50 protein-coding genes (2 of these 50 running past the window's edge) are annotated in these 56945 nt (G+C 64.3%); 33 read left to right on the top strand and 17 right to left on the bottom strand.

The window, feature by feature from the left end; translation table 11 throughout:
• From hscA to ACTYOL_RS22735, 14 genes are all read left to right on the top strand, one after another.
• Positions 1-1325: the 3' portion of a Fe-S protein assembly chaperone HscA gene (gene hscA, locus ACTYOL_RS22800; RefSeq protein WP_200603851.1), read on the top strand. The gene continues 538 nt to the left of window position 1, outside the view; only the last 1325 of its 1863 coding nucleotides appear in the window; the start codon falls outside the window, past its left edge; its stop codon occupies positions 1323-1325.
• Positions 1326-1328: 3 nt separating this feature from the next.
• A complete protein-coding gene (fdx, locus tag ACTYOL_RS22795) occupies positions 1329-1670 on the top strand; it encodes an ISC system 2Fe-2S type ferredoxin (RefSeq protein ID WP_063546067.1) in 342 nt (113 codons plus the stop codon).
• A 10-nt stretch (positions 1671-1680) separates the two neighbouring features.
• Positions 1681-1881 carry a Fe-S cluster assembly protein IscX gene (gene iscX / locus ACTYOL_RS22790; protein ID WP_027920277.1) on the top strand — a complete coding sequence of 67 codons (201 nt, stop codon included), beginning with the start codon at positions 1681-1683 and terminating at the stop codon, positions 1879-1881.
• A gap of 87 nt (positions 1882-1968) precedes the next feature.
• Positions 1969-2394, top strand: coding sequence for a nucleoside-diphosphate kinase (gene ndk, locus ACTYOL_RS22785; RefSeq protein ID WP_011532343.1), 426 nt, complete (start codon positions 1969-1971; stop codon positions 2392-2394).
• Between the two features lie 28 nt (positions 2395-2422).
• Positions 2423-3571, top strand: a complete 1149-nt coding sequence (gene rlmN, locus ACTYOL_RS22780) for a 23S rRNA (adenine(2503)-C(2))-methyltransferase RlmN (protein WP_054892553.1) — start codon at positions 2423-2425, stop codon at positions 3569-3571.
• 12 nt (positions 3572-3583) lie between these two features.
• Positions 3584-4345, top strand: a complete 762-nt coding sequence (gene pilW / locus ACTYOL_RS22775) for a type IV pilus biogenesis/stability protein PilW (protein WP_197892311.1) — start codon at positions 3584-3586, stop codon at positions 4343-4345.
• The gene (locus ACTYOL_RS22770; protein ID WP_197892309.1) at positions 4342-5349 is read left to right on the top strand and encodes a RodZ domain-containing protein; all 1008 of its coding nucleotides are present in this window, start codon (positions 4342-4344) and stop codon (positions 5347-5349) included. The genes pilW and ACTYOL_RS22770 overlap by 4 nt, the downstream gene beginning before the upstream one ends.
• A gap of 3 nt (positions 5350-5352) precedes the next feature.
• Positions 5353-6462, top strand: coding sequence for a flavodoxin-dependent (E)-4-hydroxy-3-methylbut-2-enyl-diphosphate synthase (ispG, locus tag ACTYOL_RS22765; RefSeq protein WP_054892556.1), 1110 nt, complete (start codon positions 5353-5355; stop codon positions 6460-6462).
• A 24-nt stretch (positions 6463-6486) separates the two neighbouring features.
• Positions 6487-7773, top strand: coding sequence for a histidine--tRNA ligase (hisS, locus tag ACTYOL_RS22760; RefSeq protein ID WP_054892557.1), 1287 nt, complete (start codon positions 6487-6489; stop codon positions 7771-7773).
• 39 nt (positions 7774-7812) lie between these two features.
• Positions 7813-8454 (top strand): tetratricopeptide repeat protein, encoded by a 642-nt coding sequence (locus tag ACTYOL_RS22755; protein WP_153773236.1) that lies wholly within the window; start codon positions 7813-7815, stop codon positions 8452-8454.
• Position 8455: 1 nt separating this feature from the next.
• Positions 8456-9598, top strand: a complete 1143-nt coding sequence (gene bamB, locus ACTYOL_RS22750; protein ID WP_054892575.1) for an outer membrane protein assembly factor BamB — start codon at positions 8456-8458, stop codon at positions 9596-9598.
• A 117-nt stretch (positions 9599-9715) separates the two neighbouring features.
• Entirely contained in the window at positions 9716-11179 is a 1464-nt protein-coding gene (der, locus tag ACTYOL_RS22745) for a ribosome biogenesis GTPase Der (RefSeq protein WP_054892576.1), read from the top strand.
• 194 nt (positions 11180-11373) lie between these two features.
• Positions 11374-12522 (top strand): pyridoxal phosphate-dependent aminotransferase, encoded by a 1149-nt coding sequence (locus ACTYOL_RS22740; protein ID WP_151925204.1) that lies wholly within the window; start codon positions 11374-11376, stop codon positions 12520-12522.
• Entirely contained in the window at positions 12510-13301 is a 792-nt protein-coding gene (locus ACTYOL_RS22735) for an amidohydrolase (RefSeq protein ID WP_444757092.1), read from the top strand. The genes ACTYOL_RS22740 and ACTYOL_RS22735 overlap by 13 nt, the downstream gene beginning before the upstream one ends.
• Positions 13302-13407: 106 nt before the next feature.
• On the opposite strand, the gene ACTYOL_RS22730 is transcribed toward ACTYOL_RS22735, so the two are convergent.
• Together ACTYOL_RS22730 and ACTYOL_RS22725 are read right to left on the bottom strand one after the other, a co-directional pair.
• Entirely contained in the window at positions 13408-15963 is a 2556-nt protein-coding gene (locus ACTYOL_RS22730; protein ID WP_444757091.1) for a PepSY domain-containing protein, read from the bottom strand.
• 238 nt (positions 15964-16201) lie between these two features.
• Complete coding sequence (locus ACTYOL_RS22725; protein ID WP_444757090.1) at positions 16202-18490, bottom strand: TonB-dependent receptor; 2289 nt, start codon at positions 18488-18490, stop codon at positions 16202-16204.
• Between the two features lie 246 nt (positions 18491-18736).
• On the opposite strand from ACTYOL_RS22725, the gene ACTYOL_RS22720 reads away from it, so the two are divergent.
• Positions 18737-19417, top strand: a complete 681-nt coding sequence (locus ACTYOL_RS22720; RefSeq protein ID WP_065864131.1) for a Fe2+-dependent dioxygenase — start codon at positions 18737-18739, stop codon at positions 19415-19417.
• A 2-nt stretch (positions 19418-19419) separates the two neighbouring features.
• Positions 19420-20169 (top strand): tetratricopeptide repeat protein, encoded by a 750-nt coding sequence (locus tag ACTYOL_RS22715; protein WP_444757089.1) that lies wholly within the window; start codon positions 19420-19422, stop codon positions 20167-20169.
• Positions 20170-20326: 157 nt separating this feature from the next.
• On the opposite strand, the gene ACTYOL_RS22710 is transcribed toward ACTYOL_RS22715, so the two are convergent.
• Positions 20327-21490, bottom strand: coding sequence for a type III PLP-dependent enzyme (locus tag ACTYOL_RS22710; protein ID WP_402766337.1), 1164 nt, complete (start codon positions 21488-21490; stop codon positions 20327-20329).
• A gap of 606 nt (positions 21491-22096) precedes the next feature.
• Between ACTYOL_RS22710 and ACTYOL_RS22705 the strand changes: the two genes are divergently transcribed.
• The 3 genes from ACTYOL_RS22705 (at position 22097) to ACTYOL_RS22695 (ending at position 26103) form a co-directional block, all read left to right on the top strand.
• Entirely contained in the window at positions 22097-22585 is a 489-nt protein-coding gene (locus ACTYOL_RS22705) for an RNA polymerase sigma factor (protein ID WP_151925200.1), read from the top strand.
• Between the two features lie 17 nt (positions 22586-22602).
• Entirely contained in the window at positions 22603-23565 is a 963-nt protein-coding gene (locus tag ACTYOL_RS22700; RefSeq protein WP_444757088.1) for a FecR family protein, read from the top strand.
• Between the two features lie 108 nt (positions 23566-23673).
• A complete protein-coding gene (locus ACTYOL_RS22695; protein ID WP_153773231.1) occupies positions 23674-26103 on the top strand; it encodes a TonB-dependent siderophore receptor in 2430 nt (809 codons plus the stop codon).
• Positions 26104-26269: 166 nt separating this feature from the next.
• On the opposite strand, the gene ACTYOL_RS22690 is transcribed toward ACTYOL_RS22695, so the two are convergent.
• The 4 genes from ACTYOL_RS22690 to ACTYOL_RS22675 are packed head-to-tail and all read right to left on the bottom strand — an operon-like array spanning position 26270 to position 29712.
• Positions 26270-27427 carry an osmoprotectant ABC transporter ATP-binding protein OsmV gene (locus ACTYOL_RS22690; RefSeq protein ID WP_112899114.1) on the bottom strand — a complete coding sequence of 386 codons (1158 nt, stop codon included), beginning with the start codon at positions 27425-27427 and terminating at the stop codon, positions 26270-26272.
• Positions 27424-28077, bottom strand: coding sequence for an ABC transporter permease (locus tag ACTYOL_RS22685; RefSeq protein ID WP_054892569.1), 654 nt, complete (start codon positions 28075-28077; stop codon positions 27424-27426). Before ACTYOL_RS22685 ends, ACTYOL_RS22690 begins: the two co-directional genes overlap by 4 nt.
• Positions 28074-28985 carry a glycine betaine ABC transporter substrate-binding protein gene (locus tag ACTYOL_RS22680; protein WP_444757087.1) on the bottom strand — a complete coding sequence of 304 codons (912 nt, stop codon included), beginning with the start codon at positions 28983-28985 and terminating at the stop codon, positions 28074-28076. Before ACTYOL_RS22680 ends, ACTYOL_RS22685 begins: the two co-directional genes overlap by 4 nt.
• Before the next feature lie 13 nt (positions 28986-28998).
• Positions 28999-29712 carry an ABC transporter permease gene (locus ACTYOL_RS22675; RefSeq protein WP_153773229.1) on the bottom strand — a complete coding sequence of 238 codons (714 nt, stop codon included), beginning with the start codon at positions 29710-29712 and terminating at the stop codon, positions 28999-29001.
• Positions 29713-30222: 510 nt separating this feature from the next.
• Here ACTYOL_RS22675 and ACTYOL_RS22670 point away from each other — a divergent pair.
• Both ACTYOL_RS22670 and ACTYOL_RS22665 read left to right on the top strand, forming a co-directional pair.
• Positions 30223-31806 carry a peptide chain release factor 3 gene (locus ACTYOL_RS22670; RefSeq protein ID WP_054892572.1) on the top strand — a complete coding sequence of 528 codons (1584 nt, stop codon included), beginning with the start codon at positions 30223-30225 and terminating at the stop codon, positions 31804-31806.
• 208 nt (positions 31807-32014) lie between these two features.
• Positions 32015-34408, top strand: coding sequence for a TonB-dependent siderophore receptor (locus tag ACTYOL_RS22665; protein ID WP_444757086.1), 2394 nt, complete (start codon positions 32015-32017; stop codon positions 34406-34408).
• A gap of 51 nt (positions 34409-34459) precedes the next feature.
• Here ACTYOL_RS22665 and ACTYOL_RS22660 read toward each other — a convergent pair whose 3' ends face one another.
• Both ACTYOL_RS22660 and ACTYOL_RS22655 read right to left on the bottom strand, forming a co-directional pair.
• Positions 34460-34909 carry a hypothetical protein gene (locus tag ACTYOL_RS22660; RefSeq protein ID WP_197892290.1) on the bottom strand — a complete coding sequence of 150 codons (450 nt, stop codon included), beginning with the start codon at positions 34907-34909 and terminating at the stop codon, positions 34460-34462.
• A 110-nt stretch (positions 34910-35019) separates the two neighbouring features.
• Positions 35020-35913 carry a helix-turn-helix domain-containing protein gene (locus tag ACTYOL_RS22655; protein ID WP_063546053.1) on the bottom strand — a complete coding sequence of 298 codons (894 nt, stop codon included), beginning with the start codon at positions 35911-35913 and terminating at the stop codon, positions 35020-35022.
• Between the two features lie 196 nt (positions 35914-36109).
• Here ACTYOL_RS22655 and ACTYOL_RS22650 point away from each other — a divergent pair, with 196 nt between their 5' ends.
• The 4 genes from ACTYOL_RS22650 to ACTYOL_RS22635 all read left to right on the top strand — a co-directional run bounded on the left by ACTYOL_RS22650 (position 36110) and on the right by ACTYOL_RS22635 (position 39929).
• A complete protein-coding gene (locus ACTYOL_RS22650; RefSeq protein ID WP_444757085.1) occupies positions 36110-37015 on the top strand; it encodes a DMT family transporter in 906 nt (301 codons plus the stop codon).
• A gap of 84 nt (positions 37016-37099) precedes the next feature.
• Entirely contained in the window at positions 37100-38611 is a 1512-nt protein-coding gene (locus tag ACTYOL_RS22645; RefSeq protein WP_444757084.1) for a glucosyltransferase domain-containing protein, read from the top strand.
• The gene (locus tag ACTYOL_RS22640; protein ID WP_325167291.1) at positions 38608-38994 is read left to right on the top strand and encodes a GtrA family protein; all 387 of its coding nucleotides are present in this window, start codon (positions 38608-38610) and stop codon (positions 38992-38994) included. The genes ACTYOL_RS22645 and ACTYOL_RS22640 overlap by 4 nt, the downstream gene beginning before the upstream one ends.
• Positions 38991-39929, top strand: coding sequence for a glycosyltransferase family 2 protein (locus tag ACTYOL_RS22635; RefSeq protein WP_063546050.1), 939 nt, complete (start codon positions 38991-38993; stop codon positions 39927-39929). The genes ACTYOL_RS22640 and ACTYOL_RS22635 overlap by 4 nt, the downstream gene beginning before the upstream one ends.
• Positions 39930-40063: 134 nt before the next feature.
• Here the strand turns inward: ACTYOL_RS22635 and ACTYOL_RS22630 are convergent, their stop codons facing one another.
• Together ACTYOL_RS22630 and ACTYOL_RS22625 are read right to left on the bottom strand one after the other, a co-directional pair.
• Positions 40064-41038: a 2-hydroxyacid dehydrogenase gene (locus tag ACTYOL_RS22630; protein WP_054894896.1), complete on the bottom strand. Its 975-nt coding sequence runs from the start codon at positions 41036-41038 to the stop codon at positions 40064-40066.
• 114 nt (positions 41039-41152) lie between these two features.
• Positions 41153-42100 (bottom strand): LysR family transcriptional regulator, encoded by a 948-nt coding sequence (locus ACTYOL_RS22625; protein WP_054894897.1) that lies wholly within the window; start codon positions 42098-42100, stop codon positions 41153-41155.
• 180 nt (positions 42101-42280) lie between these two features.
• Between ACTYOL_RS22625 and ACTYOL_RS22620 the strand changes: the two genes are divergently transcribed.
• The 4 genes from ACTYOL_RS22620 to ACTYOL_RS22605 are packed head-to-tail and all read left to right on the top strand — an operon-like array spanning position 42281 to position 47012.
• Positions 42281-43795 (top strand): efflux transporter outer membrane subunit, encoded by a 1515-nt coding sequence (locus tag ACTYOL_RS22620; RefSeq protein ID WP_444757083.1) that lies wholly within the window; start codon positions 42281-42283, stop codon positions 43793-43795.
• Positions 43795-45951 (top strand): FUSC family protein, encoded by a 2157-nt coding sequence (locus ACTYOL_RS22615; RefSeq protein WP_444758173.1) that lies wholly within the window; start codon positions 43795-43797, stop codon positions 45949-45951. Before ACTYOL_RS22620 ends, ACTYOL_RS22615 begins: the two co-directional genes overlap by 1 nt.
• Entirely contained in the window at positions 45941-46141 is a 201-nt protein-coding gene (locus tag ACTYOL_RS22610) for a DUF1656 domain-containing protein (protein WP_054894899.1), read from the top strand. The genes ACTYOL_RS22615 and ACTYOL_RS22610 overlap by 11 nt, the downstream gene beginning before the upstream one ends.
• 10 nt (positions 46142-46151) lie before the next feature.
• Positions 46152-47012, top strand: a complete 861-nt coding sequence (locus tag ACTYOL_RS22605; RefSeq protein ID WP_444757082.1) for an efflux RND transporter periplasmic adaptor subunit — start codon at positions 46152-46154, stop codon at positions 47010-47012.
• Between the two features lie 3 nt (positions 47013-47015).
• On the opposite strand, the gene ACTYOL_RS22600 is transcribed toward ACTYOL_RS22605, so the two are convergent.
• Complete coding sequence (locus ACTYOL_RS22600; protein WP_444757081.1) at positions 47016-47462, bottom strand: universal stress protein; 447 nt, start codon at positions 47460-47462, stop codon at positions 47016-47018.
• Positions 47463-47736: 274 nt separating this feature from the next.
• Between ACTYOL_RS22600 and ACTYOL_RS22595 the strand changes: the two genes are divergently transcribed.
• The 4 genes from ACTYOL_RS22595 to ACTYOL_RS22580 all read left to right on the top strand — a co-directional run bounded on the left by ACTYOL_RS22595 (position 47737) and on the right by ACTYOL_RS22580 (position 52836).
• Positions 47737-48642: a LysR family transcriptional regulator gene (locus ACTYOL_RS22595; protein WP_153773213.1), complete on the top strand. Its 906-nt coding sequence runs from the start codon at positions 47737-47739 to the stop codon at positions 48640-48642.
• Positions 48643-48764: 122 nt separating this feature from the next.
• Complete coding sequence (locus tag ACTYOL_RS22590; RefSeq protein ID WP_444757080.1) at positions 48765-50306, top strand: MFS transporter; 1542 nt, start codon at positions 48765-48767, stop codon at positions 50304-50306.
• A 23-nt stretch (positions 50307-50329) separates the two neighbouring features.
• Complete coding sequence (locus tag ACTYOL_RS22585; RefSeq protein ID WP_063546044.1) at positions 50330-51391, top strand: HlyD family secretion protein; 1062 nt, start codon at positions 50330-50332, stop codon at positions 51389-51391.
• The gene (locus ACTYOL_RS22580) at positions 51388-52836 is read left to right on the top strand and encodes an efflux transporter outer membrane subunit (protein WP_444757079.1); all 1449 of its coding nucleotides are present in this window, start codon (positions 51388-51390) and stop codon (positions 52834-52836) included. Before ACTYOL_RS22585 ends, ACTYOL_RS22580 begins: the two co-directional genes overlap by 4 nt.
• 104 nt (positions 52837-52940) lie before the next feature.
• Here ACTYOL_RS22580 and ACTYOL_RS22575 read toward each other — a convergent pair whose 3' ends face one another.
• From ACTYOL_RS22575 to ACTYOL_RS22555, 5 genes are all read right to left on the bottom strand, one after another.
• Positions 52941-53753 (bottom strand): SDR family oxidoreductase, encoded by an 813-nt coding sequence (locus ACTYOL_RS22575; protein WP_444757078.1) that lies wholly within the window; start codon positions 53751-53753, stop codon positions 52941-52943.
• Positions 53754-53892: 139 nt separating this feature from the next.
• The gene (locus ACTYOL_RS22570) at positions 53893-54357 is read right to left on the bottom strand and encodes a hypothetical protein (RefSeq protein ID WP_063546041.1); all 465 of its coding nucleotides are present in this window, start codon (positions 54355-54357) and stop codon (positions 53893-53895) included.
• 132 nt (positions 54358-54489) lie between these two features.
• The gene (locus ACTYOL_RS22565) at positions 54490-55944 is read right to left on the bottom strand and encodes a mannose-1-phosphate guanylyltransferase/mannose-6-phosphate isomerase (RefSeq protein ID WP_054894908.1); all 1455 of its coding nucleotides are present in this window, start codon (positions 55942-55944) and stop codon (positions 54490-54492) included.
• Between the two features lie 35 nt (positions 55945-55979).
• Entirely contained in the window at positions 55980-56627 is a 648-nt protein-coding gene (locus tag ACTYOL_RS22560) for an alginate O-acetyltransferase AlgF (RefSeq protein ID WP_054894909.1), read from the bottom strand.
• 17 nt (positions 56628-56644) lie between these two features.
• On the bottom strand, positions 56645-56945 hold the 3' portion of the coding sequence (locus ACTYOL_RS22555; RefSeq protein ID WP_444757077.1) for an alginate O-acetyltransferase. 857 nt of this gene lie beyond the right edge of the window; only the last 301 of its 1158 coding nucleotides appear in the window; the start codon falls outside the window, past its right edge — the gene reads right to left on this strand; it ends in the stop codon at positions 56645-56647.

Below are 56945 nucleotides of genomic sequence, written 5' to 3'. Positions count from 1 at the left end.
TGCGCCTGCTCAACGAGCCGACCGCTGCCGCCGTGGCCTATGGCCTGGACCAGAACGCCGAAGGCGTGGTGGCGATCTTCGACCTGGGGGGCGGCACTTTCGATATTTCGATCCTGCGCCTGACCGCGGGCGTCTTCGAAGTGCTGGCCACGGGGGGCGACACTGCTCTGGGCGGCGATGACTTCGACCACGCCATTGCCGGCTGGATCATCGAGCAGGCCGGTCTGTCCGCCGATCTCGACCCGGCGACCCAGCGTCAACTGCTGCAGACGGCCTGTACCGCCAAAGAGGCCTTGACCGACGCCGATACCGTCAGCGTCGCCCATGGCGCCTGGCAGGGCGAGCTCAGCCGTGCCACCTTCGAAGCCATGATCGAACCTCTGATCGCCCGCAGCCTCAAGGCCTGCCGCCGCGCCGTGCGCGACAGCGGTGTCGAGCTGGAAGAGGTCGGCGCGGTGGTGATGGTCGGTGGCTCGACGCGCGTGCCGCGTGTGCGTGAAGCCGTCGGCACGCTGTTCGGCCGCGCTCCGCTGACCTCGATCGATCCGGACCAGGTCGTCGCCATTGGTGCCGCGATCCAGGCCGACACCCTGGCCGGTAATCGCCGCGAGGGTGGCGAATTGTTACTTCTGGACGTCATCCCGCTGTCGTTGGGTCTTGAGACCATGGGCGGGTTGATGGAGAAGGTGATTCCACGCAACACCACGATTCCCGTGGCTCGCGCCCAGGAGTTCACCACCTACAAGGATGGCCAGTCGGCCATGATGATTCACGTCCTGCAGGGCGAGCGCGAGCTGATCAGCGACTGTCGTTCGCTGGCCCGCTTCGAGCTGCGCGGCATCCCGGCGATGGTGGCCGGTGCAGCGAAGATCCGCGTGACCTTCCAGGTCGATGCCGACGGTCTGCTCAGCGTCGCGGCCCGCGAACTGGGCTCGGGCGTGGAGTCGAGCATCCAGGTCAAGCCGTCGTACGGCCTGACCGACGGCGAGATCGCTCGTATGCTCAAGGACTCCTTCGAGCACGCAGGCTCCGACAAGCAGGCGCGCCAGTTGCGCGAGCACCAGGTCGATGCCGAGCGGTTGCTCGAAGCGGTGCAGGGCGCCCTGGATGCCGATGGCGAGCGTCTGCTCAGTGCTGACGAGCGCGAGGCCATCGCCTTCCAGATGCAAGAATTGCGTGATTTGCTTAGCGGCACCGATGGCGCTGCCATCGAGCAACAGACCAAGCGTCTGTCGCAGGTGACCGATGCCTTTGCCGCCCGTCGCCTTGATTCGACGGTCAAAGCCGCACTGGCCGGGCGCAACCTGAATGAGATCGAGGAGTAACCGATGCCCCAGGTGATTTTCCTGCCGCATGAGAAGTTCTGCCCGGATGGGCTGGTGGTCGAAGTGGAGCCAGGGACCAACATCCTGGAGTTGGCCCACGAGCACCATATCGAGATGGAAAGCGCCTGCGGTGGCGTGTGTGCCTGCACCACCTGCCACTGCATCGTGCGTGAAGGTTTCGACTCGCTGGAAGAAGCCGACGAGCTGGAAGAAGACATGCTGGACAAGGCCTGGGGCCTGGAAGCGCAGTCTCGCCTGGCGTGCCAGGTGATCGTGGGTGATGAAGACATCACCATCGAGATTCCGAAATACTCGCTCAACCACGCTGCCGAAGCGCCGCACTGAGGTTTTCAGCATGAGCCTGAAATGGATTGATGTACTTGAGATCGCCATCCAGCTTGCGGAAAGCAAGCCGGACGTCGATCCTAAATATGTGAATTTCGTCGATCTGCACCGTTGGGTGCTGGCTTTGCCAGAGTTCAGCGACGATCCGTCACGCGGCGGTGAGAAAGTGCTCGAGGCCATCCAGGCGGCCTGGATCGAAGAAGCCGACTGAGCGTCTCTGCAGGTTAGGCAATCCCCTGGAACCCGCGTATAATTCGCGGGTTTAATTTTTCGCAACACTCAAATTCTGGAGTTTTCCATGGCTGTTCAACGTACTTTCTCCATCATCAAGCCTGACGCAGTTGCCAAGAACGTCATCGGCAAGATCACCACTCGCTTCGAAGAAGCCGGCCTGAAAATCGTCGCTTCGAAAATCAAGCAGCTGTCGAAGGCCGAAGCCGAAGGCTTCTACGCCGAGCACAGCGCTCGTGGCTTCTTCGGTGATCTGGTTGCCTTCATGACTTCCGGCCCGGTCGTTGTCCAGGTGCTGGAAGGCGAGAACGCCATCGCTCTGAACCGTGAGCTGATGGGCGCCACCAACCCTAAAGAAGCCGCTCCAGGCACCATCCGTGCCGACTTCGCCGAGTCGATCGACGCCAACGCCGTTCACGGTTCGGACTCCGAAGCCGCTGCAGCTCGCGAAATCGCTTACTTCTTCGCTGCTACCGAGGTAACCACTCGCTAAGCGAAAGCTTACGAGTGAGGGTGAATCCATGACGACATCTACTGGCAAAATCAACCTGTTGGGGCTGACCCTGCCGGAAATGGAACAGTTCTTCGACTCGATCGGGGAGAAGCGCTTCCGTGCCGGTCAGGTGATGAAATGGATTCACCATTTTGGCGTGTCCGACTTTGCGGACATGACCAACGTTGGCAAGGTCTTGCGCGAAAAGCTCGAGGCCGTTGCCGAGATTCGCCCCCCGGAAGTGGTCAGCGAGGACATTTCCGCCGACGGTACCCGTAAATGGGTAGTCCGCGTTGCCTCCGGCAGCTGCGTCGAGACCGTCTACATTCCCACCGACGACCGCGGTACCCTCTGCGTTTCTTCGCAAGCCGGCTGTGCCCTGGACTGCAGTTTCTGCTCCACCGGCAAGCAAGGCTTCAACAGCAACCTCACCGCCGCCGAAGTGATTGGCCAGGTGTGGCTTGCCAACAAATCCTTCGGGACCGTCCCGGCCAAGATCGACCGCGCTATCACTAACGTGGTCATGATGGGCATGGGCGAGCCCTTGCTGAACTTCGACAATGTCATCGCCGCGATGAAGATCATGATGGACGATCTGGGCTATGGCATTTCCAAGCGTCGCGTCACCCTGTCCACCTCGGGTGTCGTGCCGATGATCAACGAGCTGGCCAAGCACATCGACGTGTCGCTGGCGTTGTCGCTGCATGCGCCCAACGACGCGCTGCGCAACCAGTTGGTCCCGATCAACAAGAAGTACCCGCTCAAGATGCTGCTCGAGTCCTGCATGGGCTATATGTCCACGCTCGGTGGCAAGCGGGTGCTCACCATCGAGTACACCTTGCTCAAGGACGTCAACGATCAGCCTGAGCATGCCGCGCAGATGATCGAATTGCTGCGTGACGTGCCGTGCAAGATCAACCTGATTCCGTTCAACCCGTTCCCGCACTCCGGTTACGAGCGCCCCAGCAACAATGCGATCCGTCGCTTCCAGGATCTGCTGCACCACGGCGGCTTCAACGTCACCACCCGCACCACCCGCGGCGAAGATATCGACGCGGCCTGTGGCCAGTTGGTGGGGCAGGTAATGGACCGCACCCGCCGCAGCGAACGCTACATCGCCGTGCGCCAGATCAACGCCGATGGCAGCGAGCTGCAAGACAGCGCTGCGCGCCACTGACGGACTCCGCCGATGACCCTGCGCGCCGCGCTGTCGATCCTGTCGCTTTTGCTGCTGGCCGGCTGCGTGTCCGGCGGTGCAGGTGATCCGCTTTCCAGCCGACAGGGCAGGGCGGAGGCAGGGCGTGCCTACGTGCAGTTGGGCCTGGGGTATTTGCAACAAGGCATGACTGAGCAAGCCAAGGCCCCGCTGGCAAGGGCGCTTGCGTTGAACAGCCGTGATGCCGATGCACACGCCGCCCTGGCCCTGGTCTTTCAGGCCCAGGGCGAGCCCGATCTGGCGGATGGCCATTTCCGCGAAGCCTTGTCGCAACACCCGGATGACACGCGGATTCGCAACAACTACGGCAGTTTCCTATATGCTCAAGGGCATTTTCGCCAGGCAGAGCAGATGTTTCGCCAAGCCGCCGCCGATACCCTGTATCCTGAGCGCTCCCGGGTGTACGAGAACCTTGGCCTGACCGCACTCAAGCAGGGGCGCCGCGAGCAGGCGCACGAATACCTGGACAAGGCCCTGCGGCTCAATCAACGGCAACCACGAGCGCTGCTGGAAATGGCTGAGTTGTCCTACGAAAACAGGCATTATGTGCCGGCCCGGGACTACTACGAACGTTTCAGCCAGCAAGGCGATCATGACGCCCGCAGTCTGTTGTTGGGCAGCCGCCTCGCCCGAGTCTTCGAAGAGCACGGCACCGCGGCCGAGCTGGGCAAGAAATTACAACGACTTTATCCCGGTACGCCGGAATATCAGCAATACCTGTCGGAGCAACGATGAAAGCCGCGCACCCCGAAGCAGCAGCAGCGATTCAGCAGAATCCCGGTGATGTCTTGCGCCAGGCCCGCGAGAACCGGAACTGGTCGCAGGCCGAGGTCGCCCGTAAGCTGAATCTCACGGTCACTTCGCTGAACAACCTGGAAACCGGCGCCTTCGACAAGCTTCCCGGACACACGTTCGCGCGCGGCTATATCCGCGCCTACGCCAAGCTCATGGACATGGATCAGGCGCCGCTCGTCGAGGCTTTCGACCAGATCACCGGGACTCACGCCAAGGGCAGCGAAGTGCACGCCCTTGGTCGTATCGAGGAGCCGGTGCGCCTTTCGCACAACATCCTGCGTGTCGTCAGCCTGTTGCTGCTGGTAGCTGTGGTCGGTGGCGGCTTCTTCTGGTGGCAGGACCAGAGCAGCCTGCGTGGCAAGGACCTGGCCAAGATCGCCCTGGAGCATGTCGAGGTCGAAAGCGCCGACGGTACCACCCAGATCCACCCGCTTGACGAGCCGGAAGATCAGGCCGTGACTGCTGGCCAGCAGCCTGAAAGCGCGCCACTGCCGCTTGAGCAGGCTCCGACCGAACCCGCCGCCGAGGCGCCTGTGCAGAGCGACCCGGCCACCTCGGCATCAGCCGCCGCTCCAGCCGCTCCGGTTGCCCAGGCTCCTGCCCAGACCCACACGCCGGCCACCATGCCCGCACCGACCGCGCCTGCCACCCACGCCGCACCGACCGCTCCCGCTGCTGCCGAGCCTGCCGTGGTTGCTGCTGGCGATGGCAAGGTCGCCATTCAATTCACCGCCGATTGCTGGACCCAGGTCACCGATGGCAACGGCAAGGTGCTGTTCAGCGCGATCAAGCGCAAGGGTGACAGCCTGGAACTGACCGGCAAGCCGCCGTTTGCGGTCCGCCTGGGCTTTGCCCGCGGCGCTCAGGTCAGCTACAACGGTCAGGCCGTCGATGTCGCCCCGTTCACCAGTGGCGAGACCGCTCGCCTGAAGTTGGGACAGTAAGTCATGCACGGCGAATCTCCGATCAAACGTCGCGAATCCCGCAAAATCTGGGTCGGCAATGTGCCGGTGGGTGGTGATGCACCCATCGCGGTACAGAGCATGACCAACACCGACACCAATGATGTCGCCGCCACCGTTGGGCAGATCCAGCGCCTGGTCGACGCCGGTGTCGACATCGTCCGCGTCTCGGTGCCAGACATGGACGCGGCCGAAGCCTTCGGCAAGATCAAGCAACTGGTCAGCGTGCCATTGGTCGCCGACATCCATTTCGACTACAAGATTGCCCTGCGCGTCGCCGAGCTTGGTGTTGACTGCCTGCGCATCAACCCGGGCAACATCGGCCGTGAAGACCGCGTACGCGCGGTGGTCGATGCCGCTCGCGACCGCGGTATCCCGATTCGCATCGGCGTCAATGCCGGCTCGCTGGAAAAGGACCTGCAGAAAAAGTACGGCGAACCGACCCCGGCTGCGCTGGTCGAGTCGGCGCTGCGCCATGTCGAGCACCTTGACCGCCTCGACTTCCAGGACTTCAAGGTCAGCGTCAAGGCCTCCGACGTGTTCATGGCCGTCGAAGCCTACCGCCTGCTGGCCAGGCAGATCGTGCAGCCGCTGCACCTGGGCATCACCGAAGCCGGTGGTCTGCGCTCGGGGACGGTGAAATCCGCCGTCGGCCTCGGTATGCTGCTCGCCGAAGGCATTGGCGATACCATTCGCATCTCGCTTGCTGCCGATCCGGTCGAGGAAGTGAAGGTCGGCTACGACATCCTCAAGTCGCTGCACCTGCGCTCGCGTGGCATCAACTTCATCGCCTGCCCGAGCTGTTCGCGGCAGAATTTCGATGTGGTCAAGACCATGAACGAGCTTGAAGGGCGCCTGGAAGACCTGCTGGTGCCGCTGGACGTCGCGGTGATCGGCTGCGTGGTCAACGGCCCGGGCGAAGCCAAGGAATCCCACGTCGGCCTGACCGGTGGCACCCCCAACCTGGTGTACATCGATGGCAAGCCGGCGCAGAAGCTGACCAATGACAACCTGGTCGATGAGCTGGAAAAGCTCATCCGCCAGAAAGCGGCCGAGAAGGTCGAGGCCGACGCGGCGCTTATCGCCCGCGGCTGATAGACAGATTCGTAAGGACTTTTCGTGAGCAAATCGCTGCAAGCCATCCGTGGCATGAACGACATCCTGCCCGAGCAGTCGCCCCTGTGGCGCTACTTCGAAGGCACCGTGGCCGGCCTGCTGGACGGCTACGGCTACAGCCAGATCCGCACGCCGATCGTCGAGTTCACCGAGCTGTTCAAGCGCTCGATCGGTGAAGTCACCGATATCGTCGAAAAAGAGATGTACACCTTTCAGGACAACAAGGACTCGCTGACCTTGCGTCCCGAAGGCACTGCCGCCTGTGTGCGTGCTGTGCTCGAGCACGGCATCATCGGCAACGGCCAGGTCCAGAAACTCTGGTATGTCGGCCCGATGTTCCGCCACGAGCGCCCGCAACTGGGGCGCTATCGCCAGTTCCACCAGATCGGCGTAGAGGTATTCAACCTGGCCGGTCCGGACATCGACGCCGAACTGATCATGCTCACCTGGCGCCTCTGGGCGCGCCTGGGTATCCAGGACGCGGTCACGCTCGAGCTCAACAGCCTGGGCACCAGCGAAGCCCGTGCGCGCTATCGCGACGCGCTGGTCGAGTTCCTCAGCGAACGTATCGATCAGCTGGACGACGACAGCAAGCGTCGTTTGCAGAGCAACCCGCTGCGCATCCTGGACAGCAAGAACGAAGGCACCCAGGCCGCCCTGGTGGGCGCTCCGAAGCTCGAAGAGTACCTGGACGAAGAGTCCCGCGTGCACTTCGAGGGCGTGAAGGCCCGCCTGGACGCTGCCGGAATCCCGTTCGTGATCAACACCAAGCTGGTGCGTGGCCTGGACTACTACAGCAAGACCGTGTTCGAGTGGGTGACCGACAAGCTCGGTGCCCAGGGCACTGTCTGCGCTGGTGGCCGCTACGATGGCCTGGTCGAGCAGATGGGCGGCAAGCCGACGGCTGGCGTGGGCTTCGCCATGGGTATCGAGCGCCTGCTGTTGCTGATCGAGACGCTGGGCAAGGTGCCCGAGTCGATCAGCCGCACGCTGGATGTCTATCTGTGCGCCTTCGGCGAGCAGGCGGAGCTGGCGGGCCTGAAGATCAGCGAGCAACTGCGCGATCGCCTGCCGGGCCTGCGCCTGGCGGTCAACGCCGGTGGTGGCAACTTCAAGAACCAGTTCAAGAAGGCCGACAAGAGCGGGGCGCTGTTCGCCCTGATCCTGGGGGACGACGAGCTGGCGCAACAAGTGGTAGGTTTCAAGCCCCTGCGTGGCCAGGGCGAACAACAGAACATTGCCTGGGATGCTCTGGCCGAGCACCTGCAAGCTGCTCTCGCGCAGGCGTGAAGCGGTCAAACAGCCGAATTGCTGAAAAGGAGTATTGGGGTGTCGAGTACCGATGATGATGGCCTGGCCGCAGCCAAGGACTGGTGGAACCGCAACGGCAAGCCGCTGCTGACCGGTGCCCTGCTCGCCGCCGCGGTGGTGATGGGCTGGCAGGCCTGGCACAAGTACCAGAGCAACCAGTCGCAAGGCGCTTCGGCGCTGTACCAGGCGTTGCTGGAAACTACCCTGACGCCTGACGGCAAGCCGGATGCGACCAAGGTCGCCGAATTGTCCGGCAAGCTCAAGAGCGAATTTGGCGGTTCGGCCTATGCCCAGTACGGCAGCCTGTTCGTGGCCAAGGTCGCGGTCGACAGCGGCAAGCTGGACGATGCCGCCGCCGAGCTCAAGAACGTGATGGACAAGCCGGCCGATGCCACCCTCGGCGAGATCGCGCGCCAGCGTCTGGCCCGTGTGCTCGCTGCCCAGGACAAGGCCGAGGAGGCCCTCAAGCTGCTCGACGGTGATGCCGACAAGGCGTTCCTGGCCAGCCGCGAGGAGCTCAAGGGTGACTTGCTGGTCCAGTTGGGCCGTGCCGACGATGCCCACGGTGCGTATGAAAAAGCCAAGGCCGCGCTGTCCGACGACGCCGCGATCGGTGGCCTGCAACTGAAGCTGGATGACCTGGCCAAAGGGGACGCGTGAAGTGACCGGTTGGAAACAAGCAGCAGTGCTCGCCCTGGCCGTGCTGGCCGCGGGTTGCAGCAGCAACAGCAAGAAGGAACTGCCCCCGGCCGAACTGACCAAGTTCACCGAAGAGGTGGTGCTCAAGAAACAGTGGAGCCGTTCGATCGGTGACGGCCAGGGTGACAAGTACAACACCCTGGTGCCGGCCATCGAGAACGACCGCATCTACGCCGCCGACGTCAACGGCAAGGTCTTCGCCCTGAACCGCAGCAACGGTGACGTGGTGTGGAAGAAGGACCTGGAGGTGCCGGTTTCCGGCGCTGTCGGCGTGGGTTACGGCCTGTTGATGATGGGTACCCTCAAGGGTGAAGTCATCGCCCTGGACTCCAGCACCGGTGAAGAGCGCTGGCGCTCGCGCGTCACCAGCGAAGTGCTGGCTCCGCCGGCGACCAACGGTGATGTGGTGGTGGTGCAAACCCAGGACGACCGTCTGATCGGCCTGGACTTCAGCACCGGTGATCGCCGCTGGATCTACGAGAGCTCGCCTGCGGTACTCACTCTTCGTGGTACCGGCGCGCCGATCGTCACCAATCGCCTGGCGGTGGCTGGCCTGTCCACCGGCAAGGTGATTGCGGTCGACACGCAGAACGGCGTGCCGGTGTGGGAAGCCCGCGTGGCCGTGCCGCAAGGCCGTTCCGAGCTGGACCGCGTGGTGGACATCGACGGTGGCTTGCTGCTGTCCGGTGGTACCCTGTACGTCACCAGCTACCAGGGTCGCGTCGCGGGCCTGGACCTGGAAAGCGGCCGTGTACTGTGGCAGCGCGATGCCTCCAGCTACGTCGGTGTCGCCCAGGGCTTTGGCAACGTCTACGTGAGCGAAGCTTCGGGCACCGTCGAGAGCGTCGATGAGCGTTCGTCTTCGGCGCTGTGGACCAACGACTCCATGGCCCGTCGCCAACTGTCGGCACCGGAAGTGTTCTCCAGCTATGTCGCGGTGGGTGACTTCGAGGGTTACCTGCACCTGCTCAGCCAGGTCGATGGTCGCTTCGTCGGCCGTGAGCGTATCGACAGCGATGGCCTGCGCGCCCGTCCCCTGGTGGTCGGCGACACCATTTATGTCTATGGCAACAGCGGCAAGCTCGAGGCACTGACCATCCGCTGAAGCTATGCTTGAGACCGTCATCGGTTTCAGGCTGCGGCGCAGGAAGCGCCGCCCGAACTCCGGCCGCTGCCTTGCAGCGGCCTTTGCATTTTCAAGAATTCACGAATGGAGAGCCGCATGGTTCCCGTAATCGCCCTGGTGGGACGGCCGAACGTCGGCAAATCCACCATGTTCAACCGCCTGACCAAGACCCGCGATGCCATCGTCGGCGACCTGTCAGGCCTGACTCGTGACCGCCAGTACGGCGATGCCAGTTGGCAGGGTCGTTCGTTCATCCTCATCGACACCGGCGGTATCACCGGCGACGAAGTGGGCATGGACGAGAAGATGGCCGAGCAGTCGCTGATGGCCATCGAAGAAGCGGACTATGTGCTGTTCCTGGTCGATGCCCGCGCCGGCATGACCGCCGCTGACCAGATGATCGCCGAGCACCTGCGCAAGCGGAACAAAGAGGCGATCCTGGTCGCCAACAAGATCGACAACATCGATGCCGATGTCGCCCGCGCCGAGTTCTCGCCGCTGGGTATGGGCAACGCCATTCCGGTCGCTGGCTCGCAAGGCCGTGGTATCAACGCGCTGATGGAAGCCGTGCTTGGCCACATCCCGCGCGACCAGGTCGAGGAAGCGCTGGATGCCGAGGTCGCCGAAGGCGAGGAAGCGGTGCGTATCCCAGGCCCAAGCGAGAAGGATGGCATCAAGATCGCCATCATTGGTCGCCCCAACGTCGGCAAGTCCACGCTGGTCAACCGCATGCTCGGTGAAGAGCGCGTGGTGGTCTACGATCAGCCGGGCACCACCCGCGACAGTATCTACATCCCGTTCGAGCGTGATGGCGAGAAGTACACCTTCATCGACACTGCCGGGGTGCGCAAACGCGGCAAGATCCACGAGGAAGTCGAGAAGTTCTCGGTGGTCAAGACGCTGCAGGCGATCAAGGACGCCAACGTGGTGATCTTCGTCATGGACGCGCGCGAGGGTGTGGTCGACCATGACCTGAACCTGCTGGGCTTCGCCCTGGACGCCGGCCGTGCCATCGTCATTGCCCTGAACAAGTGGGACGGCATGGAGCCGGGCGAGCGCGACTACGTGAAGACCGAGCTGGAGCGCCGGCTGTTCTTCGTCGACTTTGCCGATATCCACTTCATCTCCGCCCTGCACGGCACTGGCGTTGGCCACCTGTACAAGTCGGTGCAGGCCGCGTTCAAGTCGGCGGTCACCCGCTGGCCGACCAGCCGCCTGACCCAGATCCTCGAAGATGCGATCAGCGAGCACCAGCCGCCGCTGGTCAATGGTCGTCGGATCAAGCTGCGCTATGCCCACCTGGGTGGCGCCAACCCGCCGCTGATCGTGATTCACGGTAACCAGACCGACAAGATCCCGCGTTCCTACTCGCGCTACCTGGAAAACACCTACCGCCGTGTGCTGAAGCTGGTCGGTACGCCGATCCGCATCGAGTACAAGGGCGGCGAGAACCCGTACGAGGGCAACAAGAACACCCTCACCGATCGCCAGGTCAACAAGAAGCGTCGCTTGATGTCGCACCACAAGAAGGCTGAGAAGAAGCGCAAAGACAAGCGCTGATTCTCGCGTCTGCTTCTTCGCGGGCAAGCCCGCTCCCATTGGGTATGGCACAGGCATTGAGATCTGTGAACGACCTGTGGAGCGGGCTTGGCCACGAATGAGCCGTTAAATGTTTCAACCTTTTTCCTGCCTGCCCGATCCGCTATGCTCGGACTCCACCCCGTGCCGGACCACCCCGCAGGAAAGAGGGCTCCATGATCCGCAGCAAACTGCCGAACGTCGGCACGACCATCTTCACCACCATGTCCCAGCTCGCCGCGCAAACCGGCGCGCTCAACCTGTCCCAGGGTTTCCCCGATTTCAATGGCCCGCAGCCGCTGCTCGATGCGGTCGGCCGACACGTGGCCGCTGGCAACAACCAGTACGCGCCGATGACCGGGTTACCGGTGTTACGGCAGCAGGTCGCGGCGAAGATCGCTCGGCTTTATGGCGCCCAGGTGGACGCCGATCAGGAAGTGACCATCACGCCTGGCGCCACCGAGGCGATCTTCTGTGCGATCCAGGCGGTGATCCAGGCTGGCGACGAGGTGATCGTCTTCGACCCGTCGTACGACAGCTACGAGCCGTCGGTAGAGCTGGCCGGTGGTCGCTGCGTGCATGTGCAACTGAGCGATGGCGATTTTCGCATCGACTGGCAGAAGTTCAGCGATGCCCTGACCCCGCGCACGCGCATGGTCATCCTCAACTCGCCGCACAACCCCAGCGGCGCCCTGATCACCCGTGAAGACCTCGACCAGCTTGCGGCCTTGATTGCCGAGCGCGACATCTACCTGGTGAGCGACGAGGTCTACGAGCACCTGGTCTACGACGGCGTACGCCATGCCAGCGTGCTGGCTCACCCGCAGCTGTATGCGAGGGCCTTTGTGGTCAGCTCGTTCGGCAAGACCTACCACGTCACCGGCTGGAAGACCGGCTATGTGATTGCACCGCCTGCGCTGAGCGCTGAGCTGCGCAAGGTCCACCAGTACGTCAACTTCTGCGGCGTGACGCCGCTGCAATGGGCGCTGGCCGACTTCATGGCCGAACACCCGGAGCATATCGACGAACTGCCAGGCTTCTACCAGGCCAAGCGCGACCTGTTCTGCGACCTGCTGCAAACATCCCGATTTGCCTTCACCCGCACCGCGGGCACCTATTTCCAGTTGGTGGATTACTCGGCGATCCGTCCCGACCTCAATGATGTGGAGATGGCCCTGTGGCTGACCCGCGAACACGGCGTGGCGACCATCCCGGTGTCGGTGTTCTACCAGCGCCCCATCCCCGAGCAACGCCTGGTGCGCCTGTGCTTTGCCAAACGTGAGGAGACGCTGCGTCAGGCGGCGGAAAAACTATGCGCGATCTGAGTCAACTGCCGAACCTGAAGCTCGCCCTGGTGCAGACCACCCTGGCCTGGCATGACCGCGAGGGCAACCATGCGCATTTCGAGGTATTGCTGGAGCAGGCCCGTGGCGCTGACCTGGTGATCCTGCCGGAGATGTTCACCACTGGCTTCTCGATGGAGTCCGAACGCCTTGCCGAGCCCGAGCAGGGTCCGACCTACAAGTGGCTCAAGGCACAGGCAAAGAAGATCGATGCGGTGATCACCGGCAGTGTGATCATCCAGGCCGCCGACGGCAGCCATCGCAATCGCCTGCTGTGGGCGCGACCGGACGGCGAGGTGCTGCATTACGACAAGCGCCACCTGTTCCGCATGGCGGGTGAGCACAAGCACTACACGCCTGGCGAGCGCCAGGTGCAGTTCGAGCTCAAGGGCTGGCGAGTTCGCCCGCTGATCTGCTACGACCTGCGCTTCCCGGTGTGGAGCCGCGACGCGCAGGACACCGACTTGCTGCTGTACACGGCGAACTGGCCGGCCGCGCGGCGCCAGCACTGGAACCGGCTGCTGCCGGCGCGGGGGATCGAGAACCTGTGCTACGTGGCTGCGGTGAATCGGGTGGGGACCGACGGCAAAGGCTTTGCCTATTCGGGTGACAGCCAGGTGCTGGACTTCCAGGGCGAGAGCCTGCTGAGTGCGGGGGAGGCCGACGGGGTGTTCAGCGCGGTGTTGAGCGCCGCTGACCTGGCGGCGTACCGGGCCAAGTTCCCGGCGAACCTGGATGCCGACACCTTCGACCTGCGTTGAGTCTATTCCGGCCCTATCGCGGGGCAAGTTCGCTCCTACCGTCAAACTCATGAACGACGGGGGTACCTGTAGGAGCGGGCTTGCCCGCGATAGGGCCGGCACTGACTCAATAAACATCCCGCCGATAGCGCCCGTCCTCAATCAGCCGCTCGACGAGCTCTTCACCAAGAAGCCCCTTCAGCGCTGCATCCACGCCGCCTGCCATCCCCTGCAGGCTGCCGCAGACATACACACAGGCACCCTCGTCGATCCAGCGGCGCAGCTCTTCGCCTTGCTGCAACAGCACATCCTGCACATACACCTTTTCCGCCTGGTCTCGCGAGAACGCCAGGTCCAATCGTGCCAGATCGCCGCTGTCCAGCCAGCCTTGCAGCTCGCGGCCGCAGAGCAGGTCGTGGGCGCGGTTGCGTTCGCCGAACAGCAGCCAGTTGCGCTGTTCACCACTCGCGATCCGGGCCTTGAGCAGGCTGCGCAGGCCTGCCAGGCCAGTCCCGTTGCCGATCAGCACCATCGGTACCGAGGCGGCCGGCAGGTGGAAGCTGCTGTTGCGGCGCAGACGCAGGCTGGCATGGCCGTCCATGGGCAGGTATTCGGTCAGCCAGCCGGAGCCCAGCCCGAGGCTGCCATCGGCATGACGCTCCTGGCGCACGATCAGCTCCAGCACGCCGTCGCTCGCGATCGAGGCGATGGAGTATTCGCGGGCACCGAGTGGAATCAGCGAATCGACCAGGGCCTGGGCGTGCAGGCCGACCAGATGCTCGCGGCTGGTTGGCAACTGGCGGCTTGCCAGCGCCTGCCCAAGCGGTTCGACAAGACCCTCAAGTTGCACCGGCAGATTCGCATCGAGCCCCAACCCTTGCAGGAAGGCATCGATCCGCGCCTGGCTGTGGCGGGGCAGCACCTCGACCAGGTCGCCAGCGTCCCAGACGCTTGGGTGTTCGGCACTCAGGCCCAGCAAGTACACCGGTGCGCCCTGGCTTCCGGGGTTGAGGCGCTCGCGTCGTACCAGGCGCCAGTTGCCGTAACTGGGCGGTTGCCAGGCGGCGAGCGGACGTGCGCCGGTCAGTTGCCCCAGGGCCTGCTGCCATTGTTGCAGGGCGTTCTGGTCGGCACTGTCGACTTCGATCGGGCTGAATGCGGTGGTCGCGCCACGCTCGGCCAGCCAGGCCTGCAAACGCCGGGCGAAACCGCAGAAATGCGGATACTGTCGATCGCCCAGGGCGAGCAGGGCGTAGTTCAGGTGTTGCAGGGCCCAGGGCTGGCCCAGCACCTTGCGCTCGAAGCCGCGGGCGCCGTCAGGCGCCTCGCCGTCACCGAAGGTGCTGACCACGAACAGTGCGCGACGGGCCTGGCGTAGCTCGTCCTCGCCCAGCTCGGCGAGCGAGCGCACCTGTACCGGCAAGCCCGCCGCCTGCAACTGCCCTGCGCTCTGCCAGGCCAGTTGCTCGGCCAGGCCACTCTGGCTGGCGAAGCCGATCAGCCAGCTGTCGCCGCTGGCGTTGGCGGTGTCGACCGAGCCACGGGCGGCACGGACCTGGCGCTTCTTGCGGCGGCGATCGAGATACAGCAGCCAGCCGGTGACGAAGAACAGCGGCATGGTCAGGCTGGCGATGGTGAGGATGATCCTGCCCGGCAAACCGAAATAGCTGCCCACGTGCAGGGCGTAGACGCTCTGTAGCAGTTGGGCTTTGAACGACTTGTCGGTGTAGCGCTCGTGACGTTTGATCTGGCCGGTGGCGGGGTCAAGCGTCACAGTGTTGAAGGCGCGCTCGTGGGCCGAATCATCGAGCAGGTAGAACAGCGTCGCCGGCTGGCCGCCGCCAGGTGGCAGGCGCAGGTTGTAGCTGGCAAGGCGTGGGCCTGCAGCATCCTTCAGGTTGCTCCAGATGGCGTCGTAGTCGACCACCAGCGGCGCCGCCTTGGCATCCGCTGCTTGTGGCCCGGGCCGGCCGCGACCTGCGCCGCGCTGTTGCTGCTCGCCGGCTGCGGGTTTGTCGGCGAGCAGTTTGTTCAGGCCCTCGCGGTACCAGTCGTAGGACCAGAACAGGCCGGTCAGGGCAAACAGCAGGTAGAACAGCAGGCACCAGGTCCCTGCGACGGCGTGCAGGTCCCAGTTGAAGGCGCGGCCTTTCTTGGCCCAGTCGAAGCTCAGCCAGACCCGCCAGTTCAAGGCCCGGCGCGGCCAGCGCAGGTACAGGCCGGAGAGGCAGAAGAAGATCAGCATCAGGGTGCAGGCACCGGTGATCTGCCGGCCGGTATCGCCCATGGCCAGGAAGCGGTGCAACTGCAGCATGAGGTTGAAGAAGCCCAGGCCCGTCACTTCACCCTTGAGCTCGCCAGTGTACGGGTCGGCATAACGCAGCTCACCGCGGCGTTCGCCGGGCGGCGGGGTGAAGAAGAGGCGTGCGGCAGTGTCGGCGTGGGTATCGACCCAGAGCATCGCCACCTTGTCACCCTGGGCCAGTTCCGCGCGGCGCACCAGTTCCGGCAGCGGCAGCACACCCTCCTGGCGCACCTCGACCTTGAGCACATCGGCGTTGAACAGGCGCAGCAGTTCTTCCTGGAACGACCAGATCGCACCGGTGATGCCCATCAGCGCCAGCACCAGGCCGGCGGTGATGCCAAAGAACCAGTGCAGTTGGAAAAGCGACTTCTTCACCACATCGATCACCTTGTGTTGCTGCCACAGACCGCGCGGCGTGCATTATGCCTTGATACGTAAAAGCCCCGCTCACAGGAATGATCGGGGCGGGGGGCGTTCTGTTTAGTGCTCGACTGCACCGGCCTCTTCGCGGGCAAGCCCGCTCCCACAGGTGTTCCACAGATTTGAGGATTGTGGTGTCCCTGTGGGAGCGGGCTTGCCCGCGAAGAGGCCGGTGCAGACTAGCCCAGTCCCATCATCAGAAGTGGACGCTGGTGGTCAGCAGCGCCGTGCGCCCGGCCGCCTGGTTGGCGAAGTGGGTGGAGAAGGCCTTGTCGTAGTACACCTCGTTGGTCAGGTTCTGCACGTTCAGTTGCAGATCGACGTTCTTGGTCAGCTTGTACGCTGCCATGGCGTCGTAGCGCACGTAGCTGTCGACCATGGTGGTGTTGGCCACGCTGCCATACACGTCATCCACATAGAAGGCGCCGCCGCCAACGGTCAGCTTCGGTGTGATGGCGTAGGTGGTCCAGAGGCTGGCGCTGTTGTTCGGCGTATTCGGCAGCTGGTTGCCGTCGTTGGCCTTGCCCAGCGGGCCGCCGTCGATCTGGCGTGCCTGCATGTAGGTGTAGCCGGCGAACACCTGCCATTTGTCGGTGAGCTTGCCGCTGGCCGACAGCTCGATGCCCTGCACGCGAGTTTCGCCGACGTTCTCGTAGGTGGTGGTGTCCACCTGGACGCGGGCGTTTTCCTTTTCGGTGCGGAACAGCGCAGCGGCCAGGGACAGGCGCTGGTCAAGCAGGTCCCACTTGGTACCGATCTCGTAGTTGGTGGTTTCTTCAGGCTCCAGGTCGCTGGACAGCAGGTTGCCCGAACGGTCCGGGGTGCCCGGCAGCGGGTTGCCTTCCTGGCCTTCGCCGAGCATCGCGCCCGGTGGCGTGGCGGAGGTGGCGTAGGACACGTAGATGCTGCCGTTGTCGGCCGGTTTCCACACCAGGCCCAACTGGCCGGTGATGAACTCGCTCTTGTCGCGGCCTTTGGCAGTGGTGGCGCCGGCTGCGGTATAGGTCTTGTAGTCGGTGTCGAAGTGGTCGTAGCGCAGGCCCATGTTCAGCAGCCACTGCGGGGTCAGTTCGAGGGTGTCGAAGACGTACAGCGCGCGGGTCTTGCTGTTGGTGGTGGTGCCGGCGTAGTTGCGCGAGATCGCGCCGTTCCACGGATCGTCCGGGTTGGGGTTGCTCAGCGAGGTGCAGTTGTAGCCGCTGGAGACGATCATGCCCGGGGTGCAGTTGGTGCTCGCGTTGCCGGGCGAGGCGGGGGTGGTGTCGGTGTTGACGTTGTACGAGGACCGTTCGCTTTCTTCGCGGCTCAGCTCGATGCCGGTGGAGAAGCTGTTCTTCAGGCCGCCCAGGTAGAACTCGCCGAACAGGTCGGTCTGGTTGGTGGTCGTGGCGGTATTGCCCACGCGGGTGTTGGCGCGGCGCCAGACACTGCCGTTGTTGACGTTGCCCTTGCTGTCGTCCGGCTGGGTGAGGATGTAGTCCTGCATGCTGTTGCCGTGGCGCAGGGTGTTCTTGATGGTCAGCGAGTCCGACAGGTCGTGTTCGACGGCGATGGTGGCGATGTCTACCCGCGACTTGCGGAAGTCGCGGCCGGTCAGGCCGTAGAAGTTGTCGTGGTCGCCACCTGCGTAAGGCTTGCTCGGGTTGGCCGAGGTACGGGTGCCGGTGCCGCCGGCCGGTACGGTGTAGGGGATGCCCGAATCCGGCAGGTCGTCGCTTTCCAGGTGGTAGTAGTCGAGGTTGACGCGGGTCGGGGTGCCCAGGCCGAAGGCCAGCGACGGGGCGATGCCCCAACGGTCGTAATTGACTTTGTCGCGCCCGGCGACGTTGCTCTCGTGGGTCATCAGGTTGAGGCGCCCGGCCACGCTGTCGCTGAACTGGTAGTTGCCATCGAAGGTGTAGCGCTGGGTCTGGTCGCTGCCCCAGGTCCAGGCACCGTCGAGCGAGTTGCCCAGGTGTGCGCGCTTGCTCACCAGGTTGATGGTGCCGCCTGCCGCGCCGCGCCCGCCAATCGCAGAGTTCGGGCCCTTGGCCACTTCCACCGATTCGATGGCGAAGATCTCGCGTGTCTGTGCACCCGTGTCGCGCACGCCGTCCAGGTAGGTATCGCCCTGGGCGTCAAAGCCGCGGATGAAGGGGCGGTCGCCTTGCGGGTTGCCGCCTTCGCCGGCGCCGAAGGTGATACCTGGCACGGTGCGCAGTGCATCCTGCAGGCTCAGGGCGTTGGTGTCCTTGATCACCTGCTGCGGGATCACCGTGACCGAGCGCGGGGTATCCACCAGCGGCGCAGTGTATTTCTGCGAGGAGGCTTTCTCGACCTTGTACTCGGTGCTCGCCTGTTCGGCCTTGCCGTTGACGCTGGTGGCGTCGAGCGTCACTGGCTGGGCTGCGGGGTCGGCGGCATAGGCCGAGGTCGCGCTGATGGCGACGCCGATGGCGCAGGTGAGCAGGCGTGGAGAGCTGACAGCGGATGGTACGTGGCGCATGTTGTTTTTGACCTTCCCCAAGGTGTGAAGGCCGCGGATGTTAATGTAAGCAATTGTAAGTAACAATTGAGACTCGTTACCATTCGCAAGAAACTTACAATCTTTACATTTTGCCCTTACGGTTTTTCCGGGTTCATGCGTCTGCGCCCGCCATCTGTACCAAAGGGATTGCCCAAACGGCACTTGCCTGTCGCAAAAGGGAATCAATATCATTGGGGCCTTTGCCCTCTGCCAGGTAACCCGCGCATGCTTCTGCACATCCCCGGCCTGTTCGACGCCGACGAGATTTCCCGCATCCGCCAGGCGCTGGAGCAGGCCGACTGGGCCGATGGCAAGGTCACTGCCGGCTACCAGTCGGCCAAGGCCAAGCACAACCTGCAACTGCCCGAAGGCCACGCCCTGGCCAAGGAGATCGGCAGCGCGCTGATCGACCGGCTATGGCGCAATCCTCTGTTCATGTCGGCGGCGTTGCCGCACAAGGTGTTCCCGCCGCTGGTCAATTGCTACCGCGAGGGTGGCAACTTCGGCTTCCACATCGACAATGCATTGCGCCAGCCCAAGGGCAGCCCCGAGCGGGTGCGCACCGACCTTTCGTCCACGCTGTTTCTCAGTGAGCCGGACAGCTACGACGGCGGCGAACTGGTGATCCAGGACACCTACGGTGTGCAGCAGGTCAAGCTGGCTGCAGGCGACATGGTGCTGTATCCGGGCACCAGCCTGCACAAGGTCAACCCGGTGACCCGTGGCGAGCGTTACGCGGCGTTCTTCTGGACCCAGAGCCTGGTGCGCGACGATGGCCAGCGCACGCTGCTGTTCGAGATGGACAACGCCATACGCCAGCTCGGTGCCGATGTGCCCGATCATCCGTCGCTGCTGCAACTGACCGGCACCTACCACAACCTGTTGCGTCGCTGGGCGGAGGTTTGAGCATGTCGTATCAGTTGCGCCGTGAGGACGTGGTCAATGTCGCCGGGCTCAAGGCCATGCTCGAGCACAGCCCTGGCAAGGCCGCCCAGGCGATTCTTGCCGCAGCGGGGCAGGGTGTGGTCGAGGCGCAGGCATTGCTTGGGCAGATCCTGCTCGACGGGCACGGTATCGAACAGGATGAGCGCCTGGCGCGGCATTGGTTCGCCATTGCCGCGCAGGCTGGCAATGCCATGGCCTTCAACATGCTGGGGCGTTGCCTGGAGCACGGCTGGGGTGGTGAGATCGACCTGACCCAGGCGGCCATCCATTACGCACAGGCCGCCGATGCCGACTCCGAGTGGGGCCTCTACAATCTGGGCAACCTGCTGGCTACCGGACGTGGAGTGCCGGTGAACCAGGCGCAGGCGCTGTTCTGCTACGAGAAGGCGGCGCACATGGGACATGCCAAGTCGATGAACCTGTACGGACGTTACCTGGAGCAGGGCATCGCCACGACCGCTAGCCCGGTGCGGGCGGTGCGCTGGTATCGGCGTTCGGCCGAGGCGGGGGATTTTCGCGGAATGTTCAGTTTGGCGCTGGTGCTGGTGGAGCGGGGTGAGATCGCCGAGGCTGCGCCATGGTTCGAGCGGGCGCGAGGGGAGGGCAACCTGAGCTTTCTGCGCAGTGCGTTGGTGACGTTGCAGAACGCAGGGCCGGTGCTGATGAGCTTTGCCGCGCGCTATGCCGAGGAACTGGAGCGGCGCGAGGCCTGATGTCGCCTGTGAGGGCCTCTTCGCGGGTGAACCCGCTCCCACAGGTACAGCGCCAGATTTCAATGTGGCGCGGTCCCTGTGGGAGCGGGTTTACCCGCGAAGGGGCCAGTACAGGCCGCCCACAAACGAAAACGGGGCCTTTCGGCCCCGTTTCGCATTACAGGTAGAAGGCCTTCAGCGGCGGGAAACCGTTGAACTCCACCGCGCTGTAGCTGGTGGTGTAGGCACCAGTCGACAGCCAGTACAGGCGGTCGCCGATGGCCAGGTTCAGCGGCAGGCCGTACTTGTAGTTCTCGTACATGATATCGGCGCTGTCGCAGGTCGGGCCGGCGATCACCACTTCTTCGGCTTCACCTTTCTTCTCGGTCCAGATCGGGAACTTGATGGCTTCGTCCATGGTTTCGATCAGGCCGGAGAACTTGCCCACGTCGGTGTAGATCCAGCGCTCGACGGCGGTGCGCGACTTGCGCGCCACCAGCACCACTTCGCTGACCAGGATACCGGCGTTGGCGATCAGCGAACGGCCCGGCTCCAGGATGATTTCCGGGAGATCGTCACCGAAGTCTTCCTTGAGGAAGCGGATGATTTCCTCGGCGTAGGTTTCCAGGCTGTTGGTGCGGGTGATGTAGTTGGCCGGGAAGCCACCGCCCATGTTGATCAGCTTCAGCTCGATGCCGTCTTCTTCCTTCAGGCGTTCGAAGATCACCTTGACCTTGGCGATGGCCGCGTCCCAGACGCTGATGTCGCGCTGCTGGGAACCGACGTGGAAGGAGATGCCGTAGGGCACCAGGCCCAGGTCACGGGCCAGGATCAGCAGGTCCATGGCCATGTCGGTCTGGCAACCGAATTTACGCGACAGCGGCCAGTCGGCAGTGGTCGAGCCTTCGGTGAGGATGCGCACGTATACCTTCGAGCCCGGCGCGGCCTTGGCGATGTTGCGCAGGTCGGCTTCGGAGTCGGTGGCGTAGAGGCGCACGCCCTTCTCGAAGAAGTAGCGGATGTCCTTGGACTTCTTGATGGTGTTGCCATAGCTGATGCGATCGGCGCTGACGCCGCGGCCCAGCACCTTGTCCAGCTCGTAGATCGAGGCGATGTCGAAGCTCGAGCCTTTATCCTTGAGCAGGTCGATGATCTCGACCGCCGGGTTGGCCTTGACTGCGTAGTAGACCTTGGCGAATTCGAAGCCCGCGCGCAGGTCGTCGTAGGCCTGGCTGATCATCTGGGTGTCGATGAGTACGAACGGGGTTTCCTGCTTGTCGGCGAACGCCTTCATTTTCTGGAAGGTATCGCGCGCGAAATAGTCTTCGACCTGGATCGACATGCTTAGGGACTCCATGGGCAAACTGAAAAGATAAGTGGCTGCAAACTGAACGTCCTCCGTATCCCCACTTTGGTTCGCCTACTTCCCAAGGCATGTCGCCGAAAGCAAAAAGGTCGCTGTAAAAAGCGGCGGCCTTGCTGTCTCGTCGTCAGTACTTGAGCCGGATGGATCGTTTCCAGCATGGACGTTCGGCGCGCACTTTAGGGCGTGAGGAATGCAGAATCAACCCGCAATCCCGGCGTGTTCCGGTGCAATCGACGAGCAGCCATTTGAATAACCGACTCGTGTGACCGGCAGATGTTCCCCAGGCCAATTCCAGCGTAAAGAATTGTGGAATGGAGCATGTCGGCCCGTTCGCCAGCGAACCCGTTTTCATAGGCGTCACGGTGTTTGGGCGGCGCCGTACTCGTTCGCGAAAAGCACTTGGGTGTTCATATTTATGGCCACGCAGAGCGGGTACATCCGTGCCGGAATCCATCGATAAATTTTTTGTTACCAAGGCAAAAAAATGCCCTCGGTCTAACAGGCACACGCCGATTTGCCGCTTTTAATAAGAAGTATTACTATTTGCGACTTCTTGTCCCCGCCTCCCTGACGAGCCAGACCGTGTCCGGACACAAAGGCTTTCTCGACCACTATCACGAGCTGATCGGCACCTGGACGCGCAAGTTGCGCAGTCGTCAGCAGGCCGAGGATCTCGCCCACGATGCCTTCGTCCGCGTGCTGGAAAATCCGCGCGAGCAGGTCGAGCAGCCGCGCGCCTATCTGCACCAGACCGCACGCAATATTGCGGTGGATGGTTTCCGTCGCGAAGACCGCCGTCAGGCCCTGGAAATTGAACTGTTCGATGAGGGCGCCGGCCATGGCGGCGACCCGGAAGCCTATATGCACGCGCTGGAGTTGGCCGACACGGTCGAGCGGGCGCTGGCGCAACTGCCGGTCAACTGTCGGCGGGTGTTCATCTGGCAGAAGCTCGAAGGCTTGACTCAGGCCGAGATCGCCGAGCGCATGGGTTTGACCAAGAACATGGTCGAAAAGTATATGATTCGCACGCTCCGACATCTGCGTGAGCACCTGGACGTGACCACCAGATGAGTCAGGAGACCCTTTCGATGAATCAGCAAGGCGCCGACAACCCGCGCGAACAGGCCGCCGCCTGGTTTGTTCGCATGCAGGACGCGCCCGATGACAGCGCCCTGCGCGAGCGTCTGCAGCATTGGCTGGACGAGCGCCCCGAGCATCGGCAGGAATACGAACTGCTCGGCAGGTTGTGGTGTGCAGCCGATTTCATCCCTCCCGAGCGCCTCGAAGCCTTGTGCGAACCAGAGCCGGTGCGCCAACTGCCGCGCAGGCGCCTGCTGCGCCAGGCCCTGGCCGCGGGGGTGGCGCTGGCCGCGCTTGGCCTGGGTTGGGGCGGCTGGCAGTACCAGCAAATGAACCACCACGACGTGCTCGCCACGCAGGCGGGCGAGCGGCGCATGTTCGAGCTCCCGGACGGCTCGCGCCTGGAGCTCAACAGTGCCACGCGCATCGACGTTGCGTTCAGCGCCGGGCGCCGGCAACTGCGGCTGCTGGCCGGCGAGGCGATGTTCAGCGTTGCCCACGACAGCAGCCGACCGTTCGTGGTCGATACCGCGCAAGGCAGCGTCACCGTCACCGGCACCCGTTTCGACGTGCGTCAGGACAACGGCCTGACCCGGGTTGCCGTCGAGCAGGGGGCGGTGAAGGTCGAGGGCGCGGCGGGCTCGCTGGCGCAGTTGGGGGCAGGGCAGGGCGCGCATATCGACCACCAGGGCAAGGTCGCCGCGCCCTATACGATCAACGCCGCCACGCTCACCGCCTGGCGCCAGGGCAAGCTGGTGTTCGACAACGCCACCCTCGCCGAAGTGGTCAGTGAAGTCTCGCGCTACCGCCGCCATCCGCTGTATGTCGCACCGGGCAAGGTGGCCAACCTGCGCCTTTCCAGCACCTTCAGCACTGACGATCCGGATGCGCTGCTGCGGGCCCTGCCGAACATCCTGCCGGTGGCCGTGAAAACCCACTCCGACGGCTCCAGCGAAATAATCGCGAAATAAATTCAGGTTTTTTTCGCCTCGTTCGTCTTCCCCGCCAGCTGCAACTGCCAAGCATTTACATTTGCATGCGGTTGGCATTCATCCCGACTTTCAGGACTGATCGAAGACGTGAACAACAACAAGCCCCTGCTTCATCTGCGCCGCCTGGCGCTGGCGCTGGCGGTCAGCGCCGCTGCCACCCACGGTTATGCCGCCCAGGCCCCGGCCGCCATCCAGATCCAGGCCCAACCGCTGGCCCAGGCTTTGGCCCAGCTCGGCCAGCAGACCAACCTGCAGCTGTTCTTCAGCCCGGACCTGGTGGCCGGCAAACAGGCGCCGGCGGTGTCCGGTAACCTGGCCCCCGAGCAGGCGCTGCAACAGTTGCTGCAAGGCAGCGGGCTGACCTACGAGATGTCCCAGGACACCGTGGTGGTCAAGCCGGTGCAGAGCGCTGGCACCTTGACCACCGGTAGCCTGGAACTGGCGCCTACGGATGTGAAGGTAGTGGGTGACTGGTTGGGCGACGCCGACCAGACCGTGGTGCAGAACCACCCCGGCGCGCGTACCGTGGTGCGCCGCCAGGAAATGATCGAGCAGGGCACCATGAACGTGCGCGACGCGCTGCGTGGTATCCCGGGTGTGCAGGTACAGGATTCCAACGGCACCGGCGGCAGTGATCTGTCGCTCAACGTCGGGGTGCGCGGCCTGACCTCGCGCCTGTCGCCACGCTCGACCGTGCTGATCGACGGCGTGCCGGCGGCCTTTGCTCCTTATGGCCAGCCGCAGTTGTCGATGGCGCCGATCTCCTCGGGCAACCTCGACAGCATCGACGTGGTCCGCGGTGCAGGCTCGGTGCGTTATGGCCCGCAGAACGTCGGCGGGGTCATCAACTTCGTCACCCGGGCGATCCCGGAGAAAGCCACGGCCGAGCTGGGCACCACCCTGGAAACCTCCAGGTACGGTGGCTGGAAACACACAGAGTCGGCCTTCGTCGGCGGTACTGCCGACAACGGCATCGGCGTCGCGTTGCTGTACTCCGGCGTCAACGGTAACGGCTACCGCCGCAGCAACAACGACAACGACATCGATGACGTGCTGCTCAAGACCCACTGGGCACCCACCGACAGCGACGAGTTCTGGCTCAACTTCCACTACTATGACGGCCGCGCCGACATGCCCGGTGGCCTGACCCAGGCGCAGTTCGACCGCGATCCGTACCAGTCTGTGCGCGACTACGACTACTTCAGCGGCCGTCGCAAGGACGTCTCGTTCAAGTGGCAGCGCCAGCTCGACGAAGCCACTCAGTTCGAAGTGCTGACCTACTACACCGACAGCTTCCGCGGCAGCGCCATTGCCGCCCGCGACCAGCGCACCCTGTCGTCGTTCCCGCGCAACTACACCACCTTCGGTATCGAGCCACGCGTGTCGCGGGTCTTCTTCACCGGGCCTGTGACTCAGGAAGTCAGCGTCGGTTATCGCTACCTGAAGGAAACCATGCGCGAGCAGGCATCGCGCCTGGCGCTGATCGACAACGTGCCGACCGTCACCCCGACCTCCGATGGCCACGTCTACCAGGACCGTACTGGCGGTACCGAGGCCAGTGCCTACTACATCGATGACAAGATCGACGTCGGCAACTGGACCATCACCCCGGGCATCCGCTTCGAGCACATCAACACCGACTGGCGCGACCGTCCGGTGCTGGACACCAACAACCGCCCGGTCCCGGAGAAGAACCGCAGCATCACCAGCAACGAGCCGCTGCCGGCCCTGAGCGTGATGTACCACATGTCCGAGGCGTGGAAATTGTTCGCCAACTACGAGACGTCGTTCGGTAGCCTGCAGTACTTCCAGCTGGGCCAGGGCGGCTCGGGTGACAACACCGCCAACGGCCTGGAGCCGGAGAAAGCCAAGACCTACGAGATCGGTACCCGCTATGACGACGGCCACTTCGCTGGCGAGCTGACTGCGTTCTACATCGACTTCGACGACGAACTGCAGTACATCAGCAACGACGTGGGCTGGACCAACCTGGGGGCGACCAAGCACCAGGGTATCGAGGCATCGGTGCGCTATGACCTGGCCGGGCTGGATCCGCGACTGGACGGCCTGTCGGCCAATGCCGGCTTCACCTACACCCGTGCCACCTATGAAGGTGAGATCCCTGGCTTCAAGGGCCGCGACCTGCCGTTCTACTCGCGCCAGGTGGCCACGGCCGGGCTGCGTTACCAGATCAACCGCTGGACCTGGAACCTGGATGCCTATGCCCAATCCAAGCAGCGCGCACCGGGCACCGGGGTCAATGCCGACGGCAGCTTCACCGGCAACTACATCACCCAGCCGAGCGCCGATGGACAGTACGGCAACATTCCGGGCTATGTGACCTGGCATGCGCGTGGTGGCTATGACTTCGGCCCGCAGCTGTCGAACCTGAAGCTGGCGGCGGGGGTGAAGAACATCTTCGACAAGCAGTACTACACCCGTTCCAGCGACAACAACGCCGGGTTGTACGTGGGTGAGCCGCGCACCTTCTATGTGCAGGCCAGTGTAGGGTTCTGATACCGAGTCGCCCCATTCGCGGGCAAGTCGGATCGCCGCACCGCCGCTCCCACAGGGTCCAGCGCAATCCCTGTAGGAGCGGGCTTGCCCGCGAATAGGCCGGTACAAACACTACCTATCCAGGATTTGCTTCGACATTGCCGGGGCGCAAAGCGCCCCCGGCAATCTAGAGGGCCACCGCCTCGGCAGGCGACACGATGCTGGTCTTGGCTCCGCGCGAGCGCCCGGAACTCAGGTAGGCCGCAATGGACTCCTGGGTCACCTCGCCGAGAAACACCTGCTCGGCATCCAGCACCGGCAACCAGGCCCGATTGAACTCGTACATGCGCGACAACAGGATGCGCAGGTGCTCGTCATGGGATGCGGTGGCATTGAACGATCGCAGGAAGTCCCCACAGGTTCCTTGCTGGCGGTGCATGTCGCGCCGGCGCACATACCCCATCGCCTTGTTCGCCGCATCGGTGACTACCACGTAGCGACGGTCATGCTCGTCGAGCAACTCCAGCGCCTCGCTCACCGGCGTTTCCGGGCTGACCGACGGCGCGTTGTCCGCGGCATCTTCTGCGCGCACCAGCAGCAGGCGCTTGAGGGTGCTGTCCTGGCCGACGAAGTTGCTGACGAAGTCGTCCACCGGGTGCGCCAGCAGGGTGTCCGGGTGATCCAGTTGCAGCAGCTTGCCTGCGCGGAAGATGGCGATCTTGTCGCCCAGCTTGATGGCCTCGTCGATGTCGTGGCTGACCATGATCACGGTCTTGTTCAGCGCCCGCTGCATCTCGAAGAACTCGTTCTGGATCATCTCGCGGTTGATCGGGTCGACCGCGCCGAACGGCTCGTCCATCAGCAGCACCGGGGCCTCGGCCGCCAGCGCGCGGATCACGCCGATACGCTGCTGCTGGCCACCCGACAGTTCGCGCGGGTAGCGCTGGAGATACTGCTTGGGTTCGAGCTTGATCATGCTCATCAGCTCGCGGGCGCGGTCATGGCAGCGCTGCTTGTCCCAGCCGAGCAGGCGCGGCACCACGGTGATGTTTTCCTCGATGGTCATGTTGGGGAACAGACCGATCTGCTGGATCACGTAGCCGATGTGTCGGCGCAGGGTCACTTCGTCGAGGCCGGTGGTGTCCTCACCATTGATGAACACCTGGCCGGAGGTCGGGGTGATCAGGCGATTGATCATCTTCAGCGTGGTGCTCTTGCCGCAGCCGGAAGGGCCGAGGAACACGCAGATTTCGCCTTCGTTGACGGTGAGGCTGACCGAGTCGACGGCTTTGACGTCCTTGCCGTTGACGTTGAAGGTCTTGCTGAGGTTCTTGAGTTCGATCATGAGCGCAGTCCTTCTGGAGTCAGGGCACGTTGCAGGGTTTGCAGGAGCAGGTCGGCGATGATCGCCAGCAGGCTGACCAGTACGGCGCCGACCAGCAGCATCGACATGTCGCTGCGGCTGATGGAGGTGAGAATGAGCACACCCAGGCCACCGGCACCGATGGTCGCGGCGATGGTCATCACGCCGATGTTCATCACCACGGCGGTGCGCACGCCGGCGAGGATCACAGGTACGGCGATGGGCAGCTCGACCATGCGCAGGCGCTGGCCGAAGGTCATGCCGATGCCGCGTGCCGCTTCGCGGATGCCAGGCTCGACGTTGGTCAGGGCCAGGTAGGTGTTGCGCAGGATCGGCAGCAGCGAATAAAGGAACACCGCCGTGATCGCCGGCAGCGGGCCGAGGCCCTGGCCGAACTTGCTGTAGAACGGCAGCAGCAGGCCGAACAGGGCGATCGACGGGATGGTCAGCAGCACCGTGGCGCTGGCCTGCAGCGGGCCGGCCAGTACCGGGAAGCGGGTCATCAGGATGCCCAGCGGCACGCCGATGACGATGGCCAGGCTGACGGCGATGCCGACCAGCATGATGTGTTGCCCGGTCAGTTGCAGGACCAGGGCCCAGTCGAGATGGGCGAAGGTATCGATCAGGTTCATCGCGCGACCTCGCTGAAGGCATGTTCACGCAGGAAAGCGGCGGCCACGCTGGACGGGCTCTGGTGCTCGACATCGACCTTGGCGTTGAGCTGGCGCATGGTCTCGTCGTCGAGCGTCTCGGCCAGCGGCTTGAGCAGGTCGGCCAGTTGCGGATGGGCGTCGAGCACGGCCTTGCGTACCACCGGCGCGGCGGTGTAGTCGGGGAAGTAGTGCTTGTCGTCGTCCAGGAGCTTGAGGTCGAAGGCGCTGAGGCGGCCGTCGGTGGTGTAGACCAGGCCGGCGAACACTTGGTTGTTGCGCAGGGCGGTGTAGACCAGGCCCGCATCCATCTGGCGGATGTTGGCGCGCCCCAGTTGCATGCCGTACATCGCCTGCAGGCCATCGAGACCGTCGGGACGATTGGCGAACTCGGTGTCCAGCGCCACCAGGTGCTTGCGCGCCTGTTCGTCCTGCAACACCTGGTTCAGCTGGCTGATGGTGGTGACCTGCGGGTAGGCTTCGGCGACCTTGCGTGGCAGGGCCAGGGCATAGGTGTTGCTGAACTTGGAGGGGGTCAGCCAGATCAGGTCCTTCTCCGCATCCAGGGCCTTGACCTTGTTGTAGGTCGCTTCGGCGCTGGGCATGCGCTCCTCGATGTGGTTGTAGGAGACCAGCGATACCCCGGTGTACTCCCACATCAGGTCGAGCTGTCCGGTTTCGTGGGCCTGGCGCGCCAGGCTGCTGCCCAACCCGCCGGTGACTCGGACCTGGAAGCCGTTGGCACGCAGGTACTGGGCAGTGATTTCGGCGAGCACGGTCTGCTCGGTGAACACCCGCGCGCCGATGCGCACCAGGGGTTTTTCTGCAGCTTGGGCAAAACCTGCGCATAGCAGTGCCGCGCCCAGCAGCAAGGCGATTGTCTTTTTCATGGGTTCCCTCTTGTTATCCGGCCAGGCCGCGTTCCAGCCAGCGCTTGCTGGAGAAGCTCACCAGGGCATCCAGTACCAGGGCCAGGAGCGCCGTGCAGGCGGCGCCCAGCAGCAGCTGTGGCTGGTTGTTCAGGGCGATGCCGGGGAAGATCAGGCTGCCGAGGCTGTTGGCGCCAATCAGAAACGCCAGTGGTGCGGTGCCCACATTCAACGCCAGGGCCACGCGCACGCCGCCGACGATGATCGGCACGGCGTTGGGCAGCTCCACCTGCCAGAGTTGCTGGCGCGGGGTCATGCCGATGCCGGTGGCGGCTTCCTTGAGCGAGGCGGGGACGTTTTTCAGGCCCTCGTAGGTGTTGCGCACGATGGGCAGCAGGGAGGCGAGGAACAACGCGAAGATCGCAGGACCTGCGCCGATGCCCAGAATGCTCAGGGCAATGGCCAGAACGGCCAGGGGGGGAATGGTGTTGCCAACGTTGAAGAACTGCATGAAGCGCTCGGCTTTGTCGACCCGGTGCGGTCGACTGAGCGCAATGCCGGCGGGGATGCCCACGGCCAGCGCCGCCGCCATCGAAGCCAACACCAGTATCAGGTGCGCTTGCAGGTAGAACCCAAGATCGTCGCGGTAACGCGCGATCGTGTCAGTGCCGATCCAGTGGATCAGCAGGGCCAGGATGACGAGCACGCAGGCCCATCCCATCAGCCCTTTTCCGTAGCGTTTCGCCACAGGTGGACTCCTTATGTCGTCGGCGGACACACTTCTTCGTAGCCGGCCCGTGCGGGAGGCGGGTGGTGTGTTCGCGAGTAGCAGCGTGACGCCTGCGAGGCAGTGCGTTCATGCCATGAGTCGAGCCCCGTCAGGCTCGTGAATGCTGGTGAAACCAGCCCTGAACCGAAACGGGTTGCAGGGGAGTGGACGTCTCCGAGGGCGTAAAGGTTCCCATCTGAGGCGGCATTTGGCCAGTGTTAATCACTGGCTAAGCAGGATAAAGGCGCGTGAAAAATGCGATTTGTCGCGCTGCAGGCGTTGAAAACACTAAGGTGGAGGGCTTTTGGGCGATGCCACGAATTTATAGTGACTAGGCAGGCCTCTTCGCAGGGCATCGCCAACCGGTAGGCGCGGGCGTGCCACGCGAAGAGGCCGGTTCTGCAATCACTCGTGCAGCCGGCTTTGGTCCAGGCCCGAGTTCAGGTATGATATCGCCCCATTTTTCGATCCCCATTCAGGCGATTTCCCATGACCAACCAGGCCGCCGAAGTCGCGAAGCGCCGCACTTTCGCAATCATTTCCCACCCCGACGCCGGTAAGACCACCATCACCGAGAAGCTCCTGCTGATGGGCAAGGCAATCTCCGTCGCGGGGACCGTGAAGTCGCGCAAGTCCGACCGCCATGCCACCTCCGACTGGATGGAAATGGAGAAGCAGCGCGGTATCTCCATCACCACCTCGGTGATGCAGTTCCCGTACCGCGAGCACATGATCAACCTGCTCGACACCCCCGGCCACGAAGACTTCTCCGAAGATACCTACCGTACCCTGACCGCCGTGGACTCGGCGCTGATGGTGCTGGACGGCGGTAAGGGTGTAGAGCCGCGTACCATCGCCCTGATGGACGTGTGCCGCCTGCGCGACACGCCCATCGTCAGCTTTATCAACAAACTCGACCGTGACATCCGCGACCCGATCGAACTGCTCGACGAAATCGAAGCGGTACTGAAGATCAAGGCCGCGCCGATCACCTGGCCGATCGGTTGCTACCGCGACTTCAAGGGCGTGTACCACCTCACCGGTGACTACATCATCGTCTACACCCCGGGCCACGGCCACGAGCGCACCGAAGCCAAGATCATCCAGAAGCTGGATTCCGATGAGGCCCGCGCTCACCTGGGCGACCAGTACGATGGCTTCGTCGAGCAACTGGAGCTGGTGCAGGGCGCCTGCCACGAGTTCAACCAGGACGAGTTCATCAACGGCCAGCTCACGCCTGTGTTCTTCGGGACCGCCCTGGGCAACTTCGGTGTCGACCATGTGCTCGATGCCGTCGTCGACTGGGCACCGCGCCCGCTGGCACGGGTGGCGCACGAGCGCACCGTGGAGCCGGTGGAAGAGAAGTTCACCGGTTTCGTGTTCAAGATCCAGGCGAACATGGACCCCAAGCACCGCGACCGTATCGCCTTCATGCGTATCTGCTCGGGCAAGTACGAGAAGGGCATGAAGATGCGCCATGTGCGCCTGGGCAAGGACCTGCGCATCGGCGATGCGCTGACCTTCTTCTCTTCCGAGCGTGAACAGCTCGAAGAGGCATATGCCGGCGACATCATCGGCCTGCACAACCACGGCACGATCCAGATCGGCGACACCTTCAGCGAAGGCGAAGCGCTGGGCTTCACCGGTATCCCGCACTTCGCCCCGGAACTGTTCCGCCGTGTGCGCCTGAAAGACCCGCTGAAATCCAAGCAGCTGCGCCAGGGTCTGCAGCAGTTGGCCGAGGAGGGCGCGACCCAGGTGTTCTTCCCCGAGCGCAGCAACGACATCATCCTCGGTGCGGTCGGTGTGCTGCAGTTCGATGTGGTCGCCAGCCGCCTGAAGGAAGAGTACAAGGTCGAGTGTGCCTACGAGCCGATCACCGTCTGGTCGGCACGCTGGATTGCCTGCGACGACAAGAAGAAACTCGAGGAATTCCAGAACAAGGCCATGGAGAACCTCGCCATCGATGGCGGTGGCCACCTGACCTACCTGGCACCGACCCGGGTCAACCTGTCGTTGATGGAAGAGCGCTGGCCTGACGTGCAGTTCCGCGCGACCCGCGAACACCACTGATCCCTGCAGGATACGGCGCAAGGCCGCTTCCGGGTAATGCGCCGATGGGCGCGCTGCTCGGGAGCGGCCTTGTGCCGTTATGGGGCGCGCAGCAGCATCCGGAAATATTTTTTTGTACAGGCGGTGAGGTAACCCGGCGCGGCATTCGTGTAGTGAGTGAAAGTGCGATTCATTCGCAATCAATCCGTTCTCTCACAGGTCAGCGTCCATGAAGTTCACCCCGCGTTGCGTCCCTCTCTGGTTCGGTCTCTGCACCCTGTCCGCAGTGGCGCTGACACCCCTGGCTCGCGCCGCGGAGCAGGTTCAGGTGTATACCTTCGCCCAGCCCGGTCAACCACTGGCCCAGGCCCTCAACGCCTTCAGCCGTACCACCGGGCAAAGCGTGGTGTACACCTTCGAGCTCCCCAGCCAGCAGGCGCCAGCGCTCAACGGCTCGTTCAGCGCCGAGCAGGCCTTGCAGCAACTGCTTGGCCAATCCGGGCTGGCCTGGCGCCGCGTCGATGCGCGCACCCTGACCCTGGAACCTCTCGACACGTCCGGCGCCTTGAACCTGCAAGCCACCACCGTGACCTCGCAGATGGACAGCTTCAGCTACCAGCCACCGGCCAGCCCCTCGATCATGCGCGGCCAGGGGACGAACCTGGAAACGCCCCACGCCATCAACGTGGTTCCGGCCCAGGTGCTGCGCGACCAGGCGCCGCGCAACCTCGACGATGCCCTGGCCAACGTCAGCGGTATCACCCAGGGCAACAACTTTGGCGGCACCTCCGACACGGTGATGAAGCGCGGCTTTGGCGACAACCGCGACGGTTCGATCATGCGCGACGGCATGCCGATCGTGCAGGGTCGCAGCCTCAACGCCACCACCGAACGCGTTGAAGTGCTCAAGGGGCCGGCGTCGCTGCTGTACGGTATCCAGGATCCAGGCGGGGTCATCAACGTGGTCAGCAAGCGTCCGCAGCTCGAGCAATACAACGCCCTGACCCTGCGCGGCTCGACCTACGGCAGCGGCAAGAATGGCAGCGGTGGCAGTTTCGACAGCACCGGTGCACTGGGCGACAGCAACCTGGCCTATCGCTTGATCGTCGATCATGAAGATGAAGACTACTGGCGCAACTACGGCGTGCACCGCGAGTCGCTGGTGGCGCCGTCGCTGGCCTGGTTTGGCGAGGACACCCAGGTGCTGCTGGCCTACGAGCACCGCGAGTTCCTGTATCCGTTCGACCGTGGCACGGCGATCAGCAACCGCACCAATCACCCGCTGGACATCCCGGCCACTCGCCGCCTGGACGAGCCGTTCAACGACATGGAAGGCCGCTCGGACCTGTATCGCCTTGAGGTCGATCACCAGTTGGCGGACGACTGGAAACTGCACTTCGGTTACAGCTTCAACCGTGAAACCTACGACGCCAGCCAGGTGCGGGTGACCGGCGTCAACGACGCCCGTGGCACCCTGACCCGCAGCATCGACGGCACTCACGGCGCCATGAGCCGCGACCAGTTCGCCACCCTGAGCCTGAACGGCAATGTGCAACTGGGCGGGATGCAACATGACCTGCTGCTGGGCTTCGACCATGAAGACCGCAAGGTCTACCGCGCCGACCTGATCCGCCAGGCCAGCCGCTCGACCTTCAGCTACCTCAACCCGGTCTACGGCCAGGAGCCTGAAGGCAGCACCGTGCGTGCCAGCGATAGCGACCAGACCGACAAGCTGCGCACCGACTCGCTGTTCTTCCAGGACGCCGTGCACCTGGACGAGCACTGGATCGCCGTGGCCGGTGTGCGCCTGCAACAGTACGACCAGCTCGCCGGTCGCGGCCGACCGTTCACCACCAACACCGACACCAGCGACCGCGCCTGGACCCCGCATGCCGGGCTGGTCTACAAGGTCGACGAGCAACTGTCGTTCTATGGCAGCTACAGCGAGTCGTTCAAGCCCAACTCCAGCATCGCCCCGCTGAGCGGCGGGCTGGTGCTCGATTCCTCCATTGCCCCGGAGGAGGGCAAGGCCTGGGAACTGGGGGCCAAGCTCGACATTCCCGGGCAGATCACCGGCACCCTGGCGCTGTTCGACATCACCAAGCGCAATGTCCTGGTGGCCAACTTCGACACCCGCACCGGCGAAACCCTGTACAGCAATGCCGGCGAAGTCAGCTCGCGTGGCGTCGAACTGGACCTGAGCGGCCAGCTCAGCGAACGCTGGAGCCTGATCGGCAGCTATGCCTTCACCGACGCCGAAGTGACCAAGGACCCGGCCCTCAAGGGTAATCGTCTGCAGAACGTGGCGCGCCATACCGGCTCGCTGTCGGCGGTGTACGACTACGGCAGCCTGTTCGGTGGTGATCGTCTACGTTTGGGAGCCGGTGCGCGTTATGTCGGTGAGCGGGCAGGTAACCCGACCAACGATTTCGACCTGCCGGCCTACACCGTGGCCGACGCCTTCGCCAGCTACGAGACCAAGCTGGATGCGCACAAGGTGCGTTTGCAGTTGAACGTGAAGAACCTGTTCGACAAGGTGTACTACAGCTCGGCGGTGAACCGGTACTTCGTGGCTATTGGCGACGCACGGCAGGTGAGTGTATCGAGTACGTTGGAGTTCTGAGGCAGGTCAGCAGCACTCTACTTCAAGGGCGAACTAGAGTGCTTTCAATCATCAACGTGGTTCACGCGGGTAAGGGAAGTTGAAATACCCTTTTCTGAGGATGAACCCGTCTGCCGTTCCAGAGAAGCTGACGATGCACCTTCCGTCGATGTTGTTCAGATCGACAACACCTTTTATTGAACGGAGGGCGGTTCCTCCCAGGATGATTCCGGGGATGATGCCGACTTTCCCGCCTTGATGTTCATCCATGGTGACAAAAGGGTAACTCCCATCTTTGGAACCATTGGGAACATTCAGAACGACCCGGTCAAGCGAGAGGGCCATACGCGCTATGATCTGAGTGAAGCCTGCGAAGAACTCATAATCAATCTTGGCATTCGAGGTCTCGGAGGTATGTTCGCTCTCGAAGCCATACCACCTCAGATTAAAGTAAGGTTCCTGCGATGTATCCGGCGCAGATGAACCATAAGATTTGTCGGGTAGTTCTGTGATTTTTTCCATTGTTTTCTCCTGGGCGATAGATTCAGTGAAGGGCGATAGGTGCCTGCTGAAACTAGACACATGATCAGGAGCCCACAACTAGCAGAATTATCAGGTACCCAGGCGAAGGTTTATCGGCTCGCAAGTTCTATTCTGCCCAACGCAGCACGATACTCCCCGGGCGTTGCGCCCATCGCCTGCCTGAAGCGGTTGCTGAAATGGCTGGCACTGGCAAACCCGCACAGCAATGCCACCTGCCCCAGCGGCAGGTCGCCCTGGCGCAGCAACCGGCACGCCTGATGCAGCCGGCGCGCCAGCAGGTACTGGTGCGGCGGCAGGCCGAAGCTTGCGCGGAACATCCGGGCAAAGTGGTATTCGGACAGATTGCAGCGCAGCGCCAGTTCGTTCAGTGAAAGCGGCTGGTCGAGGTTGGCCTCGATGTAGTCCACCAGATGCCGACGCTGGTGCGGCGCCAGCCCGCCCTTGAGCCGCAGGCCCTGGCGCAGGCCGGCCTGGCCCAGCACGGCATGGTCGATGATGGCGTGGGCCAGGCTGCTGGCCAGCAGGCGCTCGGCAGGTTCGTTCCAGTCAAGCCCGATCAGTTGGTGAAAGCGCAGGGCCTGTTGTGGGTCGTCGAGGAAGGTGGCTTCGTGCAGCTGCATTTCCCGTGGCTCGCGGTCGAGCAGCCGAATGCAGCCGAGGGCGAACTGTTCTTCGCTGATGTACAGGTGCGCCAGGCGGATGGTGCCGTTGACCACCCAGTTGGACTCGTGACCGGCGGGCATGATGCACAGTTTGTTCGGCGCGCCCTTGTCGCCCGGGCGCTGGCGGCGGAAGGTGCCGGTGCCGTCGGCGATGTAGCACGACAGGGTGTGGTGGCTGGGGGCGAGGTAGTCACGCGCATCGTCACGGTTGCGCCACAGGGCTGCGGCCAGGCCCTCGCCCATTTGCGCGCTGGCTTCCAGGCGGGCGTTGGGCGAGCTGTGCATGGCGTTGAAGACTTGCAACTGATGAAGTGGCGGCATGGGCGATTCCTCTGGAGGGCTATCGTACTGCGGCGCGAGCGCAAGGGGAGTGGTTGCCGACGGAAAAGCGCAAGTTTGTGCAAGCGCGGGGCGGGGCGAGGGGGACAGACTTCGTGAGCGGCGGTGGGTTCTTCGCGGGCAAGCCCGCTGCCACCGCCGCTCCCGCAGACCACCGCCAGCCCCAAGGACCCCGCCCATGAATCTGTCGCTCTATTTGCTCACCGTCCTGATCTGGGGCACCACCTGGATCGCCCTGAAGCTGCAATTGGGTGTGGTCGAGATCCCGGTATCGATCGTCTACCGCTTTGCCCTGGCAGGTCTGATCCTGTTCGCGATCCTGCTGCTGACCCGTCGCCTGCAACCGATGAATCGGCGTGGGCACCTGATCTGCCTGGCCCAGGGGCTTTGCCTGTTCTGTGTCAATTTCATGTGCTTCCTCACCGCCAGCCAGTGGATCGCCAGCGGCCTGATCGCCGTGGTGTTCTCCACCGCGACCCTGTGGAACGCGCTCAACGCGAGGATCTTCTTCGGCCAGAAGATCGCCGCCAACGTGCTGGGCGGTGGCGCCATGGGCTTGCTGGGGTTGGGCCTGCTGTTCTGGCCCGAACTGTCCGGACACGCCGCCAGCCGCGAAACCCTGGTCGGCCTGGGCCTGGCGTTGCTGGGCACGCTGTGCTTCTCGGCCGGCAATATGCTTTCCAGCCTGCAACAGAAGGCTGGCCTCAAGCCGATGACCACCAACGCTTGGGGGATGGTGTACGGGGCGACCCTGCTGGGGGTGTATTGCCTGGTCAATGGCGTGCCCTTCGCCATGGAGTGGAACACCCGCTATATCGGTTCGCTGCTGTACCTGGTGATTCCAGGTTCAGTGATTGGCTTTACCGCCTACCTTACCCTCGTCGGGCGCATGGGCCCGGAGCGGGCGGCGTATTGCACGGTGCTGTTCCCGCTGGTAGCGCTGAACGTGTCGGCATTCGCCGAAGGCTATCAGTGGACGGCACCGGCATTGCTGGGGCTGGTCGCCGTGATGGCCGGTAACGTGCTGGTGTTTCGCAAGCCCCGGGTTGGCAAGGCCACCCAGGCAGCGTTGGCCATGAAGTGAGGCCTGTGCCCCACACCGTTGCAGAAGACGCTGGCGCTGCGCTGTCTACACTTGGCCAAACCCCTTGATCCTGCAAGGTAGGCCATGCCGACAGCCCAGCCGTGGAACCGCCCCCTGACACCGCGCCAGGCGCACCTGCTCTGCCTGCTCGCACTTGCCCTGCATGTGCTGCCGCTGATTCTCGCCGACTCGATGTACCTCGACGATGTCTGGCGCGCGCAGACCGCCACGGGGAACTGGACCGCCGAAGGGCGCCTGCTCACCCAGTGGCTGCATGCAGGGCTGAGCTTCGCCGGCGGGGCGATCAACCTGTTCCCCCTGCCGCTGCTGTTGAGCCTGCCAGTGGCGGCCTATGCCCTGGCGCGCCTGGCCATTCACTACTTCGGCCAGCCGCGCCCGACCGACCTGCTGGTGGTGTTGCCGCTGTGGTACAGCCCGTTCTTCCTGCAGAACCTGTCATACCAGTACGACGGGCCCGCCATGGCACTGGGTTTGGCGGCGATGATCCTGGCGGTGAGCCTCGATCCACGCCGGTTGTTCGCCGGCACCGTCTTGATTGCCTGCGGCCTGGGTTTCTACCAGGTGACGCTGAACGTATTCATCGGCTTGTGTTGCATCGACGCGGTGCGTGGCCTGTTGCGCGGCGATCCGCTGGCCCGGCTGGGCAAGGTGGTGACCTTGCGTGTGGTGCAGATGCTGTTGGGCGCGCTGGTGTATCTGTTGGTGGCGATGCCGTGGATGTCCGCGCAGCGTTTGACCATGCTGGCAGTGGATGCTGCCCTGCCGGGCGAAGTGATGACGCGCCTGGGCACGGCATTCGAGCATGTCGCCCTGCTGCTGACGCCCGGCAACCTGGTCCTGGCGGTGGGGCTGGCGCTGCTGGCCGCCGCTGGGCTGTGGCGCGATGCTCGAGGTATCCATCGGCAGCACGGCCTGCCAGGCCTGCTCGTGCGCGTCGCCGGCCTGCTGCTGGCGGTGCTGGTGCTGGTGGTGATGACCAGCGGCGTGATGCTGGCATTCGACTATTTCATTCATGGCGCACGCACCCTGATGGGCTTTGCCTGCGTGCTGGTGCTACTGCTCTACCTGGCCAGGCGCGGGCTGGGTGACGGCGCGCCCGATCGTGCGCTATTTCTCTGCCTGCCGCTGTTGTCGATGCTGTCGCTGGCCTACGCCCATGGCCGCCTGCTGGAGGCGCAGAAGGCGCAGTTCGCGGCGATCGGTCAGTACATCGGTCAGGACATCCTCAGCCACCCCGCGCTGGACAAGGCACGCGCCTTCTACCTGCTCGAACGCAACCAGGCCGACGGTTGGTTGCCTGCGGCCGCTGGCGCGCAGGCCCGGGCACCGTTGCTCAAGTTCATCCGCAGTTCGGACTTCGTACTCTTGCCGGAGATGATGGCGCGCGTCGGTATCGGCCAGTTCTATATCAACAGCACCGCCAACCAGAGCCCGGCACCGACCTGGCGCGCCGATGACCTGCTGGCCCGCGGCGGCACACCGCTAGTGGACAACCGCCTGTACAGCATCTACCTCATCGGCGACCAGGGGTATGTGGTGACCAAGCCGCAGCCCAAACCCTGGACGTTGCCTTGAACGCCGGTGCGGGCGGGGTGTTGGGCCAGATGCGGCGCTATGTGCTGGTCGGGTTGGGCAACACCCTGGCGCACGGGTCGGTGTTCTTCCTGCTGCACCTGCTGCTGGGGTTGCGCCAGGCGCCAAGCAACCTGCTGGCGTTTGCCGTTGCGGCGAGCCTGTCGTACTACGTCAACGCCCGCTACACCTTCGCGGCCAGGCCCAGCAAGCGGCGCTACTTGCTGTTCCTGCTAGGCATGGGGACAGTGAGTGTGGCAGTGGGTGCGCTTTCCGACTGGGCGCGCCTGTCACCCTGGCTGACCCTCGTGATCTTTTCCACGGTCAGCCTTGTAGCGGGTTACAGCTACTCGCGCAGTGTGGTCTTCAGACGGAGGACGCCATGAACATCACCCTCATCGTGCCGGTGTACAACGAGCAGGACACCCTCGAACACTTCTACCGCACCGTGCGTGCCGAGCCGTCGCTGCAGGGCATGACGGTGGAGATCCTGTTCGTCAATGACGGCAGCAGCGACGAGACCGAGGCGATCTGCGCCGAGCTTGCGCTACGTGATGAATGGGTCACGGTGATCAACTTCTCGCGCAACTTCGGCAAGGAGTCGGCGCTGTTCGCCGGGCTCGAATATGCCGATGGCGATGCCATGGTGCCGATCGATGTCGACTTGCAGGACCCCATCGAACTGATCGCGCAGATGGTCGAGCGTTGGCAGCAGGGCGCCGACGTGGTCCTGGCCAAGCGTCGCAGCCGCGATGCCGACACCCCGCTCAAGCGCTGGAGTGCGCGCCTTTATTACCGGCTGCACAACCGTATCGCCTCCACTCATATCGAAGAGAACGTCGGTGATTTTCGGCTGCTCGACCGCAAGGTGGTCGCCGCGATCCGCCAGTTGCCGGAGCAGCAGTTGTTCATGAAGGGCGTGTTGTCGTGGGTAGGATTTCGCACCGAGATCATCGAGTACGACCGCCCGCCGCGGGTGGCGGGGGAGAGCAAGTTCGGCCTGTGGCGACTGTGGAACCTGGCGCTGGACGGCATCACCTCGTTCAGTACCGTGCCGTTGCGGTTGTGGACCTACATCGGCGCGGGGGTGTCGCTGTTCGCGTTGGTATTTGCGGTGTACCTGATCGTGCAGAAGGTACTGTGGGGGATCGACCTGCCAGGGTATCCGTCGTTGCTGTCGGCGATCCTGTTCCTGGGCGGGGTGCAGCTGATCGGGATCGGGATACTGGGCGAGTATGTCGGGCGGATCTACCAGGAGACCAAGCACCGGCCGCGGTATGTGGTGCGCAAGGTGCTGGGCAGGCGGCGCCAGCCGCGGTGAGCCTGTTGGATGGGTGCTGGCCTCTTCGCGGGCAAGCCCGCTCCCACAACAGCCCACATAGCTTCTGAATACGGTGGTGTTACCTGTGGGAGCGGGCTTGCCCGCGAAGAGGCCGGTACAGTCAGCGGCCAGACTCAGCCCTTCCACACCTGCGGATTCACCAGGTCCCGCGGTCGCTCGCCCAGCAACGCTGCGCGCAGGTTCTCCATCGCCCGGTTGGCCATGGCATCGCGGGTCTCGGCAGTCGCCGAGCCGATGTGCGGCAGGGTGAGCGCGTTGGGCAGCTTGAACAGCGGAGAATCGGCCAGCGGCTCCTTCTCGTACACATCCAGCCCTGCGCCACGGATGGTGCCAGCTTGCAGCGCCTCGACCAGCGCCGCCTCGTCCACCACCGGCCCGCGGGCGATGTTGATCAGGAAGGCGCTCGGCTTCATCAGCTTCAGCTCACGGGCGCCGATCAGCTTGCGGGTGGCATCGGACAACGGCACCACGATGCAGACGAAATCGGACTCGGCCAGCAACTGCTCCAGGCTGCGGAACTGCGCGCCCAGTTCCTGCTCCAGCGCGCTCTTGCGGCTGTTGCCGGCATACAGGATCGACATGTTGAAGCCCAGGCGACCACGGCGTGCCACGGCGGCGCCGATGTTGCCCATGCCGACGATGCCCAGGGTCTTGCCGTGCACGTCGCTACCGAAATGTGCCGGGCCTACGGTTGCCTGCCAATTGCCGGCCTTGGTCCAGGCGTCCAGCTCGGCGGTACGGCGGGCACAGCCCATGATCAGCGAAAAGCCCAGGTCGGCGGTGCTTTCGGTGAGCACGTCGGGGGTGTTGGTCAGGGCGATGCCGCGTTCGTTGAAGTAGTCCAGGTCGTAGTTGTCGTAGCCGACCGACACGCTCGACACCACCTCCAGCTTGCCCGCACCTTCGAGCTGCGCGCGGCCGAGCTTGCGGCCGACGCCGATCAGGCCGTGGGCCTCAGGCAGCGCTTCGTTGAACTGGGCATTGATGTCGCCCAGCTTGGGATTGGGCAGGATCACGTTGAAGTCGTGCTGCAGGCGCTCGGCCATGGCCGGGGTGATACGGCTGAAGGCCAGGACGGTCTTTTTCATCGGGCTACTTCTCTGCAAGGCGGTGGGACGATGGCGGCCTTGCGAAGAGGCCGCCGCGAATCAACGATTGGTTAGCAACCTACCATTGTCCCCACCTTCAATGCAGCAGCTTTTTCAGGTGGCGATCAGCAATTCATGGGTCTTCAGGTCCGCTTCATGCGCCGCCAGGATTTCCGGCAGCGAGTTGCGCAGGTACTCGACCCAGGTCTTGATCTTGGCATCCAGGTACTGGCGCGACGGGTAGATCGCGTACAGGTTCAGCTCCTGCAGGCGGTAGTCGGGCATCACCCGCACCAGGCTGCCGTCGCGCAGGCCGTCGATGGCGGAGTAGATCGGCAGCACGCCCACCCCCATGCCACTGCGGATCGCGGTCTTCATCGCGTCGGCGGAGTTCACCTGGAACGGCGAGCTGGTGATGTTGACCATCTCCTGGCCTTCCGGGCCGTCGAACAGCCATTTTTCCAGCGGGATCACCGGGCTGACCATGCGCAGGCACTGGTGCTTGAGCAGGTCGGCAGGCTTGTGTGCGATGCCGTGGCGAGCGATGTAGTCGGGCGAGGCGCAGACGATGCTGTAGGTGATGCCCAGGCGCTGGGAGACGAACCCCGAATCCGGTAGCTCGCTGGCCAGCACGATGGACACGTCATAGCCCTCGTCGAGCAGGTCGGGCACGCGGTTGGCCATGGTCAGGTCGAATGTGACGTCTGGGTGCGTTTCGCGGTAGCGGGCGATGGCATCGACCACGAAATGCTGGCCGACGCCGGTCATCGAATGCACTTTGAGCTGCCCGGCCGGGCGGGCGTGGGCATCGCTGGCCTCGGCTTCGGCCTCCTCGACGAAGGTCAGGATCTGTTCGCAGCGCATCAGGTAGCGCTTGCCCGCTTCGGTCAGGGCGATGCGCCGTGTGGTGCGATTGAGCAAGCGGGTTTGCAGATGGGCTTCCAGGTTGGAGACCGCTCGCGACACGTTGGCGGTGGTCGTATCCAGCTGCGCAGCGGCGGCGGTGAAGCTGCCGAGCTGGGCTACACAACTGAAAGCACGCATGTTTTGCAGGGTGTCCATGGGTCACTCTCGATCTAGAGGACAAAATTGTGACATGAAGTGACGAAAAAGAACGTCCGACCAAAGCCGGATTATCGCTGTTTTGGTAACAAAGATTCGCAGGAATATGCGCTTATCGCCAATGAAACCCGCCCCTAGAATTGCCCGGCCCCTTCACCTCTTCCTCGGGAAATCGCAGCTGTGCCGCGTCGCAACATCGGAGCGCTTCGAGCGCTCAGTGCCTGTGCCCTTAGCCTGTCCTTGAGCGGCTGTATCGGAACCTGGGGCATCGCCCCGCAAAGCAAGACGCTGCAAGCCAACCAACTCGCCACCGACACTGCCATCCGCGAAGCCGACCGCGACGCCCATTGGCCTGCGCAGCAATGGTGGCGCGCCTATGGTGATCCCCAGCTCGATCGCTGGATGGACCTCGCGGTTGCCGATAGCCCGAGCCTGGCCATGGCCGCGGCGCGGGTGCGCCAGGCCAGGGCCCTGGCTGGTGTGGTCGAGTCGGCGGAACGCCTCCAGGCCAATGGCGAGGCGACCCTCAAGCGCCACAACTGGCCGGAGGACCAGTTCTACGGCCCCGGCGCCCTGTCCGGCGCCAATACCTGGGACAACAACGCCGCCATTGGCCTGAGCTACGCCCTCGACCTGTGGGGCCGTGAACGCAACGCCACTGAGCAGGCGCTGGACCAGGCGCACATGCGCGCCGCCGAAGCCCGCCAGGCCCAACTCGAATTGCACGACAACGTGGTGCGCACCTACATCCAGCTGAGCCTGCATTTCGCCCAGCGCGACATCGTCCAGGCCGAGCTGGAGCAGCAGGAGCAGATCCTCGAGCTGGCCAGGCGGCGCCTCGAAGCCGGGATCGGCACCCATCTGGACGTCAGTCAGGCCGAAGCGCCGTTGCCGGAAACCCATCGGCAGCTCGACAGCCTCGATGAAGAAATTGCCCTGACGCGAAATCAATTGGCGGCACTGGCCGGCAAGGGGCCGGGCGAGGGGGCCAGCCTGCAGCGCCCGACACTGACGCTCGCGGCGCCGTTGTCCTTGCCCTCGGCATTGCCCGCCGAGCTGGTCGGCCAGCGCCCCGACGTGGTCGCCAGCCGTTGGCAGGTGGCAGCCCAGGCCCGCGGCATCGAGGTCGCCCACGCAGGCTTCTTCCCCAATGTCGACCTGGTCGGCGGCCTTGGTTTCATGGCCACCGGTGGCGGGCCGCTGGAGTTTCTCACCGGCCGCAAGTTCAACTACAACGTCGGGCCTGCCATCAGCTTGCCGATCTTCGATGGCGGGCGTCTGCGCGCGCAGTTGGGTGAAGCTTCGGCCGGCTACGACATGGCTGTTGCCCATTACAACGAAACAGTGGTCGGGGCGTTGAAGGGGATTTCCGACCAGTTGATCCGTCGCGAGTCGATGGCGCAGCAGGCACACTTCGCGGCCGAATCGGTCGCCGCCGCGCAGAAGACCTACGACATCGCCACGGTTGCCTTCCAGCGCGGGCTGACCGACTACCTGAACGTGCTCAATGCGCAGACTCTGCTGTTTCGCCAGCAGCAGATCCAGCAGCAGGTCCAGGCCGCGCGCTTGAGTGTGCATGCCGAGCTGGTCACGGCGTTGGGCGGTGGTCTGGGTGCGGGCAGCGACGTGCCGGATGAAGGGCATCAGGCGGCGCCGAAAGCACCGGCCCTGATTGCCTCGGGGCGCGGGCAATGATGCGCTGGCTGTCCAACCTGGAATGGCGCCGGGGCTTCTTTGCCTGGGCGCGCACCGACGGGGTGACCTGGGTCTACATCTTCAAGGTGCTCGCTGCGGCGTTCCTCACCCTCTGGCTGGCCATGCGTCTGGAGCTGCCGCAGCCGCGCACGGCGATGATCACCGTGTTCATCGTCATGCAGCCGCAGAGCGGGCATGTGTTCGCCAAGAGTTTCTACCGCATGCTCGGCACCCTGGCCGGCTCGGCGATGATGGTCGCGCTGATCGCGATCTTCCCGCAGAACACCGAGCTGTTCCTGCCCAGCCTGGCGCTGTGGGTCGGCCTGTGCTCGGCAGGGGCCATGCGCTATCGCACCTTCCGCGCCTATGGCTTCGTGCTGGCCGGTTATACCGCGGCGATGATCGGCCTGCCGGTGCTCCAGCACCCTGACCAGGCGTTCATGGCCGCGGTATGGCGGGTGCTGGAGATTTCCCTGGGCATTCTCGTCTCGACCCTGGTCAGCGCCGCGATCCTGCCGCAATCGGCCAGTGCCGCCATGCGCAATGCCTTGTACCAGCGCTTCGGCGTGTTTGCCGGGGTGGTGGTCGAAGCCCTGCGCGGCAACAGCCAGCGTGCGCTGTTCGAGTCGTGCAACGTGCGTTTCATCGCCGAGGCGGTGGGGCTGGAGAGCCTGCGCAACGTCACCGCCTTCGAAGACCCACACATGCGCAGGCGCTCCGGGCGCCTGGTGCGCATGAACAGCGAATTCATGGCCATCACCACCCGTTTCAACGCCCTGCACCGTTTGCTCGAACGCCTGCGCGCGCGCGGCCCGGCGCAGATCGTCGGTGCCATCGAGCCGGGCCTGCATACCCTGGCGCAATTGCTCGAGCCCTACGTCGGGCGAGCCCTGACCGATGCCGATGCGCTACGCCTGACCCTGGAGCTGGCGGCCTACAAGGACGGCCTGCAGGCCCAGGTGCGCGGGCTGCGTGCGGCGTACCTGGAGACCGGCCCCAGCGACGCCGACCTGCTCGATTTCCACACCACCTACGAGCTGCTCTACCGCCTGGTCGACGACCTCTACAGCTACGCCCAGACCCACGCCTCACTGGCCGCGCACAACCACGAACGCGAACAGTGGGACGAGCCCTATGTGGCACAGACCAGCTGGCTGGTGTCGCTTGCCGCTGGCGTGCGTGGCGCCGCGGTGCTGTTGCTGCTGGGCAGCTACTGGCTGCTCAGCGACTGGCCCAGCGGCGCCATGATGACGCTGATCGCCACGGTCACCGCCGGCCTTTCGGCGGCGTCGCCCAACCCCAGGCGCATGTCGTTCCAGATGGCGTGCGGCACCCTGCTCGGCGCGTTCATCGGTTTCTTCGAGACCTTCTTCGTGTTCCCCTGGATCGACGGTTTCGCCCTGCTGTGCATGGTGCTGGCGCCAGTGTTCGTGCTCGGTGCGTTTCTCTCGTCGCGTCCGGCCTATGCCGGTTATGGCGTGGGCTTGCTGGTGTTCTTCGCCATCGGTTCGGTGCCCAACAACCTCACGGTCTACGACCCGTATGCCTTCATCAACGATTACATCGGCATGATCATCGGCATGCTGGTCTGCGCTGCGGCCGGGGCGATCATCCTGCCGCCGAACAGTCGTTGGCTATGGAGCCGCCTGGAGCAGGACCTGCGCGAACAGGTGCTGTTCGCCATCGGTGGCCGCCTGCGTGGCCTGGGCTCGGCTTTCGAGAGTCGCACCCGCGACCTGCTGCACCAGGCCTATGGCCTGGCGGCCGGCAAGCCACAGGTGCAGGCCGAGCTGATGGGCTGGATGTTCGTGGTATCGGAAGTCGGTCACGCCGTGATCGAACTGCGCAAGGAGCAGGCCAATGCCCCGGTGCACCCGGCCTATGCCGAATCGCAGCCCTGGCGCCAGGCAATCCGGGTGATGGGGCGCGCCCTGGCGCGGCTGTTCCTGCAGCCCAACGCCAGCAACCACGAGCGCGCGCTGGTGGCGGTCGACCACGCCATCAGCCGCGTGCAGGCCACCGACGAACCTTTTGCCCGGCACTTCGACACCTCGCTGCTGCGCCGCGCGCAGAGCTACCTGCACTTCATCCGCACCTCGCTGCTCGACCCCCAGTCACCCCTGGCCCCGGCCAAAGGATTGCACCATGCCCCGTGAGATCGCCTTCCATGGCGTGTACATGCCCACCATGACCCTGATGTTCCTGTTCGCTGCAGGCCTGGCCTGGGGCCTGGACCGCTTCATCGCCAGCCACGACGGCTATCGCTTCTTCTGGCACCCGGCGCTGTTGCGCCTGTCCCTGTTCGTCTGCCTGTTCGGCGCACTGGCGCTGTCTGTCTACTGGTGAGAAACCTTCGATGAAAAAATTCTTCAGCTTCCTCGCCACCCTGCTGGTGCTGACCGCTGCCGTGGTGATCGGCCGCCAGTTGTGGCTGCACTACATGACCACGCCCTGGACCCGCGACGGTCGCGTGCGCGCCGACATCATCAACGTCGCGGCCGATGTGCCGGGTTATGTGGTGGACGTGCCGGTGCGTGACAACCAGCAGGTGAAGAAGGGCGATGTGCTGATCCGCATCGACCCCGAGCACTATCGCCTGGCAGTGGAGCAGGCCCGGGCGCTGGTCGCTTCGCGCAAGTCCACCTGGGAGATGCGCAAGGTCAACGCACGGCGCCGTGCCGACCTGGACAACCTGGTCATCTCCAAGGAGAACCGCGACGACGCCAGCAATATCGCCAACGCCGCCCTGGCCGACTATCAGCAGGCCCAGGCACAACTGGCAGCGGCCGAGCTGAACCTCAAGCGCACCGAGATCGTCGCCACGGTCGACGGCTACGTCACCAACCTGAACATCCACAAGGGCGATTACGCCCGCACCGGCGAGGCGGTGATGGCGGTGGTGGACGAGGATTCGTTCTGGGTGTACGGCTTCTTCGAGGAGACCAAGCTGCCGCATGTGAAGGTGGGGGACCAGGCCGAGCTGCAGATGATGAGCGGCGAGTTGCTCAAGGGGCATGTCGAGAGCATCGCCCGCGGCATCTACGACCGTGACAACCCGCAGAGCCGCGAGCTGGTCGCCGATGTGAACCCGACCTTCAACTGGGTGCGCCTGGCGCAGCGGGTGCCGGTGCGGATTCATATCGATGAAGTGCCCGAGGGCTACCTGCTGGCCGCTGGCACGACCTGCACGGTGGTGGTCAGGCCGGGCGGGGCGTGAGGGTCACTCGCCCGCCGGGCAGACCAGCACCGGCACCTGTACCCGGTCGATCACCTTGCTGCTGATCGACGGGTCCAGCAGCCTGCCGAGGCGCGACAGGTGCCGGTGGCCCATGATGATCAGCTCGCAGCCGAGTTCCCGGGTCTTGTCGACGATGGCCTCGACCGGTTGCGCGGCGACCATGCAACCCTGGCATTGGAAACCCGCTTCGCGCAGCGTGGCCACGGCTTGTTGCAGGGCGCGTTCGGCCAGTTGCTGCTCCTCGCAGGCGGCGGGGTATTCCTCCAGTTCCTGCTCGGTATAGGACGCGGGGCGCTCGTGCACGGCGAAGGTCGGGTCGATGGCCAGCAGCAACTGCAACGGGTGATCGCCTGGGCGGCAGTAGCGGCGGGCAAGGTCTAGCAGGGTTGCGCTGGCGGGGGAGGCGTCGATGGCGATGAGGATGGGCATTGGCGGGGCCTTGTGTCAGGGCGGGTGAGCGGTGTCGATCTTTTCGCGGGCAAGCCCGCTCCCACTGGTTGCCATGTGAGAGCAACTGTCATGTTCAAATTTGGCAGCCAGCTAAATCCTTGTGGGAGCGGGCTTGCCCGCGAAAAGAACCCCACCATTCTGGAACCTTCCGCCAACCTGGATAAATGGCCCCCCACGCACGGCGTCATTGCACCAGACGCAATCGTGCGACCTGCTACCATCGCGTTTCCCACACTCGCCACGGAAATCGGCCATGCAACTCCCGGACATGAACCTGCTTGTCGCCCTCGACGCCCTGCTCGACGAGGGCAGTGTGGTGGGCGCTGCGCAGCGCATGAACCTGAGCCCGGCGGCGATGAGCCGCACACTGGGGCGCATCCGCGACGCGCTGGGCGACCCGATTCTGGTGCGCGCCGGGCGCGGCCTGGTGCCGACACCCCGCGCGCTGGCCCTGCGTGACCAGGTGCGGGCGCTGGTCGAGCAGGCCGGGCTGGTGTTCAACAGCGGCGAGGACGTCGACCTGCCGAACCTGGAGCGCGCTTTCAACATCCGCACCAACGACCTGTTCGTCGCCCTGTATGGCGCGCGCCTTTTGCACATGATGCTGGCCGAGGCACCGCGCACGGTGCTGCGTTTCGTGCCGGAAGCCCATGGCGATGATGACCTCGTGCTGCGCCACGGGCAGATCGACCTGGTGGTGAGCTCGAGCATCGAACTAGGGCCGGAGATCAAGGTGCAGCATCTGTTCGATACGCACTTCGTGGGCCTTGCGCGGGACGACCATCCGATCTTCGACGCGCCGATCACCCCCGAGCGCTTTGCCCGCTATCCACAGATCAGCGTGTCGCGGCGCGGGCGGGCCAACGGGCCGATCGACGTGGAGCTGGGCAACTACAAATTGCACCGGCGGGTGTCGCTGATCACCCCGAGTTTCCACTCGGCGATGTTCTCCCTGCCGGATTCGGACCTGATCCTGCCGATGCCGGCGAATATCCTCGGCAATGTGCTGAAGTTCGGGCTGCCGCTGCGCTCGTTCGAGATTCCGGTGGAGTTGGAGAAGGTGCGGGTGATGCAGGCCTGGCATCCACGCTTCGACAATGACCCGGCGCATCGGTGGCTGCGGCGCACGCTGAAGGCGTGTTGCGGGACCGAGCCTTGAGGCCGGCAGTGAAAGCGGATTGCGTCTGGCGCAATATAAAGCTGCCAACAAGTCAGTTTTCGTAAGCATTGCCCGCCCCTAGACTTCCCACAGCTGAAAAATGTTGCTGGAGATGTCTAGAAATGAGTTCCCTGAGCGCACCCGCCGCTGCACTCGCTGCCGCCCCGGTGGCTGCTGCGCCCGCGCAGACGCCATTCGGCCTGCGCGTGGTGGTGGGGTTGTTCGGTGTGTTGCTTGCGGTGCTTTGCGCCGGGCTCAACGAGGCGGTGACGAAGATTTCCCTGGCCGATATCCGCGGCGCCATGGGCATCGGTGCCGACGAGGGGGCCTGGCTGGTGGCGGTGTATGCCGCTGCATCGGTTTCGGCCATGGCCTTCGCACCTTGGCTGGCCACCACCTTCTCGCTGCGTCGCTTCACCATGACAGCCATTGGCCTGTTCGCCGTGCTGGGCCTGGTCCAGCCCTTGGCCCCCAACCTGCATAGCCTGATGCTGCTGCGCGTGCTCCAGGGCTTTGCCTCGGGGGCATTGCCGCCGATGCTGATGAGCGTGGCGCTGCGCTTCCTGCCGCCGGACATCAAGGTCTATGGCCTGGCCTGCTATGCCCTGACCGCCACGTTCGGGCCCAACCTCGGCACGCCACTGGCGGGCCTGTGGACCGAATATGTCGGCTGGCAGTGGGCGTTCTGGCAGATCATCCTGCCCTCGGCACTGGCGATCTTCTGCGTCGGTTGGGGCCTGCCGCAGGACCCGCTGCGCCTGGAGCGCTTCCGGCAGTTCGACTGGCGTGGCGTGCTGCTGGGGTTGCCGGCCATCAGCAGCATCGTGCTGGGTCTGTCGCTGGGTGATCGCTGGGGCTGGTTCGATTCGTCCTTGATCTGCTGGCTGCTGGGCGGTGGCCTGCTGTTGCTGGTGCTGTTCATGTACAACGAATGGTCCGAGCCCTTGCCGTTCTTCCAGTTGCGCATGCTGTCACGGCGCAACCTGAGCTTCGCCCTGGTGACCCTGGCCGGCGTGCTGGTGGTACTGTCGGGCGTGGGTAGCATTCCTTCGGCGTACCTGGCGCAGATCCAGGGCTATCGCCCGGCGCAGACCAGCCCGCTGATGATGCTGGTGGCCATGCCGCAACTGATCGCGCTGCCGCTCACCGCAGCGCTGTGCAATATCCGCGCGGTGGACTGCCGCTGGGTACTGGCGAGCGGGCTGGCGATGCTGGCGGCCTCGTGCGTGGGCAGCAGCCTGCTCACCAGCGAATGGATCCGCGGTGATTTCTACCCGTACTACCTGTTGCAGGTGTTCGGCCAGCCGATGGCGGTGCTGCCACTGCTGATGCTCTCGACCAACGGCATGACCCCGCAGGAAGGCCCGTTCGCGTCCGCCTGGTTCAACACCGTGAAGGGCCTGGCGGCAGTGATCGCCACCGGGCTGCTCGATGTCCTGGGCACCCTGCGCAGGCATTTTCATTCCAACCATCTGGTCGACAGCCTGGGCAATGCGCCACTGCTCGACGACGGCGCGGCGAACCTGGCCAGGCGCCTTCACGAACAGGCCCTGGTACTGACCTCGGCCGACCTTTACCTGGTGATGGCCTGCATCGCCGTGGCCCTGATCTGCCTGATTCCCTTTGTGCCTACCCGGGTCTATCCGCCCCGTGCGGTGGCCTGACCCTGTAGTTCGAGACAAATGACATGACCCAAGCACGCAAGACAGTTTTCATCGGCTCAGTACTCGCCGTGGCCGTCCTCGCCGCCATCGTCGGCCCCTGGATGTTCGGCAGCGACCACCGCCAGAGCACCAACGACGCCTACGTCACCGCCGACTACACCGTGGTCGCGCCGAAGGTGGCAGGCTTCATCAAGCAGGTGCTGGTCGAGGACAACCAGCAGGTCAAGGCCGGCCAGTTGCTGGCGACCATCGACGCCCGTGACTACCAGGCCGCGCTCGATGCCGCCCAGGCCCAATTGCTGGTGGCCAAGGCGCAGGCCATCGATGCCCGCGCCACCCTCGAGCGCCAGGCGGCGCTGATCGCCCAGGCCGAAGCCGCGGTGAAGGCGGCGCAGGCCGAGGCCGGTTTCGCCGACCATGAAGTGACGCGCTACAGCCGCCTGGCCGAGCAGGGCGCCGGCACCGTGCAGAACGCCCAGCAGGCGCGCAGCCGGGTCGACCAGGCCCGCGCGCGACTCGCCAACACCCAGGCGGCACTGGTGGCCACGCGCAAGCAGGTGGACATCCTCCAGGCCCAGGTCGCCAGCGCCGATGGCCAACTCAAGCGCGCCGAAGCCGGCGTGGAAAAAGCCGAGCTGGACCTCTCCTACACCCGCATCACCGCGCCGGTGGACGGCATGGTCGGCGAACGCGCGCTGCGTGTGGGCGCCTACGTCAATCCAGGCGCACGGCTGCTGTCGGTGGTGCCACTGCAACAGGCCTATGTGGTCGGCAACTTCCAGGAAACCCAACTGACCCATGTGCAGCCCGGCCAGCCGGTGCGCATCAGTGTCGATACCTTCTCCGGCGAGACCCTGCACGGGCATGTCGAGAGCATCGCGCCGGCCACCGGCGTCACCTTCGCCGCGGTGAAGCCGGACAACGCGACCGGCAACTTCACCAAGGTGGTGCAGCGGATTCCGGTGAGGATCGTCTTCGATGATGGGCAGCCTTTGCTCGAGCGTCTTCGCGTAGGCATGTCGGTGGAGGCGACCATCGATACCCAGGGCGACACCCTGGCCGGCAAAGAGGTGACTGCGCGATGAAAGCCCGTCCAGCCATTGCGGCAACCGCTTCCACAGTGCTGCTCGCCGCGCTGTTGGCCGGCTGCACCCTCGGCCCGGATTTCCAGCGCCCCGACAGCCAGGCCCCGCAGCAGTGGAACGCCCTGCAGGGCGAGCAGGCGGCGAGCCAGCCTGTGGCAGAGCCGCTGCAACTGCGCTGGTGGGACAGCTTTCATGATGCGCGGCTGAGTGCGTTGATCGAGCAGGTCGCAGCGCGCAACCTCGATCTGCAGATCGCCAGCGCTCGCCTGCTGCAGAGCCGGGCGCTGCGCAGTACCGTCGCTGCCGACGAGCTGCCGTCGGTGGATGTCAACGCCGGCTACAGCCGCGCGCGCAACAGCGCCGAAGGGCTGAGCGACCCGTCCGGCAAGGCGGGCAAGTCGGCGTTCAATCTGTGGCAGGGCGATCTTGTAGCGGGTTGGGAGTTGGACTTCTGGGGGCGGGTGCGGCGCCAGGTCGAGGCGGCCGATGCCAGTGTCGAGGTGGCCGAGAATGACCGCAATGGCGTGCTGCTGGCGCTGCTCGCCGAGACTGCGGGTGACTACATCCAGTTGCGCGCGGTGCAGCACACCCTCAAGGTCACCGAGGATAATCTGAAGGTTGCCCGGCACAGCCTGAAGTTGTCCGAGGACCGCCAGGCCGAGGGTGTCGCCACTCGCCTCGACGTGGCTCAGGCCAATGCCCAGGTGGCGTCGATCGAAGCGCGCCTGCCGACCTTGCAGGCGCGTCGCGATGACCTGATCAATGCCCTGAGCCTGCTGGCGGCCGAGCCGCCGCGCAGCCTGCAGAGCACCTTGCTGGACGCTGGCGCGTTGCCGGCGCCGGAGCAGAAGTTCGCCATCGGCGTGCCTTCGCAACTGGCCGAGCGACGCCCGGATATTCGCCAGGCCGAAGCCCGCCTGCATGCCGCGACCGCGAGCATCGGCGTGGCCAAGGCGGATTTCTACCCCAGCATTCGCTTGTCCGGGAGTGCCGGCTTCCAATCGATGCAGCTGGCTGATTTCGGCAACTGGGATTCGCGGCGCTTCGCCTTCGGGCCGCAGTTGTCGTTGCCGATCTTCGAAGGCGGCCGCCTGAAAGGCACGCTCCAGTTGCGTGAGGCGCAGCAGCAGGAGGCGGCGCTGAACTACCGCAAGGTGGTGCTGGGCGCCTGGCACGAGATCGACGATGTGCTGCGCTTGTACAACGCCAGCCAACTGCGCCGTGACCATTTGGCCGAGGCGGTGCGGCAGAACCGCATTGCCCTGGAAACGGCGCAGCGGCAGTACGTGGAAGGGGCGGTGGACTTTCTCAACGTGCTGACCGTGCAGTCGGCACTGTTGGCCAGCCAAGAGCAGTGGATCGACAGCTCGGCGGCCGTATCGCAGGCGCTGGTGGGGCTGTACAAGGCGCTTGGGGGCGGCTGGCAGGCGTTCGACAAGGTTTGAGACGGGTGGTGGATTCTTCGCGGGCAAGCCCGCTCCCACAGGACGGACAGCACCGATTCTGTACTTGTGGGAGCGGGCTTGCCCGCGAAGAATCCACTACCGCTTCAAAGCGGCCGCAACAACCCGAAGCGCTTGCGCAACACCTTGTCCAGCAACCGCTGCGGCAGCAGCCGTGCCATCAACGGCAAGGCGGTGCTGCCATTGCCCAGCCTCACCAGCGCCGGTGTCGGCGTCTTGCGTGTGGCTGCCAGCAATCCCTGGGCGAAGGTCGCCGCTGGGGTCGGCCTGTCCTGCGAGGCGCGAGCCCTGGCCTGCACCTGCTCGCGCAACGGCCACCACGGCGAATCCGCTGCCAGTACCTGTTCGGCTTCGTGCTGTGCATTGCTGGCGAACTGCGAAGCGATCGCCCCGGGCTGCACTTCCATCACCCGGATCCCGAACGGTGCCAGCTCCAGGCGCAGGGCGTCGCTGAGCGCATGCACGGCGGCCTTCGAGGCACAGTAGGCCCCGGCGAAGGGCGTGACCAGGACCCCGGACACGCTGCCGATGTTCACCACCAGGCCTTTGGAGCGGCGCAGCAGCGGGAACAGGGCGCGGGTCACGCCGACCAGCGAGAAGACATTGGTTTCGAACTGGCGCTGCAGGGCTTCGACGCCGCCGTCGAGCAGCGGGCCCATGGCGCCGTAGCCGGCGTTGTTGATCAGGATGTCGAGTTCTGGCAACTGCTCGGCCAGCAGTGTCAGGGCCTGCGGGTCGTTGACGTCCAACTGCCGGGCGCTGAAGCCTGCGGCGGCGAGACGCTCGACATCTTCAGGTTTGCGGGCGGTGGCCCAGACCTGGTGGCCGGCATCGCGGAAGGTATCGGCCAGGGCGCGGCCGATGCCGCTGGAACAACCGGTGATAAGAACGGTGGGCATGGTCAGGGTCTGCTGTCAGGTGGGACGTACAGCGTCTGCGCCGGCCTCTTCGCGGGCAAGCCCGCTCCCACAGGTACTGCACAATTCCTCAGGCTGTGGGAGCGGGCTTGCCCGCGAAAAGGCCGGTGCAGGCGCCCGGTCAATTGGCAAATGTACCTTGCAGGTGCTCGGCACGAAACTCCAGGGTCTGCGCACGATAGCCAGAGCGCAGCGGTGGCAATGGCAGGCAGTCTGTCCATTCGGCACCCGGCTGCAGCTCACCGGGCCCACGATAGCGCGGCGCGGCATAGGTGTTTTCGGCAAGGTTGACCGTATCGCCCGGGGTGTAGGCGGCAACCCGCCAGCGCAGCTCGGTGAGCGGCACCTTGTTGCCGTTCTTCATTCGTACTTGCAGGGCGCGGTCGGCGGGGCATTGATCGGGCGCATAGCTCAGGCGCAGATCGAGACGGGCCAGTTGCGAGGCTTCGCGGCTGTCCTGCCAGACCACGAATAGTGCGACCAGGCCCAGGCCGCACACGGCGGCCATGGAAATCGGCAGGGCCTTGGCCGGGTAGCGCAGCAGCAGGACCAGCCAGGTGAGGATGAGAAAGGCGCCGATGATCATGAGGGTGCAGGCCTTGGTTGGGCGGTTCGATCATCGTAGCGGGAAATGACGCATGGCTCAAAAACGCCATCGCGGAACAAGTCGCAGCGGCGAACCGCCGCTGCGACGTGTTCCGCGATGAAAGCGCTGCCGTTACTGCGCGATGGTCTTCACCGAAACCCCACGTTCGACCGGCGTAGAGGTGCGCCCGTACACATCCTCGAAGCGCTCGATATCATCCTCGCCCAGGTAGCTCCCGGACTGCACTTCGATGATCTCCAGCGGGATCTTGCCCGGATTGCGCAGGCGGTGCACCGAGGCAATCGGGATGTAGGTCGACTGGTTCTCGGTGAGCAGGAACACGTTCTCGTCGCAGGTCACCTCGGCGGTGCCGCTGACCACGATCCAGTGCTCGGCGCGGTGGTGGTGCATCTGCAGCGACAGGCTGGCGCCTGGCTTGACGGTGATGTGCTTGACCTGGAAGCGTCCACCCATGTCCACCGAGTCGTAGGAGCCCCACGGACGGTACACCTCGAGGTGGTTCTGCGTCTCGCTGCGGCCTTGCTGGTCGAGGGTGTTGACCAGTTGCTTGACGCCCTGGACCTTGTCCTTGTGGGCAATCATCATCGCGTCCTTGGTCTCGACCACGACGATGTTCTCAAGGCCAATCACCGACACCAGCTTGCCGTTGCCGTGGATCATGCAGTTGTGGCTGTCCTGCACCACCACGTCGCCCTTGGTGACGTTGCCGTTGTCGTCCTTCTCGTGCACATCCCACAGCGACGACCAGCAGCCCACGTCGCTCCAGCCGGCCGACAGCGGCACCACGCAGGCGCGCTGGGTCTTTTCCATCACCGCGTAGTCGATGGAGTTGTCCGGGCAGCAGGCGAAGGTGGCTTCGTCGATGCTCAGCACGTCGGCTTCTTCGTCGCTGCGCTCCAGGGCCAGCAGGCAGGTGTCGTAGATGTCGGGGTCGTGCTTTTTCAGCTCTTCGAGGAAGCGGCTGGCGCGGAACAGGAACATGCCGCTGTTCCAGAAGTAACCGCCGGCACGAACGAACTCGTTGGCGCGTTTCTCATCGGGCTTTTCGACGAACTGCGCGACCCGCGCCACACCCTCTGGCAGCAGGGCGTCCTGGCTGGAGCGGATGTAGCCGTAACCGGTCTCGGGCTTGGTCGCCGGCACGCCGAACAGCACCATCTCGCCGCGCTCGGCCGCCACCGTGGCCAGGGCCAGGGCGCGTTGCAGGGCTTTCTGGTCCTCGATCACATGGTCGGCGGGCAGCACCAGCATCAGCTCGTCGCGGCCCTCGTTGACCAGTTTCATGGCGGCCATTGCCACCGCTGGCGCGGTGTTGCGCCCGAAGGGCTCCATGAGGATGGCCTGGGTTTCGAGCTTCAGGCCCGCCAACTGCTCCTGGACGATGAACTTGTGGTCCTTGTTGCAGACCACGATGGGGGTATCCATGCCCTCGAACACCAGGCGCTGGAGGGTCTGCTGGAACAGGGTGTGTTCGCCGGTCAACGCCAGGAACTGCTTGGGGAACTGCTTGCGCGACAGAGGCCACAGACGCGAACCGCTACCACCAGAAAGAATTACCGGGATCATCATGTTTCTCCAATAGTCGTTTAGAGGCAGGGGGATCAGTTGCTAGCCACGGGGCGAGTTACCCACACCGGCGACAAGCTGTTGCCGGAACCGGTGACATACAGCACGGCCGCTTCGCCGCGCTCCAGGGCGACGGGTTTGACGTCGCTGACTTTCTTGTTGCCGTCGAACAGGGCCAGGTTGACCTTGACCGGATTGATTTCGCGCTCGCCGCGACCCTTGGCGGCCACCGGCTTGACCACTTCGGTCTTGCCGTCGGCGGTCTTGAGGGTCAGCGACTGGTCGCTGAGGTTCTGCACGCGCACCAGCGCTTTCTGCTTGTTCTTGAACGGCGGCTCCTCGATCAGTTGCGGGTTGCCGCCGTTGTTGTTGACCAGGGTGTAGTACTTGTCCGAGGCCAGCTTGACCGGCACGCTCTTGCCGCCGACCTGGGCGGTGTAGTCGCCGCCAGGCAGGAAGCTGAAGTCGCTGCTGGCCTGGGCACCGACCTGCTTGATCTGGGTATTGCCGACCGAGGCCGCGGTGGGCGCGGAGCTTGCGTTGTACAGGCGCACGAAGGTCGAGCCTTTCGGGGCGCTGGGGCCATAGAGTGCGGCGTCGGCGCCGGCGAAGGCCTGCAGCGATGCCAGGGAAAGGCCGGCCGCGAGGGTGAGGGCTTTGGCGATGGATGGCTTGTGAGTCATGTGCGTGTTCCTCTCTTTCAGTGGTCCGTCCGGTTGGACGAAAGGGCCAGGTTTTCTTCGGATTTACGGGTGTTCTTCAGTTGCGCGATCCACTGCGGATCGAAGCTGCTGAGGTCGTTCTTCATTGGCAGATAGCGCTCGGGGAACTCCCACACCACGACTTGTGGTGGGGCGTTCTTGAAGGCGTCGCTCTGCAGGTACTTGAGCATCGGCAGCAGCGGGCCGTGGCCGTCCTCGGCATAGTTGGCGACGTCGCTGTGCAGCGCCTGTTGCAGGGCGCCGAGGAAGTTCCAGTGCGGGTTGGCGCTGTAGCTGGTG

It is taken from the genome of Pseudomonas sp. A014 (genome assembly GCF_052378495.1).
GTDB lineage: Bacteria > Pseudomonadota > Gammaproteobacteria > Pseudomonadales > Pseudomonadaceae > Aquipseudomonas > Aquipseudomonas machongensis.
The sequence above is the reverse complement of the archived record's forward strand: the minus strand, read 5'-3'. Positions and strand labels throughout refer to the sequence as shown.

Excerpts from the sequence above, each read along its gene's own strand:
- ACTYOL_RS22585 (WP_063546044.1), top strand. The coding sequence starts at position 50,330 with ATGACCCAAGCACGCAAGACAGTTTTCATCGGCTCAGTACTCGCCGTG.
- ACTYOL_RS22740 (WP_151925204.1), top strand. The coding sequence starts at position 11,374 with ATGATCCGCAGCAAACTGCCGAACGTCGGCACGACCATCTTCACCACC.
- ACTYOL_RS22710 (WP_402766337.1), bottom strand. The coding sequence starts at position 21,490 with ATGTCGATCCAGGTCGAAGACTATTTCGCGCGCGATACCTTCCAGAAA.
- ACTYOL_RS22635 (WP_063546050.1), top strand. The coding sequence starts at position 38,991 with ATGAACATCACCCTCATCGTGCCGGTGTACAACGAGCAGGACACCCTC.
- ACTYOL_RS22650 (WP_444757085.1), top strand. The coding sequence starts at position 36,110 with ATGAATCTGTCGCTCTATTTGCTCACCGTCCTGATCTGGGGCACCACC.
- ACTYOL_RS22715 (WP_444757089.1), top strand. The coding sequence starts at position 19,420 with ATGTCGTATCAGTTGCGCCGTGAGGACGTGGTCAATGTCGCCGGGCTC.
- ispG (WP_054892556.1), top strand. The coding sequence starts at position 5,353 with ATGCACGGCGAATCTCCGATCAAACGTCGCGAATCCCGCAAAATCTGG.
- ACTYOL_RS22645 (WP_444757084.1), top strand. The coding sequence starts at position 37,100 with ATGCCGACAGCCCAGCCGTGGAACCGCCCCCTGACACCGCGCCAGGCG.
- ACTYOL_RS22575 (WP_444757078.1), bottom strand. The coding sequence starts at position 53,753 with ATGCCCACCGTTCTTATCACCGGTTGTTCCAGCGGCATCGGCCGCGCC.
- ACTYOL_RS22565 (WP_054894908.1), bottom strand. The coding sequence starts at position 55,944 with ATGATCCCGGTAATTCTTTCTGGTGGTAGCGGTTCGCGTCTGTGGCCT.
- ACTYOL_RS22605 (WP_444757082.1), top strand. The coding sequence starts at position 46,152 with ATGAAAAAATTCTTCAGCTTCCTCGCCACCCTGCTGGTGCTGACCGCT.
- fdx (WP_063546067.1), top strand. The coding sequence starts at position 1,329 with ATGCCCCAGGTGATTTTCCTGCCGCATGAGAAGTTCTGCCCGGATGGG.
- ACTYOL_RS22580 (WP_444757079.1), top strand. The coding sequence starts at position 51,388 with ATGAAAGCCCGTCCAGCCATTGCGGCAACCGCTTCCACAGTGCTGCTC.
- ACTYOL_RS22610 (WP_054894899.1), top strand. The coding sequence starts at position 45,941 with ATGCCCCGTGAGATCGCCTTCCATGGCGTGTACATGCCCACCATGACC.
- ACTYOL_RS22590 (WP_444757080.1), top strand. The coding sequence starts at position 48,765 with ATGAGTTCCCTGAGCGCACCCGCCGCTGCACTCGCTGCCGCCCCGGTG.
- ACTYOL_RS22630 (WP_054894896.1), bottom strand. The coding sequence starts at position 41,038 with ATGAAAAAGACCGTCCTGGCCTTCAGCCGTATCACCCCGGCCATGGCC.
- ACTYOL_RS22725 (WP_444757090.1), bottom strand. The coding sequence starts at position 18,490 with ATGCGCCACGTACCATCCGCTGTCAGCTCTCCACGCCTGCTCACCTGC.
- ACTYOL_RS22615 (WP_444758173.1), top strand. The coding sequence starts at position 43,795 with ATGCGCTGGCTGTCCAACCTGGAATGGCGCCGGGGCTTCTTTGCCTGG.
- ACTYOL_RS22665 (WP_444757086.1), top strand. The coding sequence starts at position 32,015 with ATGAAGTTCACCCCGCGTTGCGTCCCTCTCTGGTTCGGTCTCTGCACC.
- ACTYOL_RS22685 (WP_054892569.1), bottom strand. The coding sequence starts at position 28,077 with ATGAACCTGATCGATACCTTCGCCCATCTCGACTGGGCCCTGGTCCTG.
- ACTYOL_RS22770 (WP_197892309.1), top strand. The coding sequence starts at position 4,342 with ATGAAAGCCGCGCACCCCGAAGCAGCAGCAGCGATTCAGCAGAATCCC.
- der (WP_054892576.1), top strand. The coding sequence starts at position 9,716 with ATGGTTCCCGTAATCGCCCTGGTGGGACGGCCGAACGTCGGCAAATCC.
- ACTYOL_RS22700 (WP_444757088.1), top strand. The coding sequence starts at position 22,603 with ATGAATCAGCAAGGCGCCGACAACCCGCGCGAACAGGCCGCCGCCTGG.
- rlmN (WP_054892553.1), top strand. The coding sequence starts at position 2,423 with ATGACGACATCTACTGGCAAAATCAACCTGTTGGGGCTGACCCTGCCG.
- ndk (WP_011532343.1), top strand. The coding sequence starts at position 1,969 with ATGGCTGTTCAACGTACTTTCTCCATCATCAAGCCTGACGCAGTTGCC.
- ACTYOL_RS22560 (WP_054894909.1), bottom strand. The coding sequence starts at position 56,627 with ATGACTCACAAGCCATCCATCGCCAAAGCCCTCACCCTCGCGGCCGGC.
- ACTYOL_RS22625 (WP_054894897.1), bottom strand. The coding sequence starts at position 42,100 with ATGGACACCCTGCAAAACATGCGTGCTTTCAGTTGTGTAGCCCAGCTC.
- ACTYOL_RS22655 (WP_063546053.1), bottom strand. The coding sequence starts at position 35,913 with ATGCCGCCACTTCATCAGTTGCAAGTCTTCAACGCCATGCACAGCTCG.
- ACTYOL_RS22595 (WP_153773213.1), top strand. The coding sequence starts at position 47,737 with ATGCAACTCCCGGACATGAACCTGCTTGTCGCCCTCGACGCCCTGCTC.
- ACTYOL_RS22570 (WP_063546041.1), bottom strand. The coding sequence starts at position 54,357 with ATGATCATCGGCGCCTTTCTCATCCTCACCTGGCTGGTCCTGCTGCTG.
- ACTYOL_RS22735 (WP_444757092.1), top strand. The coding sequence starts at position 12,510 with ATGCGCGATCTGAGTCAACTGCCGAACCTGAAGCTCGCCCTGGTGCAG.
- pilW (WP_197892311.1), top strand. The coding sequence starts at position 3,584 with ATGACCCTGCGCGCCGCGCTGTCGATCCTGTCGCTTTTGCTGCTGGCC.
- iscX (WP_027920277.1), top strand. The coding sequence starts at position 1,681 with ATGAGCCTGAAATGGATTGATGTACTTGAGATCGCCATCCAGCTTGCG.
- ACTYOL_RS22600 (WP_444757081.1), bottom strand. The coding sequence starts at position 47,462 with ATGCCCATCCTCATCGCCATCGACGCCTCCCCCGCCAGCGCAACCCTG.
- ACTYOL_RS22670 (WP_054892572.1), top strand. The coding sequence starts at position 30,223 with ATGACCAACCAGGCCGCCGAAGTCGCGAAGCGCCGCACTTTCGCAATC.
- ACTYOL_RS22690 (WP_112899114.1), bottom strand. The coding sequence starts at position 27,427 with ATGATCGAACTCAAGAACCTCAGCAAGACCTTCAACGTCAACGGCAAG.
- ACTYOL_RS22720 (WP_065864131.1), top strand. The coding sequence starts at position 18,737 with ATGCTTCTGCACATCCCCGGCCTGTTCGACGCCGACGAGATTTCCCGC.
- ACTYOL_RS22680 (WP_444757087.1), bottom strand. The coding sequence starts at position 28,985 with ATGAAAAAGACAATCGCCTTGCTGCTGGGCGCGGCACTGCTATGCGCA.
- ACTYOL_RS22660 (WP_197892290.1), bottom strand. The coding sequence starts at position 34,909 with ATGGAAAAAATCACAGAACTACCCGACAAATCTTATGGTTCATCTGCG.